The sequence below is a fragment of the Achromobacter denitrificans NBRC 15125 genome (assembly GCF_001571365.1).
Lineage (GTDB): Bacteria > Pseudomonadota > Gammaproteobacteria > Burkholderiales > Burkholderiaceae_B > Achromobacter > Achromobacter denitrificans.
The window spans coordinates 54,870-110,013 of record NZ_BCTQ01000017.1 but is presented as its reverse complement, the minus strand read 5'-3'; the positions used below and the strand labels follow the sequence as shown (position 1 = coordinate 110,013).

Here is a 55,144-nt window from a genome sequence, read left to right as displayed (position 1 = left end):
TGCCGAAGCCGTGGCCGGAAAAACCCGAGGCCAGGTAGAGGCCGGGCGCCTGCGTGACCGGCGCGATGACGGGCATGGCGTCCGGCGTGACGTCGATGTAGCCGCCCCAGGACTGCGCGATGCGGGCCTGGCGGAATACGGGGAAGGCATGCAGCAGCCGTTCCCAGGCCTGGTCCACGCCGCGCGCGTAGGGCGCGGGGTCGAGCACGCGGCAGCGCTCGTAGGGCGTTTCGCGGTCGGCCGGGAAGCGGCGCGGCGTGGCCAGTTCCTCGAAGAACCGTTTGCTGAAGCGCACGCGCACCAGCGCGTTGTTTTCGATCCAGGTGCGCAGGAACTTGCCCATCAGGCGGAAACTGTCCGGCACCAGCTCGGCCAGCGAGGCCGAGAACTGGGACACCGTGTAGCCGCCGTCGGCGCGCTTGCGGCAGGTGAAGTCCTTGCCGTTGATGGCGAGCGCCACGCCGGCGTCGAACGGGTCGGTGCGCAGCACGGAACCGCGCACCTTGAGTTGGGGAAAGTCCACGCCGAGGTTGCCGCAGAACAGGCGCGACCAGCCGCCCGCGGCCACCACCACGGCCTGGGCGCGCAGCGTGCCGCGCTCGGTGATGACGGTGTCGACGCGGCCGGCGGTCTTTTCCACGCCGCGCACCGCGCAGCCTTCGAATATCAGCGCGCCGGCCTGGCGCGCGAGCGCCGCCACGCCCTGGGTGGCGATCTGCGGCTCGGCGACGCCGTCTGCCGCGCTGTACAGGGCGCCGGTCCAGGGGCGTTCCGAGCGCGGCAGCAGGCGCAGCGCCGCCTCGCGGCCCAGCATCTCGGCCTGCACGCCGTGGGCGCGCGCCTCGCGCAGCCAGGTTTCATGCCCGGCGGCGTCGGCCTCGGTTTCCTGGAGATAGACCAGCCCGTTGCGGCGGTAGCCGACGTCGACCTGGGCCTGGATTTCGCTCCAGAGCCGGTTGGCGCGCAGCGCCAGCGGCACTTCGGGCTGATCGCGGCCCAGCGTGCGCACCCAGCCCCAGTTGCGCGAGGACTGCTCGCAGGCCAACGTGCCTTTTTCGAACAGCGCCGTGCTCACGCCGGCGCGCGCCAGCGCGAGCGCGGTGCTCGCGCCGATGATGCCGCCGCCGATGATCGCCACGTCCACGGTGGCGGGAAACTGCGTTTGAGTCGTCATGACGTTAGGAAGATGTCCGCGGTTGCGGCGGGGCTCAGGCGGGAACGCCCAGCGCGTCGCGCAGGCGGTACCAGTTGATGGCCAGCGTGGCGCCGAATTGGCGGGCCGGGTAGAAAGGCATGCGTTCGATCGGCGTGACGGGGAAATCGAGATCGCCCTCGGGCACGCCGCGGATCGCGTCGGTCAGGACGCGGCCCAGCGCCGTGCCCATCGCCACGCCCCGTCCGCAATAGCCGTAGGCCGTCCAGACGCCGGGCGCCAGGCGATGCACGCGCGGCAGGTCGTCCATGGTCATGCCCACGCGGCAGGCCCAGCCGTGGCGCCAGGTCGCGTCGGCCAGTTCGGGAAAGCGGGCCACGGCCGCGCGGCGCAGCTGTTCGCTGGTGGAGGGGTCCAGCTGCTCGGACGAGTGCCCGCGCCCGCCGATGACGAAGCGGCCTTCCGGATCAATGCGGCAGTAGTAGGTGATCTTGCGGGTTTCGGAGATGCCGGCGCGCAGCGGCAGAAGCTGTTCCTGCAACGCGCGCGGCAGCGGATCGGTGGCGATCTGGGCGCTGGAGACGTTGACGTAGGATTGCGCCACGGCCGGCCACAGCCGGTCGGTATAGGCATCGGTGGCCAGCACCACGTGGCGCGCCTTGACGGCGTGGCCGTTGACGGTGAGCGTGGCGCCGCCGCCGGGCGCGGGCGCGATGGCCGTGACCGGGGAGCGGTCGTGGATCGCGGCGCCGGCGTCCGTCGCGGCGCGCGCCAGCCCGCGCGCAAACGCCAGCGGATGCACCGCGCCGGCGCGCTTTTCGCGCAGCCCGGCCGGCCAGAAGGCGGAGCCGGTCGCGGCGCGCATGGCGTCGGCGTCGAGGTATTCGACGTCGCCGCCGTGCGCGTTCAGTTCCTGGGCTCGGCGCTTGAGGTACTCGCCGGACGCCGCCGAGAAGGCGCCCTGGATCCAGCCGTTGCGGGTGGGCGCGCAATCGATGCGCAAGCGCTCCACCAGCTCGAACAGATAGTCCGCGTTGCCGTAGGCGAAGCGCGTCATCCGCGCGGCGGTGTCGGCGCCGAACCGGCGGATCAGCGCGGCCGGGCCGGGCTTGAAGCCCGGCACCACCTGGCCGCCGTTGCGGCCGGAGGCGCGGTGGGCGATCTCGTAGGCCTCGAACAACGCCACCCGGAAGCCGGCCTGGGCCAGGTGCAGGGCGGCCGACAGGCCGGTGAAGCCGCCGCCGACCACGGCGGCGTCCACGTCGAGCGGGGCTGCCAGCGCCGGCGACGCGGAGCGGGCAGGCGTGGTCGCGGCCCACAGCGAGGCTGCGGGCGAAAACAGATCGTTGGTCATGGTGCCGGGGCTATTGGGCGTGGGTAACGCGCTTGAGGAAGTCGCGCATGCGTTCGTTGCGGGGAGTGGTCAGCACTTCGCGGGACGGCCCCTGTTCGGCGATCCTGCCGCCTTCCAGGAACAGCACGCGGTCGGAGACGTTGCGGGCGAAGTCCATTTCGTGCGTCACGATGACCATCGTCATGCCTTTCTCCGCCAGCGTGCGCATGACGGCCAGCACTTCGCCCACGAGTTCGGGATCCAGCGCCGAGGTGGGCTCGTCGAACAGGATCGCCTCGGGCTCCATCGCCAGCGCGCGCGCGATGGCCACGCGCTGCTGCTGGCCGCCGGAGAGTTGCTGCGGATAGTGGTTCATCTTTTCGGCCAGCCCCACCGAGGCGAGGATGTCGCGGCCGCGCGCGGTGGCCGCCGCCAGGCTCTCGCCCTTGACGTGCACGGGGCCTTCGATGACGTTCTCCAGCGCCGTGCGGTGCGGGAACAGATTGAATCGCTGGAACACCATCGCCACGCGCTGGCGGATGTTCTGGATATCCTTGCGGCAGGCGTCCACCGTCACGCCGTCGACCGTGATGCGGCCGCCGTCGTAGCGTTCCAGGCCGTTGATGCAGCGCAGGAGCGTGGACTTGCCCGAGCCGGACGGCCCGATCAGGCAGACCACTTCGCCCTGCCGGATTTCGGCGTCGATGCCTTCCAGCACGCGATGGGCGCCGAAGGACTTGCTGAGGTTTTCGATCTTGATCATTGGCGGCGCCCCAGGCGGCGTTCAAGTTTGCCGATGCAATACATCATGGGCAGGCTCATGGCCAGGTACATGAGGGCGACCAGCGTGAAGATGGTGGCGCTCTTGAAGGTGGCCGAGGCGATCAGCTTGCTCTGCATGGACAGTTCGACCACGGTGATGACCGCCGTCTGCGACGAGTCCTTGAGCATCATCACCACGTTGTTACCGTAGGGCGGCAGGGCGACCTTGAAGGCCTGCGGCAGCACGACGCGCCGCATCAGCTTGGCGCGCGACATGCCCAGGGACTGCGCCGCCTCGAACTGGCCGGGGTCGACCGCGTCGATGCCGGAGCGGAACACTTCCGACATGTACGAGGAGTACGCCACGCCCAGGCCCAGCGCGCCGGCCTGGAAGGCCGTCAGGCTGATGCCGATCTCCGGCAGCACGAAGTACATGTAGAACAGCACGACGATGATGGGCACGCCGCGGATGATGTTGGTCAGGATGCGGCTTGCGTGCGAAAGCGGGCCGATGCCGCTGACCCGCAGCAGGGCCCAGAACAGCCCGAGCACGGTGGCGATCACCAGAGCGGCGGCGGTGATGGCGATGGTCGTCAGCACCCCCTGCATCAGCACGGGGAAGAACTCCGTGGCGTCACTGAAAAAAGACTGGAACATCTTGAGTACCTGTTATGGCGCGCCGCGGCGGACCCGGCCGCGCGGCGCGCGGAATCGGCGCGATCGGCGGGATCAGTGCGAGACGCCCCACTTCTTCATGATGGCGGCGATGGTGCCGTCCTGCTTGAGCGCGTCGATGGCGGCGTTGAGCTGCTTGGCGCGTTCGGTATCGCCCTTGCGCACGGCCAGCGCGATATTGGTCGGCATGGACGGCTGGTAGCTCTCGACGTAGCGCACGTTGCGCACGCCCTGGGTGCGGACCTGGTAGGAGATCACGGGGCCGTCGCCGAAGGCCGCGTCCAGGCGGCCCAGCGCCACGTCGCGCACCAGGTCGGCCATGGTTTCGTACATCTTCACTTCCTTGAGGCCGGGCGCGGACTTCAGCGGCTCGACGTAGAGCGTGCCGATCTGCACGCCCACGGTCTTGCCCTTCAGGTCGGCGATGCTCTTGTAGTCGGCCTTGTCCTTTTCGGGCACGATCAGCGCCTCGCCGTACTCGACCACCAGCTGAGTGAAGTCCACGACCTCGGCGCGCTGCGGCGTCTTGGCGAAGGCCGAGGCGATGATGTCGATCTTGCTGGTCTGCAAGGCGGGCACCAGCGAGGCGAACGGGATGGGCATGACTTCCGCCGTGAAACCCGCCTGCTTGCCCACGGCGTTGGCGATGTCGATCATCACGCCCTGCAGGGTGTTGGTCTTCGGGTCTAGGAAGTTGAAGGGCACCGCGGTGGGCGTGGCGCCCACTTTCACGGTCTGGGCGTGCGCGCCCGACAGCGCGGCGGCGCACAGCGCCGTCGCCAACAACGATTTCAACGTTTTGTGCAGCATCGGAATCCCCTGGGAGGCCAGAATCTCGCGCCCTGACGGTGTATCGGACGTTCGAAATCGTCCCGCTTTGGTGCGCATTATCGTATCGAATAGCGATATGCATATATCGCAGGTAGATTTTATAATCTGGCCGAGGAAAACCTGTCAACACACAGGATTCGTTGCTAAGCGCTTTTTAATTAAGGGTTTTCCCGAGATTTATTTTTGCGATTCAGCAAGAATTCCCAGAAGAAACGCGTGCTTTTTCTTGCATTCATTTGAATTGGAATGCAATCTGTGCGTATCGAATAATTGTGACCGCGGCCGCTGCCGCCATCCCCGATCCATGAACCCGGAATCCTCTACGCTGTACGTCCAATCGCTCGCCACCGGCATCGCCGTGCTGGATGCGTTCACCGCCGAGCGCGCCTCCATGAGCCTGCCGGAAATCGCCGCGGCGGCCGGGATCACTCGCAGCGCCGCGCAGCGTTTCGCCTTCACGCTGGAGGCGCTGGGCCTGCTCAACAAAGACCCGGTCACCAAGCGCTATTCGCTGTCCTCGCGCACGCTGGACAGCGGCTGCCGCTATCTCGAATCCCATCCGCTGCTGGACCGGGCCAATCCGTTCCTGCTCGAACTCAACCGCAACGCCGGCGAAACGGTCAACCTGGCCGAGCCCGCGGGGCAGGACATGATCTACATCGGCCGCTTTCCCAGCCCCCTGCGCCTGCTGGTGCACATGCCGGTGGGCCGCCGCATCCCGATGTACTGTTCGTCGACCGGGCGCGTGTACCTGGCGGGGCTGAGCGACGAGGAAGCCTACGCGGCGCTGGCGGCCTGCGAGCGCGTGAAGTACACCTCCAATACCCTGACCGACCTGGACGAACTGATGGCGCAGGTGCGCGAGTCCCGCGAGCAGGGCTACGCCTACTGCAAGGAGGAGTACTACCGGGGCGACCTGGCGCTGGCGGTGCCGGTCTACGACCTGAACCAGCGCGTGGTGGCGGGCCTGCAGCTGTCGGTGTCGGCCTCGAAGTGGACGGTCAAGCGCGCGCTTTCGCGCTTCATCCCCATGATGCTGGAAACGGCCCGGCAGATCTCCACCTCGCCGCCCACGCCGCGCGCGTTGGCGCCTTTCGGCGGCGGCGCGGCGCGCGACCTGCATGCCCAGCCGCCGGCGCGTCCGGGCGGGCGCAAGCCCTGATCGCGGCGGGCGCCGCGCTCAGTCCAGCGCTTCGTATTCCGCCATGGTGCGGTACCAGAGGTCGCTGACCTTGGCGGCCAGGCTGCGGGCGGTGGGGAAGGCTTCGGTCAGCAGCATGTCGTGGTTGACGAAGCGTTCGCGCAGCGTATCGATGGTCATGGTGATCAGGATGCGGATCATGCCCGCGTATTCCCGGCGCTGCAGCTTCGTGAACGCGCGGCCGCGGCGCCGCTCGGACACGTGCAGCACTTTCATCGTCCAGTTGGCGTTGCGGTCTTCGCGCAGCTTGGTGATCGCCGCGTTGCGATGCACCGCGGCGTACAGGTTGGCGTTGGCCTCGTAGGCGCGGCAGTACCAGTCGTTCGCTTCGAGGATCGCCTCGTAGGTGGACAGGTTGCGCGAGTTGCTGACGCGGGCCGATTCGATGTATTCCAGGAACAGGCTGAGCATCTCGAAGATGCAGTCGTCCACGTCCTTGAAGTGGTTGTAGAAGGTGCCGCGCGACAGGCCCGACTGGTCCAGCACGAATTCCACGGTGGGATTGCGCTGGGGTTCTTCCTGGACGCAGCGGGCGGTGATGGTCAGGAACAGGTAACGGGTGCGCTCGCGCTTGGGCAGCGAGCGGTCCAGGCTCTTGTGGCCGAGCATTTCCTCGAAGCGCAGCGACGTGGGGATGTCGTCCTGCGGATCGATTTCCGCCTTCTGGGCGGCGATGGTCTTGTTCTGTGTCACGCAATGTCCTTTCACGAGGCGCGTGCGCTGCCGGCGCCCCGTGGCTGCCGCCGGCCTCGACGCTGCCGCATTTTACTGTCCCGTAAACGCGGCCTGCCGCTTTTCGACGAAGTGCGCGACGCCTTCCTGGAAGTCGGCGCTGCGCAGGCTGTCGACCATCTCGTCGTTGGCCAGCCGCACGGCGCCGGCGAGGTCCTGGAACGGCGCTTCCCACAGCTGGCGCTTCATGACCCGCAGCGACCGGGGCGAAACCTCCGTGGCCAGGGTGGCGGCGAGCGCCAGGGCCTGTTCCAGCAAGGCGTCCGCCTCCACGACCCGGTTCACCAGCCCGATGCGCAGCGCCTCGGCCGCGTCGACGCGGCGCGAGCTCATCAGCATGTCGGTGGCGCAGGCATGGCCGACGATGCGCGGAAGCATCCAGGCGATGCCGTGCTCGGCGACCAGCCCGCGCCGGGCGAAGGCGGTGGTGAAGACGGCCTGCGCGCTGGCGTAGCGGAAATCGCTGTAGAGCGCCATGACCAGGCCCAGTCCGGCGGCCGCGCCGTTGACCGCCGCGATGACGGGCTTGGGGCAGGCGGGGAAGTACGAATAGCGCGTCTGGTAATCGGGGCGGCGGCTCATGTCGAAGGGGCGCATCCGGGCCGGGTCGCGGATGTCCTCGGGGGGCAGTTCCGCCAGTTCGGCCATGTCCATGCCGGCGCAGAAGGCCCGGCCCGCGCCGGTCAGCACGACGGCGCGCACGGCGGGGTCGGCGCCGGCCCGTTCGATGGCGTGGCGCAGCTCGGCTTCGAGCCGGCGGGTCAATGCGTTCATCTGCTGCGGGCGGTTCAGCGTGATGAGCGCGGTCCAGCCGTCGCGCTGGTAGTGGAGTTCGGCGTAGTCCATGCGGGGTCCTTTCAGGCGTGGGGCTGTTGCAGGCCCGGATAATCGGGTGGAAGCTGGCAGGAGATGGTGTCGGTGAATTCCTCCAGCCCATGCGGCCCGTTCTCGCGGCCCATGCCGGACTGGCCGAAGCCGCCGAAGGGCGCGTCGGGGTTGAAGGGGGCGCCGTTGATTTCCACCTGGCCGGCCCGCAGGCCGAGGGCCGCGCGATACGCCTCTTCCGCGCTTGCGCCCCAGACCGAGGCGGCGAGCCCGTAAGGCGTGCCGTTCGCGATGGCGATCGCCTGGGCGGGCGTGTCGTAGGGCAGCAGCACGAGCACGGGGCCGAAGACCTCCTCCTGCGCAATCGCGGCATCCGGCGCGACCGAACCCAGCACCGTCGGGGCCACGAAATAGCCGCGCGCGGGCGGCGGGCACGCTTGCGGGCCGCCGGCGACGATCCGGGCGCCGCCGGCCAGCGCCTGCTCCAGCATGGCCTGGACCCGCCGGCGCTGCGCGGCGCCGGCCAGCGGCCCCAACCGGGTGGCGGGGTCCGCCGGATCCCCCATGGCGTAGGCGCCGATGTACTGGCCGGCGAGGTCGCACGCCCGGGCATAGTCGGCCGCGGGGACCAGCAGGCGGGTATACGCCGAGCAGGTCTGGCCCGAATTGAGGAAGCCGCTGGCCAGCGTGGATTTGACGGCCGTTGCCAGGTCGGCGCCCGGCAGCACGATGGCGGCGGACTTGCCGCCCAGCTCCAGGCTCAGCCGCTTCAACCCGGCGCCGGCCGCCGCGCCGATTTCGCGTCCGGCGCGGGTGGACCCGGTGAAGGACACCATGTCGATGCCGGGATGCCCGGCCAGCGCCTGGCCCACGTCCGGGCCGGCGCCGTGGACCAGGTTGAAGACGCCGTCCGGCAGCCGGGCTTCGGCGATCGCCTCGGCCAGCAGGAAGGCGCTGAGCGGCGCGATTTCGGAGGGCTTGAGCACCACGCTGCAGCCGGCAGCCAGCGCGGCGGCCGCCTTGGCGGTGATCTGGTGCAGCGGATAGTTCCAGGGCGTGATGCAGGCGACCACGCCGGCCGGCACGCGGCGGACCAGCGAGTGGCCCAGGCGGGAAACGCGCTCGGCGTCTTCGCACAGCGCCGCGTAGCGGCGCCAGGCCGCGATCGGCGCGGCCACCTGGATGCGCTTGACCAGCTTGGCCGGCATGCCGACCTCGCGCATGATGGCGTCGGCCAGCGCGTCGGTCCGCGCTTCCAGCGCATCCGCCACGGCGCGCAGCCGCTCGGCGCGCTGTGCGGCGGGCAGGGCGGACCAGCCGGGCCAGGCGCGGCGGGCGGCGTCGACCGCGCGATCGACGTCCGCCGCGGAACTCGCGCGCAGCGTGGCGAAAGGCGTTTCGGCGTAGCTGTCGACCACTTCGGTCGTCGCGGTTCCGGTGGCGGCCTGCCAGCGGCCGTCTATGTAGATCTGGGTGTATTCCATGCGGGATTCCTCAATGCAGATAGCGGGTGGGATCGAGATGGGCGACGGGCAGGCCGGCGCGGCCGTCCAGCACCAGCCGGGCCGCGGCTTCGCCGATGGCCGGCGCGAACTTGAATCCGTGGCCCGAGAAGCCGCAGGCGACGATCAGCCTGCCGGCGGGGTCCAGCGGGCCGAGCAGGCCTTCGCCGTCCGGCGTGAAGGCGTCCATGTAGATGCCGACGCGAACCGGGTCGAGGTAGATGCCGCGCAGGCTTTGCGCGGCGGCGGCGCGCAGCCGGGCCAGCTCGGCCTCGGGCAGGTCGCGGGGCAGGGCGTCGGGATCGTCCACCGCCGGCCATCCGCCGGCGTTGCAGCTGCCCTTTAGGGTGGCGCCGTCGGCGCTGGGAAAGCAATTGAAGTAACCGTCCGGGAACACCCGCATCATGACCAGGGCGCGGTCCCCGGCGAACGGCGTCATGTCGGGGGCGGCGAACCACGACAGCGCGATGCGGCGCGGGGTCAGCGGCAGCGCGGACAGCGCCGCCAGGCGGTGGCCCCAGCCGCCGGGCGCGGCGACGACGTGGGTGTATCGCTCCGGGCCGTGGTCGGTGCGCAGCGTGACGCCGCCGGCATCGGGCTCCAGGGCCCGGACCGCCGTGCCGGCGCGCAGCCGGGCACCCAGCGATTCCGCCTGCGCCACGGCCGCCAGCACCGTGTGGTCGGCGCGGATCACGCCGCCGTCGGGATCCAGGTACAGGCATTCGTCGGATGCGACGCAGAACTGGGGATAGCGCGCGGCGGCGGTCGCGCCGTCCAGGACTTCCAGCGGCAGGCCGAGTTCGCGGGCGGTGGCCAGCGTGGCGCGCATGCTGTCGTGCCCCGGCAGGCCGATGGAGGCCACGCCCGTGCGGGTCAGCAGCTTGCGGTTGGACGCGGCTTCCAGCTCGGCCCATAACGGCAGGCCGGCGCGGATCAGGGGCACGTGCGCCGCGCCTTCCTTGCACGCCACGCGGAAAATGCGGGTGTCGCCGCCGGCCGCGCCTCGGTCGTGCGCGGGGGCGTGGCGCTCGAACAGGGTGACGGGCACGCCGCGCCGCGCCAGCCGCCACGCGGCCATGGCGCCCATCACGCCGGCGCCGACCACGGCCACGTTCAGGGAGCTTGCGGGCTGTGCGCTCATGAAAGTCTCCTTGCCTGGGCTCAGGCGAAATGGCAGGCGACGCGCTGCGGCGAGCCCGAGCGGGCCACCAGTTCGGGCGCCGATTGCGCGCAGGCCTCGCGCGCCATCCAGCAGCGCGTGCGGAAGCGGCAGCCGCTGGGCGGGTTGATCGGATTGGGCAGTTCGCCGGTCAGGACCCGCGGGCTGCGCTCGCGCTCGCGCCGCGGATCGGGGGTGTTGGCGCTGTCCACCAGGGCCTGGGTGTAGGGGTGCCGCGGCGCGCCCAGCACGTCCCGGGCGGCGCCCAGTTCCACCACGCGCCCCATGTACATCACGGCGATGTCCCGCGCGATGTTGGCCACCACGCTGAGGTCGTGCGACACGAATACGTAGGACACCCCCAGCTCGGCCTGCAGGTCGCGCAGCAGATTGATGACCTGCGCCTGCACCGAGACGTCCAGCGCGGAGACGGGTTCGTCGCAGATCACGACCTTGGTGGGGCGGACCAGGGCGCGGGCGATGCCCACGCGCTGCTGCTGCCCGCCGGACAGGGCGTGCGGATAGCGCCGGGCATGGTCGGCGTTGAGCCCGACCTTCTCCAGGATGGCCATGGCGCGGTCCTGGCGTTCGGCGCGCGGTAGCGCGGCGTCGTGGATGTCCAGCGGTTCGCGCACGATCTCGCCTATCGTCAGGCGCGGGTTCAGCGCCGTGTACGGAGACTGGAACACCATCTGCACCTCGCGCATTACTTCCCGCCAGCGCGGGCCCTTGAGGCGCGAGATGTCCTGGCCGTCGATGCGCAGCTGGCCGCTGGTGGGCGGCAGCAGTCCCACCAGCATGCGCGACAGGGTGGACTTGCCGCAGCCGGATTCGCCGACGATGCCCAGGGTGGCGCCGCGGGCGAGGGTCAGGCTGACGTGGTTCACCGCGTCCAGCAGCAGGGGGGCGGACGGCCAGGGGCGCGGGATGCGGTAGGTCCGTCCCAGGTCCTGCGCCTGCAGGACCGGAACGGCCGCCGGGCCGGTCGCTGCCGGTTCAAGCGGGCTGGGCATGGGCAACCTCCTCGGGCGTGAAATGACAGAGCGATTCGCGCCCGTCGCCGAAGCGGATCGCGGGCGGCGACACCTGGGCGCAGCGCGCCACGGCGAGCGGGCAGCGCGGGTGGAAGGCGCAGGCCGGCGGCAGCCGCTGCGGCGAGGGCGGCGCGCCCACGATGGCCTGCAACGGCTCTCCGGTGTGGTCCAGGCGCGGCATGGCGTTGAGCAGCGCGCGGGTGTAGGGATGCGAGGGAGCGTCGAAGACCTCCATGACCGGCCCCATCTCGACGGCGCGGCCGGCGTACATCACCAGCATCCGGTCCGCCATCTTGGCCACCACCCCCATATCGTGGGTCACGATGAGGATGGCCATGCCGAGCTGGTCGCGCAGGCGCAGCAGCAGTTGCAGGATCTGCGCCTTGATGGTGGCGTCCAGCGCGGTGGTGGGCTCGTCGGCGATCAGCAGGTCGGGCTCCAGCGCCAGCGCCATGGCGATCAGGGCGCGCTGGCGCATGCCGCCGGAGAACTGGTGCGGATACTGCCCCGCCCGCTCGGCCGGAGAGGGGATGCCGGTCAGGCCCAGCAGTTCCACCGCGCGCGCCCAGGCGTCGCGCTTGGGCGTGCCCCGGTGGACCATCAACGTTTCCGCGATCTGGTAGCCCACGGTGGTGCAGGGGTTCAGCGCGGCCAGCGCGTCCTGGCTGATCAGCGCCATGCGCTCGCCGCAGAGGCGGCGCCGGGCGCGGGCGGGCAGGGCCTGGACGTCCTGCCCGTCCAGTTCGATGCGGCCGGTCGTGCGGGCCTGCGACTGGAGCAGGCCCATCACCGCCTGGACCAGGGTGGACTTCCCCGAGCCGGACTCGCCGATGACGGCGTAGATCTCGCCGCGCCGCACCTGGAAGGCGATGTCCCGGACCACCTGGACGTCGCCCGCCGCGCCGCGGAAGGCCACGTTCAGCGCCGACACCGACAGGATCGGCGCCGCGGGGCCGGACGGCAGGATCGCGCCGTTCATTTCCGGACCACCTTCACGGTGGCCAGGTCGAAGTTGTCGCCGTCCAGCGCTTCCCACTGGAGCCGCTTCGAGAAACCGTAGACGGATGCCGCCTGCCACACGGCGGCGATGTAGTAGCGGTCGTGCACGAGCTTCTGGGCCTGCTTCCAGAGTTCGGTGCGCTTGGCTTCGTCCATTTCGGCGCTGGCCTGCTCGGCCAGGCGGTCGTACTCGGGATCGGCGGTGATGCTGAGCGCGGAGTTGGAATTCAGGAACGAGTTCATCTTGCTGGCGTCGCCTTCGCCGAAGTCCCAGCCGATGATGTAGAACGGGCCGGCGCTGCGACTTTGCATCATGCCGATCAGGCGGCCCCATTCCATGACCTGCGGCGAGATCTTGAAGCCGGTCGAGCCCAGCTGCGCATTGATGGCCTGGTAGATGTCCCGGTCGGCCACGTAGCGCCCGTCGGACGTATAGGTGTTGAGCGCCACGGTCTTGCCGTCCATCAGCTGCTTGGCCAGCTTGCGGTCGGGGCGGTAGGGCTGGATGCTCTTGTCGACCTGCACCACGTTCGGCGCGAGCGGCGTGGCCAGCACGCGGCCGTACTTGCCCAGCAGGTGCGTGACGACGTTATTGATGTCCAGCGAGGCGACGAAGGCCTGGCGCACGCGGATGTCGTTGAACGGGGGCTTGCGCGAATCCAGCAGCAGGGTCTGCACCAGCCCGTTCATGCTGGCCACGATCTTGGCGTTCTCGGCCTTCTCGATGCGCTCGACGTCGGCGATCGGCACGCGCTGGATGATGTCCACCTCGCCTTGCAGCAGGGCATTGACCCGCGTCGAGTTCTCGGGAACGAAGGTATAGCGGCCGCGGGCGACCTCGGGCGCCGGGCCCCAGTAGTCCGGGTTGCGCTCCAGCGTGAGGGAAGTGCCCTTGCGCCATTCGGCCAGCCTATAGGGGCCGGTGCCGATGGGCTTGTCGTTGACTTCCTGGTTGCTGTGCGTCTCGAAGTAATGCTTGGGCACGATGAAGACGCGGCCGCTGCCGCCGATGGGCTGCATGCGGCGGCCCAGCAGCGGGTCGGGCGTCTTGGTGCGGATCTGCACGGTGTGCTCGTCCACGACCTTCACCTCCGAGATCGAGGCGATCTGGGAGTAGTGCGGCGAGTTCAGCGTGGGCGTCAGCAGGCGGTCCAGCGAGTACTTCACGTCCTGCGCCGTCAGCGGCGTTCCGTCATGGAACTTCACGTCGTCGCGCAGCTTGAACTCCCACAGCGTGGGCTCCTTCAGTTCGAAGGACTTGGCCAGGTGCGGCTTGAGCTGGCCGGTCTGCCGGTCCAGGACCAGCAGGGTTTCGTAGATCTGGGTCATGATCGCCACGTCCGGCCCGTTGGCCGTGCGGCTGGGATCGAGCAGGTCGATGCCGCCGCTGAGCGCGATGCGGACTTCCGCGTCGGGCGCGGCGTGGGCGCCGGCCCCGGCCAGCAGGGCGGCGGCGAGCAGGCCGCCGCGGCACCAGCGCGCGCCGGCGCCGAACGATCGTGTGGCTGCGAATACTGCGGACATCTTCATGGCGAATCCCCTTGGGTTTGGAATGGGATGCTGCGGTAGGAGGAAAGACACTAGCGGCCGGGCTAGCCCCGGTTCAGCTTGGGATCGGAGTAATCCCGCAACTGCTCGCCCAGCACGTTGATGGACAGGACCAGCAGGAAGATGCAGCCGCCCGGGATGACGGTGAGCCACCAGGCGGTCTGCATGTAATCGCGGCCTTCGCTGAGCATGCGGCCCCAGGTCGGCGTGTCGGTGGGCACGCCCAGGCCGACGAAGCTCAGGCCGCTCTCCATCACGATGGCCGTGCCCAGCGCGAAGGTGGACAGCACCAGGACGTTGGGCAGCACGTTGGGCAGGATGTGGCGCGCCAGCACCCGCAGGGTGGTGCCGCGCATGACGTGCACGGCCTCGACGTACTCCAGCCCCTTGATCTGCGTGGTGTCCGAGTAGGTGACCCGCGCGAACGGCACCCAGCTTCCGAGGGCGATCACGCCGATGACCAGCGGCACGCTGGGCCTCAGGATGCCGACGATGGTGATCGCCAGCAGGAAGAACGGAAACGACAGCTGGATGTTGGACAGATAGAGCAGCACGTCCGCCAGCCGGCCGCCGCGGTAGCCGGCGCAGACGCCCGCGCAGATGCCGGCCGCGGCCGCGAGGAACACGGCCACGATGGAGACGAACAGCGCGGGCCGCGCGCCGGTGATCAGCATGGACAGCACGTCGCGCCCCAGCGCTTCGGTGCCCAGCCAGTAGCGGCCCTCGGGCCCGATGGCGCCAGGCGGCAGCAGGCGGGCACCCAGGTCCTGGTAGGTGGGGTCGTGCGGGGCCAGCGCCTCGCCGCCGATCGCGGCCGCCAGCACCAGCAGCATGAATATCGCGGCGGCCACGATGATGACCGGCTGCCCGGCCAGCGCGCGCCGCATGCCTTGCAGCGGCCCCATCGTCATTGCGTTCTTCATCATTGCTGCCTCAGTCGGGGGTTGACCATGCGGATCACGATTTCCACCAGCACCGTGATGGACGCGAAGATCACGGCGACGTACGCCACCACGCCCTGGATGATGGGATAGTCGCGCCGCTGGATGGATTCGATGGCGAGCCGGCCGATGCCGGGCCAGGAGAAGACGGTTTCGGTGAGGACGGCGCCGCCGAACAGCGTGCCGATCTCCAGGGCGATCAGCGCCAGCACCGGCACGATGCCGTTGCGCATGACGGTGCGGAAAATCACCCGGTGCTCCGGCATGCCCTTGGCGCGCGCCGCGCTTACGTAGCCCGACGGCAGCACTTCCAGCATGGAAGAGCGGGTCAGCCGGGCGACGCTGGGGAAAACGTAGAGCGCCAGCGTGGCGGCCGGCAGCACCAGGTGCTGCCAGCCGCCGATGCCGTAGGTGGGAAACCACCCGAGCCCGACGGCGAAGATCTGGATCATCAGCAGCGCCATCCAGAACGAGGGCACGGACGCGCCGATCACGCTGACCACCTGCACCGAGCGGTCCAGCGGGCCGCCGCGCCGGGTGGCCGCCAGCACGCCCAGCGGGATGGCGAGGACCAGCGCCACGGCCAGCGAGGCGCCCGCCAGCAGCGCCGTGTTGGGCAGGCGCCGCATGATGATGGACGTGACCGTGTCGCCGTCGAAGTACGACCGGCCGAAGTCCCCGTGGGCGGCGCCCAGGATGTAGCGGAAGTATTGCGTGGAGACGGGCTGATCCAGCCCCAGCTCGCGTTGCAGCGCGGCGCGCTGCTCGGCGGTGGCATCCTGCGGCAGGATCTGGGTGGTGGGGTCTCCGCTCAGGCGCACCATGAAAAAGGTGAGCGTGATCGCCGTGATCACCACGCAGAATCCCAGCAACAGTTGTTTTCCGATGAGGTGGATCATTGCCGTCTCGGTCCTAGGAGGCGTTGCCGGTCTTGTAGTAGCTGGTGCGCCAGGCGATGCCCGCGCCCGGGCCGTCCTGCATCACGCGCTTCTGGAATTCGCTGCGCGCCGCGTCGTCGATGTACGACAGGTAGGCGGCCGCCTCGACCCAGCTGTTGATGTGCGGCCCCATGCCCATGGTTTCGTAGGCGCGGTTGATGCCCGCCTTGGTGATGCGCAGGGCGGCCGAGGGCAGGCGGCTGAGCGTCTGCGTCAGGTTGTCGACCGCGGCGTCCAGGCCGTCGTCGGGCACCACGGTGCTGACGATGCCCATGCGCAGCGCCTCGGGCGCCGTGAACTGCCGGCCGGTCAGCAGGATGTCCTTGGCGGTCTTGTGGTTGACCATCCAGGGCACCATCATGAAGGCCGGACCCGCGCCGAACAGGATCTCGGGCTCGCCCAGGCGGCAGCTTTCGGTGGCGATGGTGAAGTCGCAGGGCAGCACCAGTTCGAAGGCGCCGCCCATGCAATAGCCGTGGATGCCGGCGATGACGGGCTTCTTGCAGTTCCAGACCGCCCAGCGCGCGCGGTTGGCGACTTCGTGCAGCGCATGCAGCTTGTCTTCGTGGGTGCGCTCGCCCATCTCCAGCTTGAGGTCGAAGCCGGACGAGAAGGCGCGGCCGTTGCCGCGCAGCACGACCGCCACGCACTCGGGATCGCTGCTGGCCTGGGTGACGCGGTCGCCGATGAAGGTATAGATCTCAGGGGTCAGCGCATTGAGTTTTTCAGGGCGGTTCAGGGTGATGGTCAGCACCCCATCGCGCATTTCCTGCAAGGGCATTTCGATTTTCACGTTCACTCCTTGTTGTGCGCCGCGATCGCGGCATCGACGGGGATGACCTGTTCATCCACCACCATGACGGGGTTGCACTCGACACTGTCGATCGCATCGTCGGAGAGCAGGGCGGATTGCAGGCGGTTGAGCAAGTCGGCGACGGCCTGCGCGGGCACCGCCGGCTCGCCGCGGAAGGCGCCCCAGGCGCGGGCGCTCTTGAGCCGGGACAGCGCGCGTTCCACGCGTTGCGGCGTCGCGGGCAGCAGGCACACGGCCACGTCGTCCAGCGCCTCGGTCAGCACGCCGCCCAGGCCGATGAGGCCGAGGGTGTCGAGCGAGACGTCGCGCCGCACGCCGACGATCAGTTCGCGGCGGCGGCCCAGGTCGCGGGTGACCATGTAGCCGGCCAGCGCGCCGGCGCCGAGCGCCCGCTCGACGTCCGCCGCCATCTGTTCGGCGGCGCGCAGCAGCGAGCCGCTGTCGCCCAGGCCCGTGCGCACGCCGCCCACGTCGCTCTTGTGCGCCACGCCGGGCAGCACGCCCTTGAGCACGACGGGGTAGCCCAGCCTGTCGGCCAGGGCCGCGGCCTCGGCGGGCGTTTGCGCGGTGAGCACCTCGGGCGTCTGGACGCCGTGGCGCGCCAGCAGGGCATAGGCGCCGACCTCGGTCGCGTAATCGTCCAGGGCCGGGTTGCCGGCCGAGACGGGCGGGCGCGGCGTCGTCGCGGGCGTTTCGGCGGCGCGGGCCAGGAAGCGGCCGCGCTTGCGCAGGGCGGCCAGCGCGGCGCCCACCGCGGCGACGGATTCCAGGCAGGGCACGCCGGCCTCGCGCATGGCGGTGAAGGAGGCGTGGGGGCGGTCCGCGTAGGGCGTGTAGAAAATGATGGGGCGGTCCAGCCGGGCTTGCAGCTGCCCGATGAGCGGCGCCGCGCTGACGTAGTCGTACTTGCTGTCTTCGGCGACCTGGCCGTCCTTCCAGAGGCCGTAAAGCCCGTAGTTGACCGCGGCGCTGAAGCGCGGGTCGCGCTCGATGACGAGCTCGGTCAGGGTGGCGAATAGGCTGGGATCCTTGGTGTAGGCGCCGGTCATGTCGACCGGATTGCGCTTGGGCGCCCATTCGGGCAGCCGCCGTCCGAGCTCTTCCTGCAGGCCGTCCGAGAAGGCGGGAACCAGCAGGCCGATCGATTCGACCTCGTCCGTGCAGACGGTCGAATGGCCGCCGCCCGAGCCCACGATGGCGACGTCGTCGCCGCGCATGGGCGGGCAGCGCATCAGGGCCTCGGCCACCGGCAGCATCAGTTCCATCTGCTGGACTTCGACGATGCCGGCCTCCTCGAACAGGGCGGAGTAGACGCGTTCCGACGAGGACAGCGAGGCGGTGTGCGATTCCGCGGCGCGCCGTCCGGCGTCGGTGCGGCCGCCCTTGAGCACCACGATGGGCTTGACGCGGCTGACGCGCGCGCAGGTCTCGAAGAAGGCGTCGCCCGAACCCGGACGCAGGCCTTCCAGGTAGACCGTGATGACCTTGGTGGGCTCGTGCTGGCCCAGGTAGTCGATGTACTCGTGCATGGGGATGTCGGCCTGGTTGCCGAAGCCCACGAAGCAGGAGAAGCCGACGTCGTGCTTGCGCGCCTGGTCCCACAGGGTGACGCCCACGTTGCCGCTTTGCGAAACCATGGCGATCGGACCCGCGGGCAGCGGGCTGATCTCGGTGAGGTTCAGCCCCAGGTGCAGGTTGAACAGGCCCATGCAGTTCGGCCCGACGATGCGCATGCCGCTGGCATTGCAGGCGCGCACCATGTCTTCCTGCAGCGCTGCGCCGGCCGCGCCCATTTCGGCGAAGCCGGAGGTGAACACCACGCTGAAGGCCGCGCCGCGGGCCGCCACGGCCTTCAGCACCTCCGGCGTCTGCGCGGGGCCCAGCAGGTTGAAGGCCACGTCGATGTCGCCGGGCAACTGATCGGCGCGGGTGTGGATGGGCAGGCCCTCAAGTTCGCCCGCCTGCCGGCCCAGCAGGGAAATCCTGCCCTGGTAGCCGGCGTCCACCAGGGAACGCAGGAATTTGTAGCCGGCCTTGCCGGTGTCGCGGGATACGCCCAGCAGGGCCACGTGACGGGGTTCGAACAGCCGATGCAGGGGATGGGTCGACGCCATTTGATGCTTGCTCCCAGGTGGGTTGGACGGAGACGGGTCAGGACGCGTCGGCGAATCGCGGCGCGCGTTTTTCCAGGAATGCCGCGATGCCTTCGCGGGCATCGGCGCCGCTGTGCAGCGTGAGCGCCATCTGCGCTTCGTACTGCGAAGCCTTTTCGCTGCCTTCCCACAGGCCCAGGTTCATGCCCACTTTCACCGCGCTCACGACGGCGGGCGAACGTTCGGCGATGGTCTGGGCCAACTCCAGCGCCGCGGCCAGCGCCTGTCCGGGCGGCACCAGGCGCGAGACGAGATCGCAGCGGGCCGCCTCGGCGGCATCCATGGGTTCGGCGGTCAGCATCATGGTCAGGGCGCGCGCCGGCGGGATCAGCTGCGGCAGGCGGTACAACTGGCCGCCTTCGGGCAGGATGCCCAGGCGCGCGCCGGGCGAGCCGAAGACGGCGTTTTCGCTGGCGACGCGCAGGTCGCAGGACAGGGCCAGCATGAAGCCGGCGGCCCAGCAATGGCCGTTGACGGCCGCGATGACCGGCTTGCGCATCGTCAGGGGCCGTACGAAGGGCGCTTCGCCCACGGTGCTCTGCGCATGCTGGCCGGACGCCAGTTCCTTCAGGTCGTGCCCGCTGGAGAAGGCCAGGTCGCCCGCGCCCGTCACCACCACGACGCGCACGCTGGCATCGGTGTCGGCGGCGTCGAATGCCGCGAGCAGGTCCTCCGCCATGGAACCGCTGAACGCATTGCGGATGCGCTCGTTCTGGATGGTCAGGAGCCGCACTGCGCCCCGGTTTTCAATGTGGATCTTGCACATCGGTACGACTCCTGCTCGTGGGGGAAAGCCGCCGGCGGCGATGCCTTTCGCGGCTTGTGACGTTGAATTCAAAATTGGCTTAGCGATTAAAAATGGATTGTATGTATAAAAATAAGCCGAACAATGAGGGAATACCCGCGAGGCTTGGCGGGACCGGGAAAAGGGAGGGGAGATGGGGGACGGGAAGCGGGCCGGCAAGCAGGCCGGCAAGCAGGCAGAGAAGCGGTCAGAGAAGCGGGCGGAGAAGCGGGCGGAGAAGCGGGCCGACGATGAACCGCGGGTGCCTGCGAATCGCGGTCGGCGCAATGGGGCGGCCCGGCGCCGCCGCCCCGCGCAGGAAGGCCTGCGCATGCGCGTGGCTCAGGCGGGCGGCTGGCCGCCGGTTTCTTCCATGAGGATGGGAATCGCCAGGTTGCAGGAATGGATGCCCATGACGGTGGTGAGCTGGATTGCTTCGAGCAGCTCTTCGCGGGTCGCGCCCGCATTGAGGGCGTTGCGCATGTGGCGCCGCACGCCCGGGGCGTACAGGTGGGTCGTGGCGGCGTTGATGGCCACGAGGATCAGCTCCTTGTATTTCTGCGGCAGCGGGCCGTTGCGTTGCGGCACGCTGCGAAAGGCCAGGTAGGCCTCCATGAACTCCGGGTCCAGCGCGCGCAGCTGGTCCCAGAGCGGGTTCCAGTCGCCCTTGGCGATATGCGCTTCGCACTGCGGCGTGGCGATGGGCGGGCGGTTCTTGTCTGGCATGGTCGAGGCTCCAGGGTCGGGTCAGCCGGCGGCGTCGGCAAGCATGAATTCGGCCGCGCGCTCGCCGATCATCATGGCGGGGGCGTTGGTGTTGGACGAGGCGATGGTGGGCATGACGGAAATGTCGGCCACCCGCAGCCCTTGCAGGCCATGCACTTTGAGCCGCTCGTCCACCACGGATTCGCCCGGCCGTCCCATGCGGCAGGTGCCGACGGTATGCCACGCGGTCTGGCCGGTCTGGCGGGCGTAGGCGAGCAGGTCCGCGTCCGAGACCGCGGCGGCCCCCGGCCGTTCTTCCTGCACGATGACCGGTTGCAGCGCGGCCTGCCCGGCGATGTCGCGGATCAGGCGCAGCATGGCGATGGCCGTGGCCCGGTCGTGGGGATCCTGCAGGTAGTTCGGATTGATGGCGGGCGCGGTCCGCGGGTCGGCGGAAACGGCATGGATGCTGCCGCGCGAGCGGGGATACAGCATGAAGCCGCCGATGGAAAAGCCGGGGAACTTGTCGATGCCGCCCACGCCGTCGCGCGAATAGCGGTCCTTGCCGCTGATGTGATAGATGCGGATCATGACGTCGGCTTGCGGCAGGCCGGCGGCGCTGCGTGTGATCGCATGCGCGGTCGAGGACGTGCCCGCCAGCAGCCCCTTGCGGCCGACGAGATAGCGCAGCGCCGCCTTCACCTTGTGGTATGGGCTGCGCATGATGTCGTTGATGGTTTCGGCGATGGACGAGCGGTACGTGCAGCGCACTTGCAGGTGGTCGCTCATGTGTTCGCCCACGTCGGGCAGGTCGCGCACCACGTCGATGCCCAGCGACCGCAGCCGCGCCGCGTCGCCGACGCCCGACAGTTCCAGCAGCTGAGGCGATTGCACGGCGCCGGCGCAGAGCACGGTTTCGCGATGGGCGCTGGCGGCGCGGGTGGCGCCGTTCCAGTCGTATTCCACGCCGGTGCAGCGCAGGCCGTCGAAGCGCAGGCGGCGCACGAAGGCCCGCGTGCGCACGACCAGGTTGGTCCGCTGCCGCGCCGGCCGCAGGTAGCCGACGGCGGCGCTGCAGCGCCGGCCCGCGTGCGCGCTTTGTTCCAGATAGCGCACGCCCTCGTAGCTGACCGCGTTGTAGTCCTCGGTCGGCGCGATGCCGGCCTGGCGGCATGCGGCGATGTAGGCGTCCGAGATGCGGTCGGGATCGCGCGCGGCTCGGTCCGTGATTCGGATCGGCCCCGATCGTCCGCGCAGCGGATTGCGGGAATAGGGGTTGTTCTCGATCTTGCCGAAATACGGCAGCAGGGTCTGGAAGTCCCAGCCCTTGATGCCGAACGTCTGCTCCCAGCTATCGTATTCCGCGGGATCGCCCCAGACGTAGGCCATGCCGTTGACCGAGCTGGAGCCGCCCAGCACCTTGCCGCGCGGCCAATAGATCTGCTGGCCCGCGAGGTTGGCCTGCGGCTCGGTCTTGAAGGGCCAGACCACCTTTTCGTTGGTCAGCAACCTGCCCACGCCCAAGGGGATGTGGATCCACGGGTTGCGGTCCTCGTCGCCGCCTTCGAGCAGCAGCACGCGGTGCTTGCCCGAAGCGCTCAGGCGGTTGGCCAGCACGCAGCCCGCGGAGCCGGCCCCGACCACGATGTAGTCGAATTGTTCTGCTGTCATGATTACTTTGCGCGGTTCTTGAAGGAGTCCCTACGGAAGCTGTAGAGCGCGTTGGGATCGACCTGGATATCGACTACAGCGGGCCGCCCGCAGCGTATGGCCGCATCGACGGTGCGCGCCAGATCGGCCGCGCGGTCCACGCGGAAGCCCTGCGCGCCCCACAGCTCGGCCAGCTTGTCGTAGGGCGGATTGGGCACATCGGCGCCCAGGTAGCGCTGGTCGAAGAAGTCGCGTTGATAGGCTTTTTCCGCGCCCCAGCAGCCGTTGTTCATGACGAGGCAGACGGTGTTGATGCCGTTGGCCACCGCCGTGCCGATCTCGCTGCACGCCATGCCGAAGCCGCCGTCGCCCATGAGGCTGATGACGGTGCGCTGCGGCTGCGCCAGCTTGGCGCCCAGGCCGCAGGCGTACGAGAAGCCCACCAGGCCGAAGTCCAGCGGCGTGAACAGCGCGGGCGTCTGCGCATAGCGCATCTGGTCGGTGGCCTGCAGGCAGAGCGTGCCCGCGTCCATGGTGTAGATGGCGTCGTCGGGCGCCACTTCGCGCAGGGTCTTGAACAGGAAGGCCGGTTGCAGCGGATCGGCGGCCGCGCCGGCGGCCTGGTCGCGCTGCTCCAGCAGCGCGCGACGCTGTTCGGCGAAACGGGCGGCCCAGGCCGCGCTCCCGGGATGGGCGGGCAGGCCTTGCAGCGCGGCGACGAGGTCCTGGGCGACGGTGTCGGCGTCGCCCAGGATGCCCACGTGCACGGGGAAGAAGCGGCCCAGGGCGGTGGGCTCGATTTCCACCTGGATCAGCTTGGCGGCGGGATTGAGGCTGTCGCGCTGGTAGAAGGTGGTATTGAAGCCGAGCCGCGTGCCCAGCGCCAGGATGACGTCGGCCTGCTTGGCGAGGTCGGAGGCCACCGCATTGCCGCGCGGCCCGACCTGCCCGGCATACAGCGGATGGTGGCAGGAGATCGCGTCGCCGTGGCCGGGCGACATGGCGATGGGCGCGTTCAGGCGTTCGGCCAGCGCCAGCACGGCGCGCTGGCTGCGGGCGTTCTTGACGCCGCCGCCGGCCACGATCAGCGGCCGTTCGGCCTGCGCCAGCATCTGCGCCGCCTGTTCCAGCACGGCGCGCGGCGCCGTCAGCGCGTCGAATACCTGGGCGCGCTCGAACTCGCCGTAGGCCGAGGTTTCCAGCGCATCCGCCAGCAGGTCGCGCGGCAGGTTGAGCATGACGGGGCCGCGCCGCGGCGACAGGGCGGTCCTGAACGCTTCGCCCACCATCTCGGGAATGCGGGCGGTCTGCGTGAGCGTGTACGTCTTTTTCGTGATGGGCTTGAACAGCGATTGCTGGTCGACTTCCTGGAAGGCGTCCCGGTAGATGTGCGCGGAGGACAGCGAGCCGCCCAGCGCCACCACCGGCGAGTACGCGGCGTGGGCCTGGGCCAGCCCGGTCACCAGGTTGGTCGCGCCCGGGCCGTTCTGCCCCGCGAGGAATACGCCCGCCTGGCCCGATGCGCGGGCGTAGCCGTCGGCCATGTGCACGCCGGTGCGCTCGTCGCGCACGCCGATGAAGCGGATGTCCCGCGCGTCGTACAGGGCGTCGAATATCTCCATGCCCGCGGATCCGATCAGGCCGAATACGTGGTCGGTGCCCTGGGCGCCGAGCGCCGCGACGACCGCCTGGCCGCCCGTCATGTTCTTCATGTGATTCTCCTTCAATGCATTGCGGTTAGGGGGTGGCCTTCAGGATCTTGTTGAACTTGTCCATCTCGCGCGCGATGTACTCGTCGAAGACCTTGAGCTGACGGTTGTCCGGCACCAGGCCCTGGCGCGTCAGCTGCTCCTGGACCGCGGGGTCGCGGCTGACCTGCGCGATGGCGTCGGCCAGCGCTTGTTTCACGGCGGGGGAGGTCTTGGCGTTCATCACCACCCCGTACCAGATGCTGTAGTCGAAATCGCCCAGGCCGATCTCGGCGACGGTGGGCGTGTCGGGCAGGAGCGCGGAACGCTTGGGGCTGGTGACGGCAAGCGCCTTCAGCTGGCCCGACTGGATGAAGGGCAGGGCCAGCGCAATGGGCGGAAACGACACGTCGACGCGTCCGGCCGCCACTTCGGCCACGCCCTCCTGCACGCCCTTGTAGGGGATGTGTTCCAGATGGACGCGTGCTTCCTGGTTGAAGTAGCGGCCCACCAGGTCGGTCGCGGAATTCACGCCGGCCGAGCCGTAGGTAAAGCGGGCATCCGGCCGCCGCGCCGCCTCGACGAAGTCGCCCAGCCTGTCATAGGGGCTCTTGCGGTTGAGCACGACCAGGGTGGGCGAGGAGGCGATCGCGGAGATGCCGGAGAAATCCTTGAGCGTGTCGTACGGCATCTTGTCGTTGACCGCCGGGATGACCACGTAGGACGAGGACACGAACAGCATGGTGTTCTTGTCCACCGGCTCGTTCAGCGTGCGTTGGGCGCCGACCAGGCCGCCCGCGCCCGGCTTGTTCTCGACGACGACCGGCTGGCCGAGCAGCGGGCCGAGCTTCTCGGCGTAGATGCGGGCAATGATGTCGATGAGCGCGCCGGGGCTGAACGGCACGATGATGCGCAGGGGCGCATCGAACTTGACCGGTGCCGGCGCGGCCAGGGCCTGCGAGGAACCGGCGAGGAAAAGCGCGGCGGCGAGGCCGGCCGTCAGGCGGCGGTGGAGTGAAAACATGGTTGTCCCCTTGTTGGATGTCATCATTCTAAATGTCGACATTTTTACTTTAATGGATAAGTCCAGCGACGACAAGGGGGTTCAGGCCTGGCCGTTGCGCGAAAGTTCTTCCAGCACGGCGTCGCGGTTCTGCACGGCCAGCCGGTAGTGGCAGGCGGCGGCGCGTTCGGGCTCGTGCGCGGTGATGGCCTGGATCGTTTCTTCCCAGGCGCGCAGGGAGCGCTCGCGCCGCTCCGGGGTGGCCAGGCTGATGCGGACGTAGCGGCCGATCTGCTTGGCGATGTCGCTGGCGTAGCTGGCCAGGATGGCGTTGTCGGCCAGGCTGGCGATGTACTCGACCATCTCGCGGCTGTGCCGGGTGTATTCGGCGGCATCGCCGATGTTGTCGGCAAGCAGGCGCAGCCGGCCTTTGAGGATGTCGGCCTGGGCCGGGGTGCAGCGCTCGGCGGCCAGGCGCGACGCGGTCGACACCATGGCGGCGCGCACCGCGTACAGGTCCAGGATTTCCTTGGCGGACAACAGCGTGACACAGGCGCCGCGCTGCGGGCGGATGGTGGTCAGGCCGCGGATCTCCAGCAGGCGCAGGGCCTCGCGCACGGTCGCGCGGCTGACGCCGTAGGTCGAGGCCAGCTCCGTCTCCCGCAGCCGGTCGCCCGGCGCCCACTGGCCGTCGGCGATCTGGTCGGCGAGCAGGTCCGCGATCTGCAGCGGCAGGGTCTTGAGGAGATTCGGGTTTTGCAGCGGCTGAGGCATCTTGTGGGGCGGGGCTTCCGGGAATTCAGGCGCCCGCGCGGGGTGGGCGGGGCCGGGAGTTTCCGCATTTTATGCTGGAATGTCGACATCGGCTGCGCGCAGCGTGGCGCGGCGCTCAGGGCTTGCCGCCGGGACTGCGCCGCTTGCCGAAGAGCGCGTCGGCTTCGTCGAATCGCAGCGGCGCGCCGCCATGGTCGGCGGCGTCGAACAGGCGGCGCAGGCTCTCTTCGGTTTCGTCGATGTATTTGTCGACCACGCCCGACAGATCGAGGTGGGAGGGCGGCGCCGGCTCTTTCAGCGCCGGCGCATGGGCGGGCCCCTGCGCCGCGGCCGTCTCGCGGCGTTCCCATTTCGCGCGGAATCGGTAGTTTTTGTAGGGGTCGAAGCGCTGCGGATTGACGGTGGATTGCGCCATGGCGGCCTCCTGTTGCCGCGCCCGGGTCAGGCCGAAATCGGGCCGGCCGATTGCCGGATGCGGATGATGACGAACTCGGCGGGCTTCAGCGCGGCGAACCCCGCCACGATATTGAAACTGCCGTTGTCGATGTCGTTCCGCGTGGTGGTCTCGCGGTCGCATTTGACGAAGTAGGCGTCGCGCGGCGCGCTGCCCTGGAAGGCGCCCTGGCGGAACAGCGCGTGCATGAAATCGCCGGCGCTCAGGCGCACCTGCGCCCACAGCGGTTCGTCGTTGGGTTCGAACGCGGCCCATTGCGTGCCGTCGCGCAGCGATCTTTCCAGGTACAGCGCGAGGCGGCGCACGGGCACGTACTTGTATTCCGAGGCCAGGCCGTCCGCGCCCCGCAGGGTGCGGGCGCCCCAGCAGACCGGGCCATGGCCGGGGAAGACGCGCAGGCAATTCACGCCCAGCGGATTCAGGGTCCTGTTGTCGCCATCGGTGACGGGGGCGGCCAGGGATTCGACGCCGGCCAGGCGTGCCCCGGTGCCGGCGGGCGCCGTCCAGACGCCGCGCTCGGCGTCGCTGCGGGCATACAGGCCGGCGATCGCGCCGCAGGGCGGCGCCAGCCGGCGAGCGCCGGCCGCTCGCGGATCGGACACGTAGATCCAGGGGAAGTACACCGCGGCATGGCTGGACGCGGGCAGCGCGCCCTCGGCGGCCGCCTGGGCCATCGAAACCGCGTCCATGGCGCTGGCGGGCGCGTCGGCGATCAGGAAGGCGTGCCGGGCTTCGCAGCAGGCCGCCGCTTCGGCCAGCACGTCCGGGCGCGTGATGCCTGGCAGGCACAGCAGGTTGAAGTCCACGTCCCGCAGCATGTCGAGGGCGGGGCGCTGCGTGGGCGCGGACTCGTCCTCCACCCGCAGCACCCAGGCTTCGATGCCGCCGTTCAGGAAGAACAGGCGCACGGCGCAGCCGAGCCGGGTATCGTCGTCGGGGCCCCCGAAAGCCGCTTCGTAGCCGGCCGGGCCGAGGATGCGCATGGGCTGGCCGACGGGGCCCCGGGGCGACGTCCCGAGGAAGGCCGTGACCGACGTCGAGGCGCCCGCGATGGCGCGCGCGCCTGCCGGGACTTCCTGGATATAGACGCCGGGAGAGGAATGGGCGGGGGCCATGGTCTGCTCCTTGCAGGAAAGGAAGCTGTCCTGGTGTGAGGCTGTTATAGCGCATTCCGGCGCGCCCGGCCCCGTGTTTGCGCGATTGAATCGGCGACGGAGCTGGCGTATAAACCGAAGCGACGCCGACGCGGAACACGTCCGGGTGGCGAGCGCGCCGCCCGCTGCGCGGGCTGCCCAACCCTTGAAAGGAGCTTCACATGGTGGAAGGCTTGTTCCGATGGTGGCGTCCGCACTCCCGGCCCCTGGCCCTGGCGGTTCCCGCGGGCCGGCTCAGGCGCCGCTTGCGCCTGAGCCGCGCCCTGGCCGGCGTGGCGGCCGGAGCGAGCGTGGCGCTGGCCGCGACGGCGCAAGCGCAGGGGCAGGAACCGGCCCAGCCGGCCGGCCAGCCCGCGGCGCAGGCCGCTGGCGAGCAAGCCGATGCCGTGCGCTCGCTGCAATGGCCGCGCAGTTTCAACGCGCCCGACGGCACCCGGATCGAGCTGTACCAGCCGCAGATCGATAGCTGGACGGCGGATCGCATCGCCGGCCGCATGGCGGTGGCGGTGGGCCAGGCCAAGGGGAATCCGACCTACGGCGTCGCCGAGTTTTCCGCCCGCGCCGATGTCAACAAGCCGGCGGGGCTGGTGCGCCTGTCGGACATCCGCGTCGAGCGCGTGCAAGTGCCGACGGCGCCGCAGGAGGCCGCGCGCCTGCGCAGCGAGCTGGAGGCCAGGCTGCCCGCCTCGGGCGTGGTCACGCGGCTCGACGCGCTGCAACTGAGCTACACGTTGTCGCAAGACAATCCGGCCATGAAGCCGGTGGCCGTGGACAACGCGCCGCCGCGCATCGTCTATCGCACCGTCCCGACCGTGCTGGTGCTGGTGGACGGCGCGCCCGCCTGGGCCGCCGTGCCCGATACGTCCGGCTGGCGCCGGGTGGTCAACACCCGCGCGCTGATGCTGGTCGACGGCGCCAACCGTCACTTCCTGCAGGCCGCGGGGCATTGGTACGAGGCGGCCGGCGTCGACGGCCCGTGGAAGGCCGTCGCGCAGCCCTCGGCCGACTTGCTGGCGGCCGCGGAGGCGGCGCATCGCAAGACGGCGTTCGATCCCTTGCTGCCCCATGACGGCAAGGCGCCGCAGCGCGCGCCGGCGGTCGCGGTGTCCACCGTTCCGGCCGAACTGCTGGTGACGGTCGGGCAGCCCGAGTTGCGGCCGGTGCCGGAAACCTCGCTGCTCTCGGTGACGAACGCCGATCACGCCCTGTTCATGAATCCCGCCGACAACCGCTACTACCTGCTGGTGTCCGGCCGCTGGTTCCGCGCCGCCCAGCTCGACGGGCCCTGGTCCTACGTGCCGGGCAAGAGCCTGCCGCGGGACTTCGCGCGCGTACCGGCGCGCGATCCGCAGTCGGGAGTGCTGGCGTCGGTGCCGGGCACGCCGCAGGCGAAAGAGGCGGTGATCGCGTCGACCATTCCGCAGACCGCGACGGTGTCGCGCGAGACGGCGACGCTGAAGGTGGAGTACGCGGGCGGCTCGCCGACGCTGCGCCCCATCGCCGGCACGGCCCTGTACTACGCCGCCAACTCGCAGGTGCCCGTCATCCAGGCCGAAGGCCGCTACTACGCCTTGTCGCACGCGGTGTGGTTCGTGTCGGATTCGGCCTTCGGCCCGTGGCGCGTGGCCGACCACGTGCCGCCGACGATCTACGCCATCCCCGCCAACTCGCCGCTGCACTACGTGACCTACGTGCAGGTCTACGGATCGACGCCGCAGAGCGTGGTGTTCGGCTATACGCCCGGCTACATGGGCGTGGTGGTGGCGCCGGACGGCACCGTGGTCTACGGCACGGGCTACGCCTATCCGCCGGTGATCGTGCAGGACACCTGGGTCGGCTATCCGCCCAGCTACGGCTACGACGCGGCTTTCGATACGGCCGCCGGCTTCGCCTTCGGGTTCGCCGCGGCGGAGGTCTGGGGCGGCGCGGCGCCTTACTGGGGGCCGTATTGCTGCGCGCCGTACTGGCGCGGCGTGAACGTGAACCAGGTCGACGTCTATGGCGCCTGGGGCGGCTCCGGCGTGGTCACGCACGCGGCCGGCTGGAACGGCTGGACCGGCACGCAATGGCAGGGCACCCATGCCGAAGGCTACAACCCGCAGACCGGCGCCGCGTTCGAGGGCTCGCGCGGCGCGGCCTACAACGAGTACACCGGCAACGCCGCGGCCGGCCGGCGCGGCGCCTACACCAATCCGGTCACGGGCGCGTCGGGCGCGGGCAGGGCGGGCGTGGTCTCCAACGACGATGGGCAATGGGCGGCGGGCCGGCAGGACGTGCGCACCAATACCCAGACGGGCCGCAGCACGATTTCCTCCGCCACGGCCACCGGCACGGCCGGCGAGGGCGTGGACAACGTGAATCGGCGCGGCGCGACGTACAACCGCAACACCGACAGCGGCATGGCCTGGAACAACGGCAACGTCTACGCCGATCACAACGGCAACGTCTACGAGCACAACGACAACGGCTGGCAGCAGCACACGTCCTCGGGCTGGCAGCCGGTGCAGCCCGGCGCGCAGTCGGGCGGCTCGGACTATCTGAACCAGCAGCGCCAGGCGCGCGATTATTCGACCCAGCGCGGCGCCGATTTCCAGGGCGGCGGCTGGCAGAACCGCATGGGCGGCGCGGAGGGCGGCGGCTGGCGCGACCGGGGCATGGGCGGCCGCGGCTGGGGCGGCGGATTCGGCGGGTTCCGGGGCGGCGGCTTCCGCCGCTGATCCCGCTCGGGGCGGCGCCTCGCCGGCCCCCGGGGCCGGCGCATTTGCGCCCGCCCCGCGCCCGGCGCTAGACTGGCCGCTCTCCCCACTTCTCTCCGGCCTATCGCCATGGCGCTGCATAGCTGGCTCATCTACCTGGTCGCGGTCATCGGCCTGTCCGTGACCCCCGGCCCCAATACGCTGCTCGCGCTCACGCACGGCGCGCTGCACGGCCATCGCAAGGCCTTGTGCACCATCGCCGGGGGCGCGGTCGGATTCGTCGCGCTGATCGCGCTTTCCATGTTGGGCATCAGCGCCCTGCTCAAGGCCTGGGGGCCCGCGCTGATCGTGCTGAAATGGGCGGGCGGGGCCTATCTGATCTGGCTCGGCATCCAGCTGTGGCGCTCGCCCGGCGTGCAATTGCGCCCGGCGCCGGACATGCCGGCGATGCGCGGCATGCGGATGTTCAGCCAGGGTTTCCTGTCGGCCATCTCCAATCCCAAGGCGCTGCTGTTCTACGGCGCCTTCCTGCCGCAGTTCATCGATCCGGCGCGCAGCCTGCTGACGCAGTTCGCGATCATGGCGGCGACGTTCGCCGTCATCGAGTTCCTGGTCGAGTACGTGCTGGCGCGCCTGGCGCACCGCGTGCGCCCCTGGCTCGAACGCGCCGGCCGGCGCTTCAACAAAGTGTGCGGCGGGCTCTTCGCCGCCATGGGAGCGGCCCTGCCGGGCTCGTGATCCGCCGGCCCCGCGAGGGCCGTTTTTGCCGCCTTCAGGTTGCCTGCCAGCGTCCCGATTCCGGATCGACGGCAACACGCAGGCCATTTTCGCGCACCTGTTCCTCGTCCAGCCGCGACGCGGCCGCCGCGTCGACGTCGAAGGCGATGCCGAGCAGCCGCGCGACGCTGTCGGCTTCGATGGGCAGCTCCCAGGTCAGGAACAGCTGCGCAAGATCCCGCCCGGACGGGAAGTCGGCCTCGCGGAAGTCGCTCCGGCCGCGCGGCACCACGCCGTGGGGCTGCGCGGTATCGAAGATCATCGCCGTGCCGCGCGTCAGCGCGATGCGCTGGCCGGTGCCGGGAAACAGCACGTCCAGCCCCTTGTCCTCGCTCAGGAACAGATTGCAGAACGCGGCGCCGCCGTATTGCGCGGCGTCGTGGTGGTAGCGCGCGCCGCGGCAGGCCATGAGCGCGATGTCGGCGTCGGCCAGCGTTTCCTCGTCCAGGCCGAGCGCGCCGGTCCAGGCGCGCATCGCCCGCGGGCAGGCCGGGTACTCCGGCCAGCGCGCCTGCGTCCGCGCCAGGGGCATCTGTTCGACGTCGCCGGGTTCCAGGCGCAGGCGCGTGGAGATTTCCCTATTCCAGTCGGCCAGCACGCGGGCGTTCGGCGCGGGCAGGTCGAGCGTGCCGGTCAGCACCATGCCGCCCACGCCGCGGCTGCGCATGGCCTCGCCGTTCCGGTAATAGGCAATCAGGCGGTCGGGCGGCGGGGAAGGGCGGTCGACGGGCATCAGGCGCGGTTCGAGGGCGGCGCCGTTTCAAGCGCGGCGAAGGTTTGTTGCACGCATTGCGCCATACGCCTGGCCAGCGCGCCCATCGGAAAGTGATCCGAGCTCACGGCATAGCTGTGGAAATCGATCTTCCGGGAGAACGGGATTTCGCGCAGGTCGGGCAGGCGCAGCGCCCGCGACACCACCGGATTGACGATGGAGACGCCCAGCCCCTTGGCGACCATGGAGCAGATGGTCGTGGCGTAAGGCGTTTCGATCGAGACGATGCGGGCGTCGTCCGGGAAATGGCGGTCGATCGCCGCGCGGTTGAAGCTGCCGGCCGGCAGGGAGATGAAGTTCTCGTCGTTGAAATCGGCGGGTTCCAGTTTCGCTTTCGCGGCCAGCCGGTGCGAGGCGGGCACGATCCCGGTGCCGTAGGCGGTGTTGATCCGGTCGTAGCGCAGCCCGGGCACGTCGGTCTGGATGGAGCAGAAGCCGATGTCGCAGAATCCGGTGGCCATCCACTTGGCGACGACTTCGGAACCCCCGGTATGGACCACCACGGGCATGTCGGACACCTGCTCGCGGAACAGGTGGATGGCGTCCGGCAGCACGCATTGCGTGATCGAGCCCACCGCGCCGATCCGGAGCATGCCGGTGCCGCGGCGCCGGATCGAACTGGCGCTGTCGTTCAGCGATTCCAGGCCGATGAAGGCGCGTTCCACGTCGGCGTAGAACGCCTCGGCCTCGGGCGTGGGCAGTAGCCGCGTGCCGACGCGCTGGAACAGCACGAAGCCCAGTGTTTTTTCCAGCAGCGCGATCCATCGGCTGACGTTCGGCTGCGAGGTATGCAGCAGCCCCGCCGCCGTGGTCATGGAGCGCGTCATCATGACGGCGCGGAACGCCTCGACTTGCTTGAAGTTCATGCGGGTCTCGGGAGGTCTGGGGTGGAGCATATCATTTTTGTATGAATAGCCGTAAGTATTTGATTTGACGTATGGATTGGCGCGGACGGAGACTGTGGCTTTCCCAGCCACACGCAGACCCGCCATGCCATCCAAAGTCAGCAGCCGCTTGAAGCAGCCCCTCGCGCCCGAGGTGCTCCAGTACCTTTTCCTTCCGCGCCTGAACCGCGAGTTCCACGCCAACTTCGAGATGCTGACCCAGATCAACCTGGCCCATCTCTCGATGCTGCACGAGCAAGGCATCCTGGACCGGGACGCGTCGGCCAGCCTGGCCGCCGCGCTGCTGAGGATGCAGGCCGAAGGCCCGGACGCGGTGGAACTCGACCCCGCGCGGGAAGAGGCCTACTTCAATTACGAAGCGCACCTCATCAAGCTGGTGGGGCAGGAGCTGGGCGGCCGCCTGCACACGGCCCGCAGCCGCAACGACATCGGCGCCACCATCGACCGCATCCGCGCCCGCGATTTCGGGATGCGCATCGGCGCGGCCCTGATCGGCGTCGCGGAGGCGGCCCTGGCGCAGGCCGAGAGGTTCGCCGACTGCGTGATGCCGGGCTACACGCACATGCAGGCCGCGCAGCCCATCACTTATGGCTATTACCTGTCGGCGCTGGCCGACGCCTGGTCTCGCGACGTGGACCGCATCCTGCATGCGCTCGATACGGCGGACGCCTCGCCGCTGGGCGCCTGCGCGCTGGCGGGCACCTCTTTTCCCATCGACCGCGCCGCGACCAGCGCGATGCTGGGCTTCAGCCAGCCGCTGGCGAACGCGCTGGACGGCGTCGCGTCGCGCGACTTCGCGCTGGAACTGAGCGCGGCGCTCTCGATCATGATGATCACCTGCAGCCGCATGGTGCAGGACTTCTACATCTGGTCCACGCCGGAGTTCGGCTACCTGTCCTTCCCGGACAGCATCGCCAGCACCTCCAGCATCATGCCGCAGAAGAAGAATCCGGCGGTGCTGGAGTACCTGCGCGGCAAGACGGGCCATCTGATCGGCTTGGCGTCGGCGGCCCTGGCCACGGTGAAGTCCACGCATTTCACGCACTCCGGCGACAGCAGCCGCGAAAGCACGCGCACGTGCTGGGAGGCCTGCGACGAGGCGCTCAAGTCCCTGGCGCTGATGAAGCTGCTGGTGGAGCAGGTCGAGCCCGCGCCAGCGCGCATGGCCGCGCGCGCGGCCGAGGATTTCTCCACCGTCACCGACCTGGCGGACCTGCTGGTGCGAGACGGCGGCGTATCGTTTCGCGACGCCCATCACATCATCGGCGCCGTCGTCCGGGAAGCGATCGATGCCGGAAAGCCGGCCCGTGAGATCACCCCGGCCATGATCGACGCCGCGGCGCTCCAGGAGGTGGGGCGCGCGGTTCCGCTGGCGCGGGAAGCCATCGACGCCTGCCTCGATCCGGCGCGCAACGTCGCCGCGCGCCGGTCGCTGGGCGGGCCGGCGCCCTCCCTGGTCCGCGCGCGCATCGGCGAACAGCGCGAGGCGCTGCGCAAGCGGCGGGGCGTGATCGAAGCGGCCGGACATCGGACCCGCGAAGCCCAGGCATTGCTGCAACGGCGCATCGGCGCGCTGATTTCAACCGAAACCGGGCTGCCCGCCGTCCAGGGCGCCTGATCAAGCCAAACCAACAAGGGGAATTCGATGATGCTGAAAATGATCGCGGGCCTGGCGGCCGCGGCGGGGCTCTGCCTGAGCGCCCAGGTCCAGGCGCAGGCCTATCCTTCCAGGCCCGTCACGCTGGTCGTGCCGTTCGCGCCGGGCGGCACCGTGAACCTGATGGGGCGGCTGCTGGCCAACCATATGTCCGAAAAACTGGGCCAGCCCGTCATCGTCGAGAACAAGCCGGGCGGAGGCGGCAGCATCGGTGCCAACTTCGTCGCCAAGGCGCCGGCCGACGGCTATACGCTCCTGCTCGCGACCATGGGGCAGCAGTCGATCCAGCCGCTGCTGACCCGCAATCCGCCGTACGACGCGGCGCGCGACTTCGCGCCGGTGGCCTTGTTTTCCACCGTGCCGAACGTGCTGGCGGTCTCGCCCGGCACGCCGGCCAAGACCGTGGCGGAGCTGGTGGCCTACGCGAAGGAAAACCCCGGCAAGCTGAATATGGCCTCGGCCGGCATCGGCTCGGTCAACCATATGACGGGCGAGCTGTTCATGTACCGCTCGGGCGCGCGGTTCGAGCACGTGCCGTACCGCGGCGCGGGGCCGGCCACGGCGGACCTGCTGTCGGGGCAGGTGCAGGTGCTGTTCGCCAACCTGCCCAACGTGCTGGCCTACGCCAAGACGGGCCAGGTCCGCGTGCTGGCGGTGGCCAGCGAGAAACGCAGCCCGGCCCTGCCCGACGTGCCGACGCTGGCGGAAGCGGGCGTCCAGGACGCGGTGGTCGAATCCTGGTACGGCGTCATGGCGCCGGCCGGCACATCCGCCGAGATCATCCGCAAGCTGCAGGACACGGTCGTCGGCATCGCCCGCGACGACTCGCTGACCGCGCAGCTGGCGGAGCAGGGCGCGGTGCCGTTTCCGGGCAGCAGCGCCGATCTGGAGAAGCTGTCGAACGAGGAAACGGCGCGCTGGACGGCCATTATCAAGAACGCGAAGATCCAGGCCAATTGAAGAGAACGCGCGGCCCGCGGCGCATCGCGCCGGGGCCGCGGGGCGCGCGCTAGAGCGCCGCCGCGCGTTCGGCCTCGACGGCCAGCCGGTAGGCGCGCTTCAGGTAGAGCTGGGCGTCGTGCTCCCAGGAAAAGCCGATGCCGCCATGAACCTGGATGGACAGCTTGACGGCGCGTCGCGCCGAGGCCGCCGCCACCCGTGTGGCCAGGGCCGCCAACGCGGCATCGGGCTCGGTGCGCGCCCGCAGCATCGCCTCAATGGCGTAGCGGCTGTTGTCCAACCCGATCCAGGCGTCGACCAGCGGATGCTTGATCGCCTGGAACTGCCCGATCGGGCGTCCGAACTGTTCGCGTTCCTTGGCATGGGCGATCGCCAGGTCCAGCGCCGCGGCGGCCGCGCCGGTCAGTTGCGCCAGCAAGAAAGCATGGTGGCAGTACAGCGCGGGCCGGACCTGTTCGTCGCGCAGTCCCACCTGCGCCTGGGCCGGCCCGCGCAGGCGGGCCAACGCCACGGTCGGATCCAGGCTCTGCACCGGCTCCAGCAGCGCCGGGTCATGGCGCGCTAGCGTCCAGCCGCCGTCCTGCCGGCTCAGGCGCAGGTACTGGGCGGACGGGCCGTGGTCGTCGATCCAGCCGGCGTCGTCGTCGGCGCGGTCGCAGCGGATGCCGGCGGGATGCGCGGCCAGGTCCAGCACCACGTCGCCGGCGCCGGGCGCCTGCTCTTGCAGCACGCGGGCCAGGAAGGCCGAGCCGGCATAGGGCAGGGTGAGCAGCGCGCGCCCGGCCCATTCGCCCATGGGCAGCATGCCGGGGCCGTACTCTTCCTGGAACGCGTCGGAACCCGCTTCCAGCCAGCCGCCGTCCACCAGTTCCTTCCACAGGGCGCGCTGGGCCTCGTGATGCGCCGGCAGCGCGCGGCGCGCGTACGCGGCCGGATGCTGCTCTTCGAGCAGGCGGCCGAAGGTCGAGGACAGCAAGGTCCTGATTTCGCTATGCATGTTGTCCCCTGTCCTTGGGCAGGCCGAGCAGGCGCTCGCCCACGATATTGCGTTGGATTTCCGAGGTGCCGGCCACGATGGTCTCGGCCCGGGACCACAGGAACTCGCGCAGCACGCTGGCGGGCCCCGCATACGGCGCGGCGGCCTGCGGGCCCACCAGGGCCGCCTCGCCCAGCAGCTCCACGCGCTGTTCCCACACCTGCTGGCGGGTTTCGCTCCACATCAGCTTGAGCATGGCGCCATCGATGCCGGGGGTTTCTCCCGCGGCCACCTGGCTCAGCACGCGGTCCACGCGCCAGCGGATGACCTGGCAGGCATCGGCCAGGCCCTGGACGCGTCGGATATGCACGGCGCGTTCGTCCGCCGCCAGCGGCGCCCGCTCCAAGGCCGCTTCCAGTTCGGCCAGCTCGTCTTCCAGCTGGACCACGCGGGGCATGAAGTAGATGCCCCGCTCGTACTCGGCCGCCGCCATCGCGATGCGCCAGCCGTCGCCGGGCTCACCCAGGATGCGGCCTTCGGGCACCGCCACCGCTTCGAACAGCACTTCGTTGTAGTCGGCTTCGCCGGTCATCTGGCGTATCGGCTCGACCCGCACGCCCGCGGCGCGCATGTCGATGAGCATGAAGCTCAGCCCGCGGTGGGCGCGGCTGTCCGGATCGGTGCGGATCAGCCCGAAGCACCATCGCGCCAGGTGCGCCTGGGTGGTCCAGATCTTGCGGCCGTCGACCCGCCAGCCGGCGGCCTCGGGCCGGGCCCGCATGCGCACCGACGACAGGTCGGAGCCGGTCTGGGGTTCCGAGTAGCCCTGGCACCATATCTCGCTGCCGTCCCGGATGCCGGGCAGGAACAGGGACTTCTGTTCGGGCGTGCCGAAGCGCAGCAGCGTGGGCGCGAGGATCGCGTGCGCGATGCTGTTGATGGGCTGCGGCGCGTGCAGGCGCGCGCAGAGTTCATGGAAGGCGATCAGCGTGGCCGTGGCCAGTTCGCGGCCGCCGTATTCGCGCGGCCAGGTGAGGGCGATGAGATCGGCCTCGCACAGCATGCGGTTCCAGGCCTGGCGGCATTCCGGCGTGTGCGAGGCGGTCTCGGGGTAGCGCTCGCGCAACTGCGCAAGCGCGGTCCGCAGCCAGGCTTCGGCGTCTTCGAGAAAATGTTCGGTGCGTATCATGGCGATGGCGGGTTCAAAGAGGGGGAACGTGCAGGACGCGGGGCTCGCCGTCGAAGCGCAGCGGCGCGTCGATCCAGCGGCCCAGTTCGGCGGGCGGCAGGCCCGCGACCAGGGCGATGGGCACGAAGGCCGATCCGCGCACCTCGAAGATGCCGATGTCGGCATACACGCGGCCGACCACGCCGGCGCCGGTGAGCGGCAGCGTGCAGCGGCTGCGCAGGCGGGGGCGGCCCTCCCGCGTGAGCGCCTCCATCATGACCCAGACGCCGCGCGCGCCCACGGCCAGGTCCATGGCGCCGCCGACCGAGGGCATGGGATCGTCCTCGCCCAGCGACCAGTTGGCCAGGTCCCCGTCGCAGGACACTTCGAAAGCGCCCAGCACGGTGATGTCGATGTGGCCGCCGCGCATGATCGAAAACGAATAGACGTGATCGAAAATGGCCGCGCCTTCGGTGAGCGCGATGGATTGCTTGCTGGCATTGATGAGATCGCCGTCCGCAGTCTCGTGGGCTTGCAGCAGGCGCATGCCCAGGATGCCGTTTTCGCTGTGCAGCTGGACGCCGCGCGCGGGGTCCAGGCGGTCGGTGACCAGGGTCGGCATGCCGATCCCCAGGTTGACCACGGCGCCGGCGGGCAGGTCGGCGGCCACCAGCGCGGCCAGGTGCTCGCGTGTCAGTCTTTGCATTGAGGGCTCCCCAACAGCCGGTGCACGAACAGGCTGGGCGTGACGATGTGATCGGGATCGAGCGCGCCGCAAGGCAGAATCTCGTCGACCTCCGCGATGGTGGTCCGGGCCGCCGTGCACATCACCGGCCCGAAATTGCGCTGGGCGCGCCGGTACACCAGGTTGCCCAGTCGGTCGGCGCGATGCGCGCGCACGAAGGCGAAGTCCGCGCGCAGCGGCGTTTCGAGCACGTAGCCGCGGCCGCCGTACACGCGGGTTTCCTTGCCTTCGGCCAGGGGCGTGCCGTAGCCGGTGGGCGAGAAGAACGGCCCCATGCCGGCGCCGCCGGCCCGGATGCGTTCGACCAGCGTGCCCTGGGGCATCACCTCCACCACCAGGCTGCCTGCCCGCACGCGGTCCCGGATCACTTCGTTGCCGGGCATGCGGGGATAGGAGCAGACGATGCGGCTGACGCGGCCCGCGGCGACCAGCGCCAGGAAACTCGTTTCGCCGGCGCCGGCGTTGTTGTTGATCAGGGTCAGGTCGCGCACGCCGGGCTTGGCCAGCAAGGCCGCCAGCAGGCGGGCGGGAATGCCCGAGCCGCCGAAGCCGCCCACGAAAATGGCGGCGCCGGATTCCACGTCGCGCAGGGCGTCCCGCGCGTCGAGGCAAGTCTTGTCTTTCATTGCGTCTCCTCCGTTGTCCAGGCCGCGCGGCCCTGGGCGCACAGGGCGTCTTCCTGGTGGCACGCCAGCGCGACGCCTTCCGGTTCGCGCCACAAGGAGACCGCGACCGGCAGGCCGGGATAGACCGGCGCCAGGAAGCGCAGGTCCAGCCCCGCCAGCCGCCGTCCGGGCAACCGCCGCAGCGCGGGTTCGAGGGCGCGGTTCACCATGCCCAGCAGGGCCGCGCCGTGCAGGATGGGCCGCGCATAGCCGGCTCGCCGGGCGCTGGCCGGATCCACGTGCAGCGGATTGCGGTCGGCGTTCAGGCGGTACAGCGCGGCCTGGTTGCGGCTGGTGGGCAGGAGGACGACGCTGTCCGCGGGGCCTTCGGGCGGCGCGGGTATGGGCGCCGGCAGGGCGTCGTTCAAGGCGGCGTCGCCGCCCGAGTAGCCGCCGTCGCCGCGGCAGATGTTCAGTTGCTCGATGACGGCGAGTTCCCGCCCCGTCGCCGCGTCGCTCAGCGTGCGCCGCGTCACGACGAAGGCGCCGGGGCGCTTGTCGGCGACGTGGCTGACTTCCATGCGGCAGCGCACTTCGCCTTGCGTCGGCAGCGGTCGGACGAAGCGCATGCGCTGCTCGCCGTGCACTACCTGGCGCCAGTCCAGCCCATGGCGCGGATCGCGCATCCAGAAGCCGGGATAGGCCAGCACGGCGGCCATGGCGGGCAGGGCGCGCAGGCCCTGCTCGTAGATGAATTGCGTTTCGTCGCCGACGTCCGCGTCGTCCGCCAGGCCGGCGCCCACGCCCAGGGCATAGAGGATGCAGTCATCCTCGCCGTAGGCCTGGCGCCCGGTTTCGAACGCATGGGACTTCAAGCGGTGATAGTCCAGCGCCATGGCAGCCTCACACCGGATCCCAGGCGAACACCTGGGCCGAGGTGTCCAGCGGCATGAAGGATGCGCGCAGCGCGGCCATGCCGTGCTCGGCGATGCTTTGCGCGGTCCAGCCGTCCGAGCGGTGCACCGAGCGCACCGGGCGCGATTGGCTCATGAGGAAGATCTCGTTCAGGCGGATGGCGAACACCTGTCCCGACACTTCGGACGAGGCGTCGGAAGCCAGGTAGCAGATCAGCGGCGCGATCGTCTCCGGCCCCATGCGGCGGATCTTCTCGACGTGGCGTGCCTGCTCTTCGGTCTTGGCCGGGATGGTTTCCGTCATGCGGCTCCAGGCCAGCGGCGCGATGCAGTTCGAGCGCACGTTGAAGGCCGCCATGTCCAGCGCCATGGCCTTGGACAGGCCCACGATGCCGAGTTTGGCGGCGCAGTAGTTGGCCTGGCCGCGGTTGCCGATGACGGCCGAATTGGACGTCATGTTGATCAGGCTGCCGCCGCCCTGTTCGCGGAAGTGGCCCGCGGCCGCATGGCTGAGGTTGAAGCAGCCGTAGAGGTGGACCTTGACCACCGCGTCGAAGTCCTCGGGGGTGAGGCGGTGGAACATCTTGTCGCGCACGATGCCCGCATTGTTCACGACGGCATCCACCCGGCCGTAGGTGTCGGCCGCGGCTTCGATGATGCGCTTCGCGCTGGCGTACTCCGCCACCGAATCGCCGTTGGCGATGGCGGTGCCGCCGGCGGCGCGGATTTCCTCCACCACCTGCGACGCGGTGCTCTGCGAGGCGCTGGTGCCGTCCAGCGACACGTTGAGATCGTTGACCACCACGCGGGCGCCCTGCGCCGCCAGGGCCACCGCGGCGGCGCGGCCGATCCCGTTGGCCGCGCCGGTGACGACGACCACTTTTCCTTCCAGCATCATGAGTCTCCTTCAGTCCATCCAATTGGTCAGCACGGTCGTGGCCTGGGCGCTCAGCACCCCGCCGTTGCCGTGCACGAGCGCCGTGCGCGCCTGTTTCACTTGCCGCTCGCCGCATTCGCCGCGCAGCTGGCGCACCGCCTCCACCAGCCCGAACATGCTGTACATGCCGGGATGCACGCAGGACAGCCCGCCGCCATTGGTATTCACCGGCAGCTCGCCGCCGGGCGCGATGCGGCCGCCGGACACGAAGGCGCCGCCTTCGCCCTTGCGGCAGAACCCCATGTCCTCCAGGAACAGGATCGGGTTGATGGTGAAGGCGTCGTAGAGCTGCACCAGGTCGATATCGGCCAGCGACACGCCGGCCCGTTCGCGCGCCTGGCCGGCGCTCTCGCCCGCCACGGTGCGCGTTAGGTCGGCCATGCAGGCGATCTGGCGGTGGGAGTGCGCCAGGGCCGTGCCCAGCACGTAGACGGGGCGGGCCACCTCGGCGCGCTCGGCGGCGGTCACCACGATGGCGCCGGCGCCGTCGGTCACCAGGCAGCAGTCGCGGGCGGTCAGGGGCGAGGAGATCACGCGGGCCGACAGCACTTCGTCGATGGAGAGCGGGTCGCGCTTGTAGGCCTCGGGATTCAGCCGCGCCCAGGCGCGCGCGGCCACCGCGACCTCCGCCAGCTGTTCGCGGGTAGTGCCGTATTCGTGCATGTGGCGGCGCGTCGCCAGCGCGTAGCTGGTGGGCGGATTGAAGGGCTGGAACGGCTCTTCGTACGGAAACGGATCCAGCTTGGCGCGGGCGCCCGAGGTCGCCGACACACCGTTGCCGCCGCGCGGCGTGGCGCCGTAGGCGATCACGATATTGCGGCACAGCCCGGCCTGGATGGCCGCCGCGGCGATCAGCAAATGTCCGACGAACGAGGCGCCGCCGATCTGGAGGCTATCCATGAAACGCGGATATACGCCCAGGTACTCGGCCAGCTTGTTCAGCCACATCGACGAGGACAGGCTGGCGCTCATCAGGCCGTCGATGTCTTCCATGCGCAGCCCCGCGTCCCGCACCGCCGCGTGTATCGCCAGCGAGGAGACTTCCAGGTCGTTCAGGCCGCCGGCGTCCCCGATGCCGGCCGTGGCGCAGCCGGTGATGGCGATCGAGCCGCGCAGGCTCTTGTTCCAGTCCGTCATGCGGCCTCCGGTTCGAACACGACGCGGGCGCGCTGCGGATCGGGCCGGGCCGTGAGCCGCATGCCGATGCGCGGCGCTTCGGGCCCGAGCAGCGTGGACATCATGCGAAAGCCTTCGTCCATGTCGGCCAGGATGACGTTGCGCGCGGGGGCCTGCGGCGTGGCCGGAATCTCCGAATAGGAATACAGCGTGGCGCCGGCGCGCATGGGGCGCCAGGCATATTCCTGGGAACGGCAGTGCGTGCAGTGGGTGCGCGGAAAGAAGAAGGCGCGCCCGCAACTGCGGCAGACCTGGACTTCCAGCCGCCCGGCGCGCAGGGTTTCGGCGAAATAGGCTTCCGGCGACGGAGAGCCCTTGCGGACGTCACTCATCCTTGACCCCGGCCTGCGTGATGACGGCTTGCCACTTGTCCATTTCGTCGCCGACGAACTTGCGGTACTGGGCGAGGTCCATGTCGCCGGGCTCGGAGCCGGTCGAACGGATGTACTCCTGGGTGGCCTGCTGCATCACCGCCTTGCGGATCTCGGCGTTCAGGGTCTGGACGATGTCGGCGGGCGTGCCGGCCGGCGCGTACACGCCGACCCAGGTATTCAGGTCGAAGCCCTTGTAGCCCAGTTCATTGAGCGTGGGCACGTCCGGGTAGCGGGGCTGGCGCTGCGCCGACGCGATGGCCAGCGGCACGATCTTGCCCGACTGCAGGTAGGCGTTGGCGGTCACGGACTCCGCCACGCCGAAGGGCACCTGGCCGGAGACCAGGTCCGTCATGGCCGGGCCGGCGCCGCGGTAGGACACGTGCATCAGCGGCAGGCCGCTCTGGGCGCGCAGCAGCTCGCCGACGATGTGGGGCGCGCCGCCGGCGCCGGCCGTGCCGTAGGGCACGGAGGGTTGTTTCTGCGCATAGCTCTTGAAGTCCGCGAAGGTCTTGATGCCCTGGTTGGCGTTGACCAGCACGAAGTTGGGGCTGACCGCCAGCAGGGCGACGGGCTCGAAATCCTTGCGCGCGTCGTAGGGCAGCTTCTTCAGGACGGGGTTGATCACGTGGCTGGTGGCGCCCACCAGCACGGTGTAGCCGTCCGGCTTCTGCCGCGACACGTATTCGGTCGCGATCTGGCCCGTCGCGCCCGGCTTGTTTTCCACTACGAAGGGCTTGCCCAGACGGGTCTGCAGGTCGGCGGCGATGCGGCGAGTCAGGATGTCCGTCATCCCGCCCGGCGCGTACGCGACAACCAGCGTCACGGGTTTGGCGGGATAGCTTTCGGCGGCGGCGATGGCGGGAAGGGCGGCGAGCAGCGTCAGCAGCTGCGTCAGGCGGTGCTTCAATTTCATGTCGGGAGTCTCCTCGTGCTGCGGGCATGTCTGCCCTGCTTGGTTATGGCGTCGAGGGACCGTCCGGAGCGCGTGGCAGGCGGCCTGGGTAGCGGGCCTCGACGCGTCAATGATGGAATTGCGGCATCATTCCAACAATTGATTAATTGTCATGAAGGCATTCAAAAAGGCGATTAATCCCGCGGGGGCGCGGGTTGCCCCAGCCCGTCCAGGTGCGCTTCGAACGCGGCAAGAAAAGCGCTGGCCGCGCGCGGCAGGAGGTGGCCGGCGCGGCGCAGGATGGACAGCTCGTGGACGGCCTGCGGGTCGTCGGCGATGCACAGGGCATGCAGCCCCATTTCCTCGCACACGCTGCGCACGTAGGCCGGCATCACCGTGATGCCCATGCCGCCCCGGATCATGGCGAAGGCGGTGGTCAGGCTGCCGGTCTGCGCCACGCTGCGCACGGCCAGGCCCTGGTCCTGCAGGATCTGGTCCATCTTGCGGCGCACGGCGTAGGTGCCGCGCAGCAGGATGTGGGGATAGCGCGCCAGGTCGCGCCAGCGCGCCTGCCCGCGGGCGGCCAGGGGATGGCCGGCGGGCACCACCGCGTACATGGGGCCGCGGTAGACCACCCGGCAGTCCAGGCGGGGGTCCTGGCTTTCGACGGCCACCAGCCCCAGGTCGGCCTTGCCGTGCAGGACGTGCTCGGTGGCTTCGTCGCCGGTGAGCTCGTGCAGGTCGAAGACGATGTTGGGATGCCTGGCGTGGAACCGGGTGACCACGGGGGCCACCAGAGTGTGCATCATGATGGGCGAGGCGGCGATGGACACTTCGCCGCGCTCCAGGCCCGCCAGGCTGCTCAGGCTGCGTTCGGCCGCGCGCAGCGATCCGAACGCCTCCTGCGCGTAGGCATAGAGTTCCGCGGTGCCTTCCAGCAGCTCCACGCCCCGGGCCGAACGCTCGAACAGCGCCAGCCCGACGGCCTTTTCCAGTTCGGAGCAGAGCTTGCTGACGGTGGATTGCGTCAGGTTCAGCGCCTCGGCGGCGCGGGTGAAGTTCTTCAGTTCGTAGACGGCGCAGAAGGCCCGAAGCTGGCGCAGCGTGATGCCCATGGTACGACTCCGGCTGGAAGGCGGCTATCGTACCCAAGCCGGGGCGGTTCGGATCATTTATTCCGTTCTGGACTCATTCTATGAAAATTACTCGTTTGTTGTGATCAAACCAGGCCCGTAGCATCGCTGGCATCACCCTAGCTGGAGCTTCCATGACCGCGCCTATCCCTACCTTTGCCCACGCCCTCGTGACCCGCGACGAGCGGGGCGTCTACACGCTGCAGATCCATGACGCCAAGAGCCTGAACATCCTGGCCTCGCCGGTGACGCTCAGCCTGACCGAGGCCGCCCGCTGGATCGCGGCCCAGGACGATGCGCGCGCCGTCGTGATCCGCGGCACGGGCGACAGGGCCTTCGTGGGCGGCGCCAACATCTACGAAATGGCCGAGCTCGAACCGCAGGGCGCGCGCGAGTTCATCACGCGCTTGCGCGATCTCTGCGACGCCGTGGCGGCGATCCCGGTTCCCACCATCGCCCGCATTCCCGGCTTCTGCCTGGGGGCCGGCATGGAACTGGCCGCGGCCTGCGATATCCGCCTGGGCCAGGCCGACGCGGTCTTCGGCATGCCCGAAGTGCGCGTGGGCATCCCGTCGGTGATCCATGCCGTGCTGCTGCCGGCCCTCATCGGCCCGGGCCCCACCAACTGGCTGCTCCTCACCGGCGAGACGGTGAACGCCGCCCAGGCCTCGCAATGGGGCTTCCTGGAATTCGTGTGCGAGGCGGGCGAACTCGACGCGCTGGTCGAGCGCACCGTGGCCCCCATCGCCGAAAGCGGCCCGCTCGCCGTGCGCTCGCAGAAGGCCCTGCTGCGCTACTGGAGCGAGTCCACGGTGGAAGCCGGGCTGGACCGCAGCGTGGCCGCCTTCGGCGAAGCCTTCACCACCGACGAGCCGCGCCGCTACATGGCGCCTTTCGTCAACCGCAAAAAGCACCAGGAGGCCAAGTAATGGCCGGCCCGCTCGCGGGCGTGCGCGTCATCGACATGACTTCGGTGGCGATGGGCCCCTACGCCACGCAGATCCTGGCCGACATGGGCGCCGAAGTCATCAAGGTGGAGGCGCCCGAGGGCGACGTGTTCCGCGCGTCGGCGCCGGCCGCGCACGCGGGCATGGGCCCCGCCTACCTCAACCTCAACCGCAACAAGTACAGCGTGACGCTGGACGCCAAGGCGCCCGCCGACCGCGAGCGCCTGCTGGGCCTGATCGACGGCGCCGACGTGTTCGTCTCGAACGTGCGTCCGGCGGCCCTGGCGCGGCTGGGGCTGGACGCGCCCTCGCTGTGCGCGCGCAACGCCCGCCTCATCCATTGCTCGGCGGTGGGCTTCGGCCAGGACGGCCCCTACGCGGCGCGTCCCGCTTTCGACGACATCATCCAGGCGATGAGCGGGCTGGCCGATCTGCAGGGCCGCAACAGCGGCGCGCCGGCCTACGTCAACACCATCCTGGCCGACAAGGTGGCGGGCCTGACGCTGGCCTATGCCATCCCCATGGCGTTGTACGAGCGCGAGCGCTCGGGCCAGGGGCAGGCCATCGAGGTTCCGATGTTCGAGACCCTGGTGTCTTTCACGCTGGTCGAGCACATGAGCGGGCACAGCTTCGTCCCGCCGCTGGGGCCCATGGGCTACAGCCGCGTGCTCTCGCCGCAGCGCCGGCCCTACCGCACTCGCGACGGCTACCTGGCCCTGCTGCCGTACACCGATGCGCAGTGGCGGCGCTTCTTCGCGCTGGCCGAGCGCCCCGACCTGGCGGCCGATGCCCGCTACGTCGACGCGGCGGCGCGCGCGCGGCATTTCGACGAGCTCTACCAGGACCTGGCGGACATCGTCGCGCTGCGCGGCACCGAGCAGTGGCTCGCGCTGCTGGCGGACGCCGATATCCCGCATTCGCCGGTGAACACGCCCGAGGCCCTGTTCGACGATCCGCACCTGCGGGCCACCGGGTTCTTCCAGCGCGTGGAGCACCCCACCGAAGGGCCGCTGATGGCCGCCGGCATCCCGGTGCGCTTCTCGCGCACGCCGGGGGAGCTCGGCCGCCCGGCGCCGCGCCAGGACGCCGATCGCGATATGCTCCCGGTTGGGCGCTGAGGCCGGCATGGCCGGAGAGCGCCAGGCGGCGACTTCGACCATGAACATCACTCTCAAGCAATTGCGCGTCTTCTGCGCGCTGTACGAACTGCGCAGCTTCACGGCGGCCGCCCGCGCGGCCTTCGTGACCCAATCGGCCGTCAGCAAGCTCTGCGCCGAACTGGAGGCCGAGGTCGGCCAGCCGTTGTTCGAGCGGTCCACGCGCAGCGTCACGCCCTGCGACGGCGCCGCGGATTTCTACGCCTACGCGCAGGAAATCCTCGGCACGGTGCGCGCGGCCGAGCGCAGCATGTCGGGGCTGCGCACCCTGGAGCGCGGCACCGTGGGCGTGGCCACCTCGCCCCTCATGATGGTCGGCCTGCTGGGCGACGTGGTGGCGGACTACCATCGCGCCCATCCCAGCGTGAAGCTGGATCTCTTCGAACTGTCCACCGACGACACCATCGAGCACGTGCGCAACGGGCGCGCCGACTTCGGCATCGTCTCGGTCGAGACGCCGTCGGACGAACTGGCCACCCGCGTCATCTACCGCGACACCATGTACGCGGTGTGCGCGCCGCGCCACGCGCTCACGCGCAAGCGCTCGGTATCGTGGGCCGACGTGGCGGCCCACGACCACATCATGCTGCGCAACGTGTACAGCGTGCGGCGCAGCCTGGACCGCGTGGCGGCCGACCTGAACCTGGAATTCCGCTACCGCATCGAAGCCGGCATGCTCACGTCGGCGCTCAAGCTGGTGGGCGCCGGGCTGGGCATCACCGTGGTGCCCGGCTATGCCTGCGACCTGGCGCGGCAGCTGGGCCTGCGCATCCTGCCCATCGACGGCGCCCGGCGGCACGGGCACGAGCTCTGGCTGATCCAGCGCCGCAACGCGCGCCTGTCGCTGGCGGCGTCGGCTTTCCTGCAAGCCACCGAGGATTACCTGCGCTTGCGGCAGGCCGAAGAGCATTAATCCCGGTTTGGAATAAGTCTATGAAAATTAGTCCCTTGTTGGGATAAGCGCGGCGCACGCATCATACGGCTTGAGTTGAAGAGGCCGACCCGCGGCCCCTGACAGGAGACAAGCATGAACCAACCGTTAGGCGCACGGCGCCGCCTGCTGGCCGCCGGCAGCCTTACCGTCCTGACCGCGCTGGCAAGCGCGCTGCCCGCAGGCGCCGCGCAGGCGCAGCCGGCCTATCCCGACAAGCCCATCACCATCGTGGTGCCGTTCTCGCCGGGCAGCGCCACCGACACCAGCGCGCGCATCATCGCGGAAAAGCTCGGCCCGCGCCTGAACGTGCCCGTGGTGATCGAGAACAAGCCCGGCGCGTCCGGCACCATCGGCTCGTCGTTCACCGCCCGCGCGCAGCCCGACGGCTACACGCTCATCCTCACCAGCAGCTCGACGCACTCGGCCACGCCGGCGTTGTTCCGCAAGCTGCCGTTCGATCCCACCGGAGACTTCATCCACGTCATCCGGATCGCCACCATTCCCATGATGCTCGTGGTGCGCGAGGACGCGCCCTACAAGTCGCTGCAGGAGCTGGTCAAGGCCACGCAGGCCAAGCCCCTGAACTACGCCTACGGTTCGCCCACCAGCCAGATCGCCGGCGCCACCTTCAATACCGTGGCCGGCGCGGCCGCCAACGGCGTGCCGTACAAGAGCCAGCCGCCCGCCGTGACCGATCTGCTGGGCGGCCACGTGGACTACCTGTTCGCCGACCTGTCCGTCGTCACGTCCTTCATGCAGGCGGGCAAGCTGCGCGGGCTGGCCTACACCGGCCACCAGCGCGCCAAGGAATTCCCCGCGGTGCCGACCCTGGCGGAACTGGGCTACAAGAACTTCGACCTCGTCGTCTGGGTCGGCGTGGCCGCGCCGGCCAAGACGCCCGACGCCGTGGTGCAGAAGCTGAACCAGGAAGTCGCCGCCATCCTGCGCGAGTCCGACGTGCTGCAGCGCTTCGAATCGCTGGGCATGCAGGTTTCGCCCAACACCGTGGCCGAGCACCAGGCGTTCGCGCTGGAGCAGCGCAAGATCTGGACGCAGCGCGCCGTCGACGCCAAGATCGAACCGCAGTAAGCGGCAGGACGCTGCGAGGAACAAAAAGGGACGCCTCCGGGCGTCCCTTTTGCTGCGCAACGCGGGGCGGTCCGCCCCGCGTCCTTGCGCACTCAGAAGATCTCGAACAGTCCCGCCGCGCCCATGCCGCCGCCCACGCACATGGTGACGACCGCGTACTTGGCGCCGCGACGCTTGCCTTCCAGCAGCACATGGCCGGCCAGCCGCGCGCCGGTCACGCCGAAGGGATGGCCCACCGCGATGGAGCCGCCGTTGACGTTGAGCCGTTCCATTGGAATGCCCAGGCGGCGCTGGCAGTACAGCGCCTGCGAGGCGAACGCTTCGTTCAGTTCCCACAGGTCGATGTCCTCGACCTTGAGACCGTGGCGCTCCAGCAGGCGGGGCACGGCGTAGACCGGGCCTATCCCCATTTCATCCGGCGCGCAGCCGGCCACTGCCAGGCCGCGGAAGGCGCCCAGCGGTTCGAGGTTGGCGCGTTCGGCGTCGCGGGCATCCATCAGGACGCAGGCCGAGGCGCCGTCGGCCAGTTGCGAGGCATTGCCTGCGGTCACGAAGCGGTCCGGGCCCATGACCGGCGTCAGGCCGGCCAGGCCGTCGGCGGTGGTGGATGGGCGATTGCAATTGTCGGCGCTGACGGTGACGTCCTCGCGGCGGGTGGCGCCCGTCTCCTTGTCGGTGACTTCCATGGTGGCTCGAACGGAGATGATCTCGTCCGCATAGCGGTCCTCGCGCTGCGCCGCGGCGGTGAGCTGCTGGCTGCGCAGGGCGAACGCATCCTGGTCTTCACGGCTGATGCCGTAGCGCTGTGCCACGATGTCGGCCGTGGCGATCATGGGCAGGTAGAGTTGAGGGATCTGGTCCTGCAGCCAGTTGTCGATACCGCTGACGCCGTCGTCGCGGGTACGCAGCAGCGAGCAGCTTTCCACGCCGCCGGCCACGACCGGACCGGACTGGCCCATGACCACGCGCGCCGCTGCGTCGGCGATGGCCTGCAGGCCGGAGGCGCAGAAGCGGTTGACGGTGGCGCCTGCGACGCTTTGCGGCAGTCCGGCGCGCAGCGCCGCCTGGCGGGCCACGTTGCGGCCGGTGGTGCCTTCCGGATAGCCGCAGCCCAGGACTACGTCCTCGATGCGCTGCGGGTCCACGCCGGCGCGCTCGACCGCGGCCTGGATGGCGTAGGAGGCCAGGGTCGGCCCCTGGGTGATGTTGAACTCGCCTCGCTTGGACTTGGTGAGCGGGGTGCGCGCAGTGGCGACGATGACGGCTTCTCGCATGATGCAGCGATTCCTTATTGGGGTTGGTTCAGCTTGCCGAAGGTCGAGCCTTCGCGTGCCAGGCGTTGCAGCAGGGGCGCGGGGGCCCAGAACGCGGCGTCCTCCTTGGCATAGGATTCGATGTCGGCCAGGACGGCCGCCAGGCCTGCGTCGTCGGCGTACTTCATGGGGCCGCCGCGCCAGCGCGGAAAGCCGTAGCCGTTGACCAGCGCGGCGTCGATGTCCGCGGGACGCAGCGCGATGCCGTCGTCCAGCACCTTGGCGGCTTCGTTGATCAGCGCCGCCATGTAGCGCCGCACGATGTCCTCGTCGCTGAACGCGCGGGCCGTGATGCCGCGCGCGGCGCGCTCCTCGTCTATCAGCGCCAGCACGTCGGCATCGGGCTTGCCGCGCTGGCCGCGTTCGGGATAGAGGTAGTAGCCGCGGCCGGTCTTCTGGCCGAACCAGCCGCGTTCGCACAATCGGTCCGCCACGCGCACGTAGCGCGCCTCCGGCGGACGGGTGGGCGCCTTGCGCTTGCGGGTCGCCCAGCCGATGTCGCCGCCGGTCAGGTCGGCGGTGCGGAACGGGCCCATGGCGTAGCCGAAGCGCTCCAGCGCCTGGTCGATCTGGTAGGGCGAGGCGCCGTCCTCCATCATGTGGTTGGCGGCCTCGCGGTACACGTAGAGAATGCGGTTGCCGATGAAACCGTCGCAGACGCCCGCGCGCACCGGCACTTTGCCCAGACGCCGCGCCAGCGCGAAGCCCGTCGCCACCACGTCGTCGGCGACCTGCTCAGGCACCACGATCTCCAGCAGCTTCATGATGTTGGCGGGCGAGAAGAAATGCAGCCCGATCACGTCCTGCGGACGCGAGATGCTGCGCGCAATCTGGTTGATGTCCAGGTACGAGGTGTTGGTGGCCAGAATGGCGCCGGGCTTGCAAACCCGGTCCAGCTGCGCGAAAACTTGCGTCTTCACGTCCATGTCCTCGAACACCGCCTCGACCACCAGATCGGCTGTGGACAGCGCCGCATAGTCGGTTGCCGCGCTCAGTCGCGACAGATGCCGATCGAGTGCGGCCGCGTCCAGTCTGCCGGATTTGATCTGCCGTTGGTAGATGCCGTCGATCCGTTCCCGGCCAGATTGCAACGCGGCTGCGTCGCGTTCGATAAGCACCACGTCCAGTCCTGCATCCAGCATGGCCACGGCGATGCCGGCGCCCATGGTGCCGCCGCCGATGACGCCGGCGCGCTGAACCGGGCGCGGCCGAGCTTGGCCCGCCGGTGACTTTCCCGCCTGCCGTTCGGCGAAGAAGGCATGCGCCAGGCCCTTGTGCTCGGCGCTGGCCACGCATTGCAGAAAGGCGTCGCGCTCGAACTTCAGGCCATCTTTCAGCGGCTGCTCCAGCGCGGCCTGCAGGCAGTCCAGCAGCAGGCGCTGGGCTGGCAGGACATGGGGCTTGGCAGCCAGGCGCTGGCGCTGCGCTGCGAGGGCGGCCAGGCCGGCCTGGACTTCGGAGGAAGAGGAAGTGTCGCGGCGCGAGACGGGATTCCCCGCGCACAGCGCGCGGGCCTTGCGCACGGCGCAGTCCAGCAGGCCGGCCTCATCGCAAACCTGGTCCAGCAGGCCCAGCGCCAGCGCGGCCTTGCCGTCCACGCTGCGGCCTTCCAGTATCAGGGGCAGGGCATGCGCCGCGCCAATCAGGCGAGGCAGGCGCTGCGTGCCGCCGCCGCCGGGCAGCAGCCCGAGCTTGACTTCGGGCAGGCCGAGTCTGGCGCTGGCGGAGCCGACGCGGGCATGGGCCGCCAGCGCCAGTTCCAGGCCTCCGCCCAGCGCCACGCCCTCCAGGGCCGCGACTACCGGTTTGCCGCTGGCGGCGATGAGACTGGCAAGGTCGCCGGCCCATGGCGCCTGCCTCGGCTGGTCGAATTCGCGGATGTCGGCGCCTGCGCTGAAATTGCCTTGCGTGCCATGCAGCACGATGGCCTGCACCGACGCGTCCTCGGCGGCGGCTTGCAGGGCGTCGTGCAACTGCTGGCGCAGGGGGTGATCCAGTGTGTTGAGAGGCGGATGGTTCAGGCCCAGCAGCAGGACGCCGTCCTGTTTAGCGGCCTGGATACGGTCTTGTGCAATGATTGCCATGGCGAGGTCTGGATGAGTAAGGGCGGAGGTCAGGCGGCGGGTGCGGCCAGGCTTTCGGACAGCAGGGCCAGATGGTCGTCCTGCGAACCAAAAGCGGTGTCGCAACACAGCAGCTTGCGGTAGTAGTGGCCGATGGGATACTCATAGGCCATGCCCATGCCGCCGTGCACCTGGATGGCTTGGCCGCCCACGTGGCGCGCGCTGCGGCCTACGGTCAACTTGGCCAGGCTGAGATCGCGGCGTGCTTCGGCGTCGCCCGCGGCGGCTTCGTCCGCGCGCAGCGCGGCCAGCAGGGTCATGGAACGGGCCCGTTCGGCCGCGATCAGCATGTCCACGTAGCGATGCTGCAAGACTGGCAGCGCGGCCAGCGGCTTGCCGAACTGGCTGCGTTCGTGCAGATACTCACGGCAGATCTCCAGCGAACGTTCCATGGCGCCCAACGCCGCCGCGCAGCTTGCCGCGAGGCCCCGGTAGACAGCCCGCAACAGCAGGATTTCGGCTTGCCGACCGCTGGCCAGGCAGGCTGCGGCCGGCGTGTCCTGGAACACCAGGTCGGCGCTGCGGGTGCCGTCGGCCAGCGGCGCGCCCGAGCGGGTCAGGCCGTCCGCGCCGCCCTGCACCAGCAGCAGCGCCAGGCCGGCTTCGCCGCGTGCCGTCACGACCAGCCAGTCGGCTTGCGCGCCATTGTCGACCAGTGTCTTGCGGCCGCGGACGCGCCAGGTTTCGCCATCGCGTTCGGCGCGGGTGTCGGCTTGCAGCGGCGCGAAGCCGCGGTCGCTTTCGGTCCAGGCCAGCGCCAGGCTGGCCTGGCCGGCAATAGCGGCCTGTAGCGCCTGCGCCGCCGGCGAGCCCGCGGCTGCGCCGGCCAGCAGGGGCGCGGCCAGCACCGCGCTGGCCAATAGCGGCTCGGTGCAGAGCGCGGCGCCCGCGCCTTCCATCAGCAGCATGGTTTCCTGCGGGCCCAGGCCCAGGCCGCCGTCGTCCTGCGGCACGGTCAGCCCCAGCCAGCCCAGTTCGCCCATGGCCTGCCAGGCTGCGCGGTCGGTACTTTCGGGTTTGGCCAGCCGTTCCAGATGGCGGTCGAAGCCATAAGCGGTCGAAAAGTAATCGAACACGCTGGCGCGGATCATCTCTTGTTCTTCGGAGAGGTTCAGGTTCATGGCGTGTCCTTGCTTATTTCTGGAATCGGCTCTTTGCGATCACGGTCTTCTGGATCTCGGAGCTGCCGCCGTAGATCGTGGCCACGCGGTTGAACAGGTGGTCGCCCAGCAGGCCGTGCGCCGTGGCGTCGCCGATGGGCGACTGGGTGTAGCGGCCGGTGTAGACCATGCCGTAGCGGCCCGCGAGGTCCAGCAGCAGTTCGGTCAGGGCCTGGCAGATCTCCGAGCCTTCGATCTTCAGCATGGAGGAATCCGCGACGTCGAATCCGGCTCCGGGGCGGTAGGCGGAGAGCGCGCGCAGTTCGGTCAGTTCGAGCGCGCGCAGGCGCGCCTCGATGTCGCACAGGCGCTGGCGGTAGATCGGGTTGTCGATGGGACGGCTGCCGTCCGCAAGCGGATGCGATGCCAGGCGCTGCGCACGGGCCAACTGCATGCGCGAGCGGCCGACGCGGGCGATCATGGCGCGTTCATGGCCGAGCAGGAACTTGGCATAGGTCCAGCCTTCGCCTTCCTTGCCGACCAGGCCCGACTTTGGCACGCGAACGTCATTGAAGAAGACTTCGCAGATACTGGCGCCTTCGTCGATGGTGCGGACCGGCCGTACCTCGATCCCCGGGGTCTTCATGTCCAGCAGCAGGAAGGAGATGCCCTGCTGCGGCTTGGGCGTGTCGCTGGTGCGAGCCAGGCAGAACATCATGTCGGCATGGCGCCCGTGGGTGGTCCAGGCCTTCTGGCCGTTGAGCAGGTAATGGTCGCCGCAATCGACTGCGCGCGTGCGCAGCGAGGCCAGGTCGGAGCCGGCGTTGGGTTCGGAGAATCCTTGGCACCACCAGGTTTCCGAGCCGAGGATGGCGGGCAGGTATTGGGCCTTCTGTTCATCCGAGCCGAAGGTGTAGATCACCGGGCCCACCATGGCGATGCCGAAGGGAATGGTCTCGGGCGCGCATTGCAGGGCCAGTTCGTGCAGGAAGATGCGCTGCTTGCCCAGGCTCCAGCCGGTGCCGCCGTACTGCACGGGCCATGCCGGCGCGATCCAGCCCTGGCGGTGCAGGTGGCGCTGCCAATCGACGTATTCCTGTTTCTCAAGTTTTTCGCCGTACAGCACTTTGCGGCGGACGCTTTCGGGAAGATGGGCCTGCGCGAAGCTGCGGACCTCCTGGCGGAATGCCCGCTCTTCGGGCGTGACTTCAATATCCATGTTGATGATCGCTCTATGGGGTGTCTTCAGATCGGCGAAATAGGGGCCGACGCCTTGATGTGGATGGGCACGTCCGGCAGGAATTCGGCCGCCACCTCATTGACGGTGCGAGGGATGTCGTGCAGGCGGGCAGCTACGTCCTGGCGCGTGCCGGCGATGGCCAGGCCCATCAGCCCGGTGTGGTCTCCGGCGCCGGGGTCGCTGACCAGCGCGAAGGAGAAAGAGGCGCGATTGGCGCTTTGCAGCCGGTGCGAGTACACGAAGCCGGCGTTGCGGGCTCGGTCGACGATGCCGAGGACCTGGCGCAGCGTCGTCACCGGGGATTTGTGCTCGGCGCGCGCAAGGCAGACACTGGCGATGGCGCAGACTTCGTCGTCGGGCAACTGGGCCAGCAACGCGTAGCCCAGGCCGGTGTCGATCAGCGGACGCACCACGCCGATGGGGACCTGGGTCTTGCGGTCCTTGGCGCCGTAGAGCACGTGGGCGTACTGGACATAGCGGCCGCTGCGCTGGCCCAGGATGACGCTCAGGCCCAGCCGTTCGCCCAAGGCGCGCATGGCCAGGCGCAGGTTGCTGCGAGGCAGGGCCAGGTCATGCACCCAGCCTCCCAGCATGTTCAGCCGCAGGCTGGGCATGTAGGTGCCGTCGTCAGGGTTGTGGCACAGGTAGCCCATGCGCATCAGCGTCTGCACCAGCATCCAGGTGCTGGATTGCGGATAGCCGCTGGCGCGCACGATCTCCGCCAGCGTGACCGGGCGTCCGAGCTGTTCGAGCAGTTCGATCAGTTCAAGCACGCGCTGGGCCGACTTCACCGAGCGCTGGCCCAGGTCGCGCGTGCTGTCCTTGATGGACGCGTCGGGAAGTTCAAGCCGACGGGAGGATCGGGACATGGTGTGCGCCCTCGGGTTCAGTCGGTGCGGATGTCGGCCTTGTCCGCCAGCTCGGCCCAGCGCTTCAGATCGGTCTGGAAGAACGTGGCGAAGGTCTTGGGATCGCTGCCCACGGGGTCCAGGTTCATGCCGACGAGCTTGGACTGGACCTCGGGCGCCTTGACCGCGTCGGCGATCTGCGCCGACATGGCTTGGACGATGGCGTCAGGCGTGCCCTTGGCCGCGAACAGGCCGAACCAGGCGCCCAGGTTGAACCCCTGGTAGCCGAGTTCCGTCATGGTGGGCGTTTGTGGCAGGGTGGCCATGCGTTTGTCGCCGGTGACGGCCAGCACGCGGATGCGATCCGAGTTCAGGTGCGGCAGCGCCGAGCCGATATCGGGGAACGCGAAAGTGACCACGCCGCCCAACAGGTCGGACATCATGGGTGCGGCGCCCTTGTACGGCACGTGCTGAGCGCTGGTCTTGGTTTCCTGCAGGAACTGCGCGCCCAGGAAATGGCCGGTGGAACCGTTGCCATAGGACCCGTAGCTGTATTTTTGCGGAGAGGCGCGCAGCGCCTCCACCAGGCCCTTGACCGTATCCACGTCCACGCTGCCGCGGTTGACCACGAGCACGTTGGAAGAGCGGGCGACCAGCGATACCGGGATGAAATCGCGGTCCACTTGATACGGGATCTTCACGGTCGAGGTGGCCGGCAGCTGCGACATGGTGGTGAAGCCCAGCATGAAGGTGTAGCCGTCGGCCGGCGCGCCCAGCACGGCATTGCCTGCGATGACGCCCGATCCGCCGGCGCGGTTCTCGACCACGACCGGTTGCTTGAGCACGCCGCCGATGTGCTGGGCCAGCAGGCGCGCAACCGTGTCGGCTCCGCCG

Annotated in this window: 51 protein-coding genes (2 of these 51 only partly in view); 9 read left to right on the top strand and 42 right to left on the bottom strand. The window is 69.6% G+C overall.

Annotated features, from left to right (window positions below):
• The 5 genes from ADE01S_RS15960 to ADE01S_RS15940 form a co-directional block, all read right to left on the bottom strand.
• Nucleotides 1–1,174, bottom strand: partial view of an NAD(P)/FAD-dependent oxidoreductase gene (locus ADE01S_RS15960; RefSeq protein WP_062682702.1) — the 5' portion only. 95 nt of this gene lie to the left of the window's left edge; the window shows 1,174 of its 1,269 coding nt (coding positions 1–1,174); it begins with the start codon at nucleotides 1,172–1,174; the stop codon falls past the left edge of the window.
• 34 nt (nucleotides 1,175–1,208) lie between these two features.
• Nucleotides 1,209–2,507, bottom strand: coding sequence for an NAD(P)/FAD-dependent oxidoreductase (locus ADE01S_RS15955; protein ID WP_062682701.1), 1,299 nt, complete (start codon nucleotides 2,505–2,507; stop codon nucleotides 1,209–1,211).
• A gap of 10 nt (nucleotides 2,508–2,517) precedes the next feature.
• Entirely contained in the window at nucleotides 2,518–3,249 is a 732-nt protein-coding gene (locus ADE01S_RS15950; protein ID WP_062682700.1) for an amino acid ABC transporter ATP-binding protein, read from the bottom strand.
• Complete coding sequence (locus ADE01S_RS15945; protein WP_062682699.1) at nucleotides 3,246–3,905, bottom strand: amino acid ABC transporter permease; 660 nt, start codon at nucleotides 3,903–3,905, stop codon at nucleotides 3,246–3,248. The genes ADE01S_RS15950 and ADE01S_RS15945 overlap by 4 nt, the downstream gene beginning before the upstream one ends.
• Nucleotides 3,906–3,977: 72 nt before the next feature.
• Nucleotides 3,978–4,733 (bottom strand): substrate-binding periplasmic protein, encoded by a 756-nt coding sequence (locus ADE01S_RS15940; RefSeq protein ID WP_062682698.1) that lies wholly within the window; start codon nucleotides 4,731–4,733, stop codon nucleotides 3,978–3,980.
• Between the two features lie 325 nt (nucleotides 4,734–5,058).
• On the opposite strand from ADE01S_RS15940, the gene ADE01S_RS15935 reads away from it, so the two are divergent.
• On the top strand, nucleotides 5,059–5,916 hold the full coding sequence (locus ADE01S_RS15935) for an IclR family transcriptional regulator (RefSeq protein ID WP_062682697.1): 858 nt from the start codon (nucleotides 5,059–5,061) through the stop codon (nucleotides 5,914–5,916).
• Between the two features lie 18 nt (nucleotides 5,917–5,934).
• Here the strand turns inward: ADE01S_RS15935 and ADE01S_RS15930 are convergent, their stop codons facing one another.
• From ADE01S_RS15930 to ADE01S_RS15840, 19 genes are all read right to left on the bottom strand, one after another.
• The gene (locus ADE01S_RS15930) at nucleotides 5,935–6,648 is read right to left on the bottom strand and encodes a TetR/AcrR family transcriptional regulator (protein ID WP_043546099.1); all 714 of its coding nucleotides are present in this window, start codon (nucleotides 6,646–6,648) and stop codon (nucleotides 5,935–5,937) included.
• Between the two features lie 72 nt (nucleotides 6,649–6,720).
• Nucleotides 6,721–7,533, bottom strand: a complete 813-nt coding sequence (locus ADE01S_RS15925; protein WP_062682696.1) for an enoyl-CoA hydratase — start codon at nucleotides 7,531–7,533, stop codon at nucleotides 6,721–6,723.
• Nucleotides 7,534–7,544: 11 nt separating this feature from the next.
• Entirely contained in the window at nucleotides 7,545–8,996 is a 1,452-nt protein-coding gene (locus ADE01S_RS15920; RefSeq protein WP_062682695.1) for an aldehyde dehydrogenase family protein, read from the bottom strand.
• Between the two features lie 10 nt (nucleotides 8,997–9,006).
• The gene (solA, locus tag ADE01S_RS15915) at nucleotides 9,007–10,155 is read right to left on the bottom strand and encodes an N-methyl-L-tryptophan oxidase (RefSeq protein WP_062682694.1); all 1,149 of its coding nucleotides are present in this window, start codon (nucleotides 10,153–10,155) and stop codon (nucleotides 9,007–9,009) included.
• A gap of 20 nt (nucleotides 10,156–10,175) precedes the next feature.
• A complete protein-coding gene (locus tag ADE01S_RS15910; RefSeq protein ID WP_062682693.1) occupies nucleotides 10,176–11,186 on the bottom strand; it encodes an ABC transporter ATP-binding protein in 1,011 nt (336 codons plus the stop codon).
• Nucleotides 11,170–12,186, bottom strand: a complete 1,017-nt coding sequence (locus ADE01S_RS15905; RefSeq protein WP_062682692.1) for an ABC transporter ATP-binding protein — start codon at nucleotides 12,184–12,186, stop codon at nucleotides 11,170–11,172. Before ADE01S_RS15905 ends, ADE01S_RS15910 begins: the two co-directional genes overlap by 17 nt.
• Complete coding sequence (locus tag ADE01S_RS15900; protein ID WP_062682691.1) at nucleotides 12,183–13,736, bottom strand: ABC transporter substrate-binding protein; 1,554 nt, start codon at nucleotides 13,734–13,736, stop codon at nucleotides 12,183–12,185. The genes ADE01S_RS15905 and ADE01S_RS15900 overlap by 4 nt, the downstream gene beginning before the upstream one ends.
• Nucleotides 13,737–13,798: 62 nt before the next feature.
• Nucleotides 13,799–14,680, bottom strand: a complete 882-nt coding sequence (locus ADE01S_RS15895; protein WP_062682690.1) for an ABC transporter permease — start codon at nucleotides 14,678–14,680, stop codon at nucleotides 13,799–13,801.
• Entirely contained in the window at nucleotides 14,677–15,594 is a 918-nt protein-coding gene (locus ADE01S_RS15890) for an ABC transporter permease (protein ID WP_062682689.1), read from the bottom strand. The genes ADE01S_RS15895 and ADE01S_RS15890 overlap by 4 nt, the downstream gene beginning before the upstream one ends.
• 13 nt (nucleotides 15,595–15,607) lie before the next feature.
• Nucleotides 15,608–16,426, bottom strand: coding sequence for an enoyl-CoA hydratase/isomerase family protein (locus ADE01S_RS15885; RefSeq protein WP_082775813.1), 819 nt, complete (start codon nucleotides 16,424–16,426; stop codon nucleotides 15,608–15,610).
• A gap of 2 nt (nucleotides 16,427–16,428) precedes the next feature.
• The gene (locus ADE01S_RS15880; RefSeq protein WP_062682688.1) at nucleotides 16,429–18,561 is read right to left on the bottom strand and encodes an acetate--CoA ligase family protein; all 2,133 of its coding nucleotides are present in this window, start codon (nucleotides 18,559–18,561) and stop codon (nucleotides 16,429–16,431) included.
• A 37-nt stretch (nucleotides 18,562–18,598) separates the two neighbouring features.
• Nucleotides 18,599–19,366: an enoyl-CoA hydratase/isomerase family protein gene (locus tag ADE01S_RS15875; protein WP_062682687.1), complete on the bottom strand. Its 768-nt coding sequence runs from the start codon at nucleotides 19,364–19,366 to the stop codon at nucleotides 18,599–18,601.
• Between the two features lie 360 nt (nucleotides 19,367–19,726).
• Nucleotides 19,727–20,110: a carboxymuconolactone decarboxylase family protein gene (locus ADE01S_RS15870; RefSeq protein ID WP_062682686.1), complete on the bottom strand. Its 384-nt coding sequence runs from the start codon at nucleotides 20,108–20,110 to the stop codon at nucleotides 19,727–19,729.
• A 21-nt stretch (nucleotides 20,111–20,131) separates the two neighbouring features.
• The gene (locus ADE01S_RS15865; protein ID WP_062682685.1) at nucleotides 20,132–21,760 is read right to left on the bottom strand and encodes a GMC family oxidoreductase; all 1,629 of its coding nucleotides are present in this window, start codon (nucleotides 21,758–21,760) and stop codon (nucleotides 20,132–20,134) included.
• Between the two features lie 2 nt (nucleotides 21,761–21,762).
• Nucleotides 21,763–23,451, bottom strand: coding sequence for a thiamine pyrophosphate-binding protein (locus ADE01S_RS15860; RefSeq protein WP_062682684.1), 1,689 nt, complete (start codon nucleotides 23,449–23,451; stop codon nucleotides 21,763–21,765).
• A 25-nt stretch (nucleotides 23,452–23,476) separates the two neighbouring features.
• Nucleotides 23,477–24,451 (bottom strand): tripartite tricarboxylate transporter substrate-binding protein, encoded by a 975-nt coding sequence (locus ADE01S_RS15855; protein WP_062682683.1) that lies wholly within the window; start codon nucleotides 24,449–24,451, stop codon nucleotides 23,477–23,479.
• Nucleotides 24,452–24,532: 81 nt separating this feature from the next.
• On the bottom strand, nucleotides 24,533–25,204 hold the full coding sequence (locus ADE01S_RS15850) for a GntR family transcriptional regulator (RefSeq protein WP_062682682.1): 672 nt from the start codon (nucleotides 25,202–25,204) through the stop codon (nucleotides 24,533–24,535).
• Between the two features lie 115 nt (nucleotides 25,205–25,319).
• Complete coding sequence (locus ADE01S_RS32110; protein WP_062682681.1) at nucleotides 25,320–25,619, bottom strand: AAA family ATPase; 300 nt, start codon at nucleotides 25,617–25,619, stop codon at nucleotides 25,320–25,322.
• Nucleotides 25,620–25,645: 26 nt separating this feature from the next.
• Nucleotides 25,646–26,773, bottom strand: coding sequence for a phage tail sheath family protein (locus ADE01S_RS15840; RefSeq protein ID WP_062682680.1), 1,128 nt, complete (start codon nucleotides 26,771–26,773; stop codon nucleotides 25,646–25,648).
• A gap of 200 nt (nucleotides 26,774–26,973) precedes the next feature.
• Here ADE01S_RS15840 and ADE01S_RS15835 point away from each other — a divergent pair, with 200 nt between their 5' ends.
• Both ADE01S_RS15835 and ADE01S_RS15830 read left to right on the top strand, forming a co-directional pair.
• Nucleotides 26,974–29,529 carry a carbohydrate-binding family V/XII gene (locus ADE01S_RS15835; protein WP_242663372.1) on the top strand — a complete coding sequence of 852 codons (2,556 nt, stop codon included), beginning with the start codon at nucleotides 26,974–26,976 and terminating at the stop codon, nucleotides 29,527–29,529.
• Nucleotides 29,530–29,637: 108 nt separating this feature from the next.
• Nucleotides 29,638–30,246, top strand: coding sequence for a LysE family translocator (locus tag ADE01S_RS15830; protein ID WP_062682679.1), 609 nt, complete (start codon nucleotides 29,638–29,640; stop codon nucleotides 30,244–30,246).
• Between the two features lie 34 nt (nucleotides 30,247–30,280).
• Here the strand turns inward: ADE01S_RS15830 and ADE01S_RS15825 are convergent, their stop codons facing one another.
• Both ADE01S_RS15825 and ADE01S_RS15820 read right to left on the bottom strand, forming a co-directional pair.
• On the bottom strand, nucleotides 30,281–31,018 hold the full coding sequence (locus ADE01S_RS15825) for a hypothetical protein (RefSeq protein ID WP_062682678.1): 738 nt from the start codon (nucleotides 31,016–31,018) through the stop codon (nucleotides 30,281–30,283).
• Entirely contained in the window at nucleotides 31,018–31,923 is a 906-nt protein-coding gene (locus tag ADE01S_RS15820) for a LysR substrate-binding domain-containing protein (protein ID WP_062682677.1), read from the bottom strand. Before ADE01S_RS15820 ends, ADE01S_RS15825 begins: the two co-directional genes overlap by 1 nt.
• 124 nt (nucleotides 31,924–32,047) lie before the next feature.
• Here ADE01S_RS15820 and argH point away from each other — a divergent pair, with 124 nt between their 5' ends.
• Nucleotides 32,048–33,580: an argininosuccinate lyase gene (gene argH / locus ADE01S_RS15815; protein ID WP_062682676.1), complete on the top strand. Its 1,533-nt coding sequence runs from the start codon at nucleotides 32,048–32,050 to the stop codon at nucleotides 33,578–33,580.
• Between the two features lie 30 nt (nucleotides 33,581–33,610).
• On the top strand, nucleotides 33,611–34,579 hold the full coding sequence (locus tag ADE01S_RS15810) for a Bug family tripartite tricarboxylate transporter substrate binding protein (RefSeq protein ID WP_062682730.1): 969 nt from the start codon (nucleotides 33,611–33,613) through the stop codon (nucleotides 34,577–34,579).
• Between the two features lie 49 nt (nucleotides 34,580–34,628).
• Here ADE01S_RS15810 and ADE01S_RS15805 read toward each other — a convergent pair whose 3' ends face one another.
• The 10 genes from ADE01S_RS15805 to ADE01S_RS15760 all read right to left on the bottom strand — a co-directional run bounded on the left by ADE01S_RS15805 (nucleotide 34,629) and on the right by ADE01S_RS15760 (nucleotide 43,481).
• Nucleotides 34,629–35,576 (bottom strand): acyl-CoA dehydrogenase family protein, encoded by a 948-nt coding sequence (locus tag ADE01S_RS15805; protein ID WP_062682675.1) that lies wholly within the window; start codon nucleotides 35,574–35,576, stop codon nucleotides 34,629–34,631.
• Nucleotides 35,569–36,744, bottom strand: a complete 1,176-nt coding sequence (locus ADE01S_RS15800; RefSeq protein WP_062682674.1) for an acyl-CoA dehydrogenase family protein — start codon at nucleotides 36,742–36,744, stop codon at nucleotides 35,569–35,571. The genes ADE01S_RS15805 and ADE01S_RS15800 overlap by 8 nt, the downstream gene beginning before the upstream one ends.
• A 13-nt stretch (nucleotides 36,745–36,757) precedes the next feature.
• Nucleotides 36,758–37,429: a CoA-transferase gene (locus ADE01S_RS15795; RefSeq protein ID WP_062682673.1), complete on the bottom strand. Its 672-nt coding sequence runs from the start codon at nucleotides 37,427–37,429 to the stop codon at nucleotides 36,758–36,760.
• Nucleotides 37,417–38,094: a 3-oxoacid CoA-transferase subunit A gene (locus tag ADE01S_RS15790; RefSeq protein WP_062682672.1), complete on the bottom strand. Its 678-nt coding sequence runs from the start codon at nucleotides 38,092–38,094 to the stop codon at nucleotides 37,417–37,419. Before ADE01S_RS15790 ends, ADE01S_RS15795 begins: the two co-directional genes overlap by 13 nt.
• Complete coding sequence (locus ADE01S_RS15785; RefSeq protein WP_062682671.1) at nucleotides 38,091–38,969, bottom strand: MaoC/PaaZ C-terminal domain-containing protein; 879 nt, start codon at nucleotides 38,967–38,969, stop codon at nucleotides 38,091–38,093. The genes ADE01S_RS15790 and ADE01S_RS15785 overlap by 4 nt, the downstream gene beginning before the upstream one ends.
• A gap of 7 nt (nucleotides 38,970–38,976) precedes the next feature.
• Entirely contained in the window at nucleotides 38,977–39,882 is a 906-nt protein-coding gene (locus ADE01S_RS15780; RefSeq protein ID WP_062682729.1) for an SDR family oxidoreductase, read from the bottom strand.
• 12 nt (nucleotides 39,883–39,894) lie between these two features.
• Nucleotides 39,895–41,061 (bottom strand): acetyl-CoA acetyltransferase, encoded by a 1,167-nt coding sequence (locus tag ADE01S_RS15775; protein ID WP_062682670.1) that lies wholly within the window; start codon nucleotides 41,059–41,061, stop codon nucleotides 39,895–39,897.
• Nucleotides 41,058–41,432 (bottom strand): Zn-ribbon domain-containing OB-fold protein, encoded by a 375-nt coding sequence (locus tag ADE01S_RS15770; RefSeq protein ID WP_062682669.1) that lies wholly within the window; start codon nucleotides 41,430–41,432, stop codon nucleotides 41,058–41,060. Before ADE01S_RS15770 ends, ADE01S_RS15775 begins: the two co-directional genes overlap by 4 nt.
• Complete coding sequence (locus ADE01S_RS15765; RefSeq protein WP_062682668.1) at nucleotides 41,425–42,387, bottom strand: tripartite tricarboxylate transporter substrate binding protein; 963 nt, start codon at nucleotides 42,385–42,387, stop codon at nucleotides 41,425–41,427. The genes ADE01S_RS15770 and ADE01S_RS15765 overlap by 8 nt, the downstream gene beginning before the upstream one ends.
• A gap of 173 nt (nucleotides 42,388–42,560) precedes the next feature.
• Nucleotides 42,561–43,481: a LysR family transcriptional regulator gene (locus tag ADE01S_RS15760; RefSeq protein ID WP_062682667.1), complete on the bottom strand. Its 921-nt coding sequence runs from the start codon at nucleotides 43,479–43,481 to the stop codon at nucleotides 42,561–42,563.
• Between the two features lie 152 nt (nucleotides 43,482–43,633).
• Between ADE01S_RS15760 and ADE01S_RS15755 the strand changes: the two genes are divergently transcribed.
• The 4 genes from ADE01S_RS15755 (at nucleotide 43,634) to ADE01S_RS15740 (ending at nucleotide 47,626) form a co-directional block, all read left to right on the top strand.
• Nucleotides 43,634–44,428: an enoyl-CoA hydratase gene (locus ADE01S_RS15755; RefSeq protein ID WP_062682666.1), complete on the top strand. Its 795-nt coding sequence runs from the start codon at nucleotides 43,634–43,636 to the stop codon at nucleotides 44,426–44,428.
• On the top strand, nucleotides 44,428–45,564 hold the full coding sequence (locus ADE01S_RS15750; protein ID WP_062682665.1) for a CaiB/BaiF CoA transferase family protein: 1,137 nt from the start codon (nucleotides 44,428–44,430) through the stop codon (nucleotides 45,562–45,564). The genes ADE01S_RS15755 and ADE01S_RS15750 overlap by 1 nt, the downstream gene beginning before the upstream one ends.
• A 40-nt stretch (nucleotides 45,565–45,604) precedes the next feature.
• Nucleotides 45,605–46,516 carry a LysR family transcriptional regulator gene (locus tag ADE01S_RS15745; RefSeq protein WP_062682664.1) on the top strand — a complete coding sequence of 304 codons (912 nt, stop codon included), beginning with the start codon at nucleotides 45,605–45,607 and terminating at the stop codon, nucleotides 46,514–46,516.
• A gap of 114 nt (nucleotides 46,517–46,630) precedes the next feature.
• Nucleotides 46,631–47,626 (top strand): Bug family tripartite tricarboxylate transporter substrate binding protein, encoded by a 996-nt coding sequence (locus ADE01S_RS15740; protein ID WP_087881348.1) that lies wholly within the window; start codon nucleotides 46,631–46,633, stop codon nucleotides 47,624–47,626.
• 92 nt (nucleotides 47,627–47,718) lie between these two features.
• On the opposite strand, the gene ADE01S_RS15735 is transcribed toward ADE01S_RS15740, so the two are convergent.
• The 6 genes in view from ADE01S_RS15735 to ADE01S_RS15710 are tightly spaced (at most 29 nt apart) and all read right to left on the bottom strand, a layout consistent with a single transcriptional unit that may run on beyond the window.
• On the bottom strand, nucleotides 47,719–48,900 hold the full coding sequence (locus ADE01S_RS15735) for an acetyl-CoA C-acyltransferase (RefSeq protein WP_062682663.1): 1,182 nt from the start codon (nucleotides 48,898–48,900) through the stop codon (nucleotides 47,719–47,721).
• Nucleotides 48,901–48,914: 14 nt separating this feature from the next.
• The gene (locus tag ADE01S_RS15730) at nucleotides 48,915–51,023 is read right to left on the bottom strand and encodes a 3-hydroxyacyl-CoA dehydrogenase NAD-binding domain-containing protein (RefSeq protein ID WP_062682662.1); all 2,109 of its coding nucleotides are present in this window, start codon (nucleotides 51,021–51,023) and stop codon (nucleotides 48,915–48,917) included.
• A 29-nt stretch (nucleotides 51,024–51,052) separates the two neighbouring features.
• On the bottom strand, nucleotides 51,053–52,183 hold the full coding sequence (locus tag ADE01S_RS15725; RefSeq protein WP_062682661.1) for an acyl-CoA dehydrogenase family protein: 1,131 nt from the start codon (nucleotides 52,181–52,183) through the stop codon (nucleotides 51,053–51,055).
• A gap of 13 nt (nucleotides 52,184–52,196) precedes the next feature.
• On the bottom strand, nucleotides 52,197–53,381 hold the full coding sequence (locus tag ADE01S_RS15720) for an acyl-CoA dehydrogenase family protein (protein ID WP_062682660.1): 1,185 nt from the start codon (nucleotides 53,379–53,381) through the stop codon (nucleotides 52,197–52,199).
• 26 nt (nucleotides 53,382–53,407) lie between these two features.
• Nucleotides 53,408–54,271 carry an IclR family transcriptional regulator gene (locus tag ADE01S_RS15715; RefSeq protein WP_062682659.1) on the bottom strand — a complete coding sequence of 288 codons (864 nt, stop codon included), beginning with the start codon at nucleotides 54,269–54,271 and terminating at the stop codon, nucleotides 53,408–53,410.
• A 17-nt stretch (nucleotides 54,272–54,288) separates the two neighbouring features.
• Nucleotides 54,289–55,144, bottom strand: partial view of a Bug family tripartite tricarboxylate transporter substrate binding protein gene (locus tag ADE01S_RS15710; protein ID WP_062682658.1) — the 3' portion only. The gene runs 134 nt beyond the window's last position; 856 of the gene's 990 nt are visible here — the last part of the coding sequence; its start codon lies off the right edge, out of view; its stop codon occupies nucleotides 54,289–54,291.

Excerpts from the sequence above, each read along its gene's own strand:
- ADE01S_RS15785 (WP_062682671.1), bottom strand. The coding sequence starts at position 38,969 with ATGGCGCTGGACTATCACCGCTTGAAGTCCCATGCGTTCGAAACCGGG.
- ADE01S_RS15880 (WP_062682688.1), bottom strand. The coding sequence starts at position 18,561 with ATGGCGTCGACCCATCCCCTGCATCGGCTGTTCGAACCCCGTCACGTG.
- ADE01S_RS15735 (WP_062682663.1), bottom strand. The coding sequence starts at position 48,900 with ATGCGAGAAGCCGTCATCGTCGCCACTGCGCGCACCCCGCTCACCAAG.
- ADE01S_RS15850 (WP_062682682.1), bottom strand. The coding sequence starts at position 25,204 with ATGCCTCAGCCGCTGCAAAACCCGAATCTCCTCAAGACCCTGCCGCTG.
- ADE01S_RS15745 (WP_062682664.1), top strand. The coding sequence starts at position 45,605 with ATGAACATCACTCTCAAGCAATTGCGCGTCTTCTGCGCGCTGTACGAA.
- ADE01S_RS15755 (WP_062682666.1), top strand. The coding sequence starts at position 43,634 with ATGACCGCGCCTATCCCTACCTTTGCCCACGCCCTCGTGACCCGCGAC.
- ADE01S_RS15925 (WP_062682696.1), bottom strand. The coding sequence starts at position 7,533 with ATGGACTACGCCGAACTCCACTACCAGCGCGACGGCTGGACCGCGCTC.
- ADE01S_RS15795 (WP_062682673.1), bottom strand. The coding sequence starts at position 37,429 with ATGCAAAGACTGACACGCGAGCACCTGGCCGCGCTGGTGGCCGCCGAC.
- ADE01S_RS15760 (WP_062682667.1), bottom strand. The coding sequence starts at position 43,481 with ATGGGCATCACGCTGCGCCAGCTTCGGGCCTTCTGCGCCGTCTACGAA.
- ADE01S_RS15840 (WP_062682680.1), bottom strand. The coding sequence starts at position 26,773 with ATGGCCCCCGCCCATTCCTCTCCCGGCGTCTATATCCAGGAAGTCCCG.
- ADE01S_RS15810 (WP_062682730.1), top strand. The coding sequence starts at position 33,611 with ATGCTGAAAATGATCGCGGGCCTGGCGGCCGCGGCGGGGCTCTGCCTG.
- ADE01S_RS15770 (WP_062682669.1), bottom strand. The coding sequence starts at position 41,432 with ATGAGTGACGTCCGCAAGGGCTCTCCGTCGCCGGAAGCCTATTTCGCC.
- ADE01S_RS15740 (WP_087881348.1), top strand. The coding sequence starts at position 46,631 with ATGAACCAACCGTTAGGCGCACGGCGCCGCCTGCTGGCCGCCGGCAGC.
- ADE01S_RS15895 (WP_062682690.1), bottom strand. The coding sequence starts at position 14,680 with ATGATGAAGAACGCAATGACGATGGGGCCGCTGCAAGGCATGCGGCGC.
- ADE01S_RS32110 (WP_062682681.1), bottom strand. The coding sequence starts at position 25,619 with ATGGCGCAATCCACCGTCAATCCGCAGCGCTTCGACCCCTACAAAAAC.
- ADE01S_RS15860 (WP_062682684.1), bottom strand. The coding sequence starts at position 23,451 with ATGAAGAACATGACGGGCGGCCAGGCGGTCGTCGCGGCGCTCGGCGCC.
- solA (WP_062682694.1), bottom strand. The coding sequence starts at position 10,155 with ATGAGCGCACAGCCCGCAAGCTCCCTGAACGTGGCCGTGGTCGGCGCC.
- ADE01S_RS15765 (WP_062682668.1), bottom strand. The coding sequence starts at position 42,387 with ATGAAATTGAAGCACCGCCTGACGCAGCTGCTGACGCTGCTCGCCGCC.
- ADE01S_RS15750 (WP_062682665.1), top strand. The coding sequence starts at position 44,428 with ATGGCCGGCCCGCTCGCGGGCGTGCGCGTCATCGACATGACTTCGGTG.
- ADE01S_RS15830 (WP_062682679.1), top strand. The coding sequence starts at position 29,638 with ATGGCGCTGCATAGCTGGCTCATCTACCTGGTCGCGGTCATCGGCCTG.
- ADE01S_RS15905 (WP_062682692.1), bottom strand. The coding sequence starts at position 12,186 with ATGAACGGCGCGATCCTGCCGTCCGGCCCCGCGGCGCCGATCCTGTCG.
- ADE01S_RS15825 (WP_062682678.1), bottom strand. The coding sequence starts at position 31,018 with ATGCCCGTCGACCGCCCTTCCCCGCCGCCCGACCGCCTGATTGCCTAT.
- ADE01S_RS15890 (WP_062682689.1), bottom strand. The coding sequence starts at position 15,594 with ATGATCCACCTCATCGGAAAACAACTGTTGCTGGGATTCTGCGTGGTG.
- ADE01S_RS15805 (WP_062682675.1), bottom strand. The coding sequence starts at position 35,576 with ATGCATAGCGAAATCAGGACCTTGCTGTCCTCGACCTTCGGCCGCCTG.
- ADE01S_RS15790 (WP_062682672.1), bottom strand. The coding sequence starts at position 38,094 with ATGAAAGACAAGACTTGCCTCGACGCGCGGGACGCCCTGCGCGACGTG.
- ADE01S_RS15855 (WP_062682683.1), bottom strand. The coding sequence starts at position 24,451 with ATGTTTTCACTCCACCGCCGCCTGACGGCCGGCCTCGCCGCCGCGCTT.
- ADE01S_RS15720 (WP_062682660.1), bottom strand. The coding sequence starts at position 53,381 with ATGGATATTGAAGTCACGCCCGAAGAGCGGGCATTCCGCCAGGAGGTC.
- ADE01S_RS15920 (WP_062682695.1), bottom strand. The coding sequence starts at position 8,996 with ATGGAATACACCCAGATCTACATAGACGGCCGCTGGCAGGCCGCCACC.
- ADE01S_RS15820 (WP_062682677.1), bottom strand. The coding sequence starts at position 31,923 with ATGAACTTCAAGCAAGTCGAGGCGTTCCGCGCCGTCATGATGACGCGC.
- ADE01S_RS15955 (WP_062682701.1), bottom strand. The coding sequence starts at position 2,507 with ATGACCAACGATCTGTTTTCGCCCGCAGCCTCGCTGTGGGCCGCGACC.
- ADE01S_RS15730 (WP_062682662.1), bottom strand. The coding sequence starts at position 51,023 with ATGGCAATCATTGCACAAGACCGTATCCAGGCCGCTAAACAGGACGGC.
- ADE01S_RS15725 (WP_062682661.1), bottom strand. The coding sequence starts at position 52,183 with ATGAACCTGAACCTCTCCGAAGAACAAGAGATGATCCGCGCCAGCGTG.
- ADE01S_RS15875 (WP_062682687.1), bottom strand. The coding sequence starts at position 19,366 with ATGTGCAAGATCCACATTGAAAACCGGGGCGCAGTGCGGCTCCTGACC.
- ADE01S_RS15935 (WP_062682697.1), top strand. The coding sequence starts at position 5,059 with ATGAACCCGGAATCCTCTACGCTGTACGTCCAATCGCTCGCCACCGGC.
- ADE01S_RS15950 (WP_062682700.1), bottom strand. The coding sequence starts at position 3,249 with ATGATCAAGATCGAAAACCTCAGCAAGTCCTTCGGCGCCCATCGCGTG.
- ADE01S_RS15945 (WP_062682699.1), bottom strand. The coding sequence starts at position 3,905 with ATGTTCCAGTCTTTTTTCAGTGACGCCACGGAGTTCTTCCCCGTGCTG.
- ADE01S_RS15940 (WP_062682698.1), bottom strand. The coding sequence starts at position 4,733 with ATGCTGCACAAAACGTTGAAATCGTTGTTGGCGACGGCGCTGTGCGCC.
- ADE01S_RS15780 (WP_062682729.1), bottom strand. The coding sequence starts at position 39,882 with ATGCTGGAAGGAAAAGTGGTCGTCGTCACCGGCGCGGCCAACGGGATC.
- ADE01S_RS15800 (WP_062682674.1), bottom strand. The coding sequence starts at position 36,744 with ATGATACGCACCGAACATTTTCTCGAAGACGCCGAAGCCTGGCTGCGG.
- ADE01S_RS15835 (WP_242663372.1), top strand. The coding sequence starts at position 26,974 with ATGGTGGAAGGCTTGTTCCGATGGTGGCGTCCGCACTCCCGGCCCCTG.
- ADE01S_RS15910 (WP_062682693.1), bottom strand. The coding sequence starts at position 11,186 with ATGCCCAGCCCGCTTGAACCGGCAGCGACCGGCCCGGCGGCCGTTCCG.
- ADE01S_RS15870 (WP_062682686.1), bottom strand. The coding sequence starts at position 20,110 with ATGCCAGACAAGAACCGCCCGCCCATCGCCACGCCGCAGTGCGAAGCG.
- ADE01S_RS15715 (WP_062682659.1), bottom strand. The coding sequence starts at position 54,271 with ATGTCCCGATCCTCCCGTCGGCTTGAACTTCCCGACGCGTCCATCAAG.
- argH (WP_062682676.1), top strand. The coding sequence starts at position 32,048 with ATGCCATCCAAAGTCAGCAGCCGCTTGAAGCAGCCCCTCGCGCCCGAG.
- ADE01S_RS15900 (WP_062682691.1), bottom strand. The coding sequence starts at position 13,736 with ATGAAGATGTCCGCAGTATTCGCAGCCACACGATCGTTCGGCGCCGGC.
- ADE01S_RS15865 (WP_062682685.1), bottom strand. The coding sequence starts at position 21,760 with ATGACAGCAGAACAATTCGACTACATCGTGGTCGGGGCCGGCTCCGCG.
- ADE01S_RS15775 (WP_062682670.1), bottom strand. The coding sequence starts at position 41,061 with ATGACGGACTGGAACAAGAGCCTGCGCGGCTCGATCGCCATCACCGGC.